The organism is Mycoplasma sp. 5370 (genome assembly GCF_054343435.1).
The window spans coordinates 1-54,539 of record NZ_JBTGVF010000006.1 but is presented as its reverse complement, the minus strand read 5'-3'; the positions used below and the strand labels follow the sequence as shown (position 1 = coordinate 54,539).

The window sequence follows — 54,539 nt, the reverse complement described above, 5'->3', positions numbered from 1 at the left end:
ATTGAGAAATTTTTACACAAAATTTATTACACTTCCTTTTATAGATTTGCTTATGCAATAATAAGAAATTCTATTTTGTTATTTGTTTATAATATATTATTAGTAATTTATTTATCTTTGTTATCATATTTTACAATAATTAGAGATCCATTCTTTTGACAAAGTAAATGAACTTTATTTTTTGCTTTTATTTGACCAGTTTTCATAATTGTACCTTTATATATTTGAAATACAGTTTTTCTTTTTAAAATTTTTAAATTAACAAAAAAAGCAAAAAACTTAGAAGAAGCAGAAATTAAAAAAATAGAAAAATATTTCAAATTTTTATTTACAGTTGCTTTTTGAGGTAAAAAATCACAAGAAAAACTTGAAAAAAAATCAATTAAACAAAAAGAAAAACTAGAAAAAATTTCTGGAATAAATCCTTTATTTGGATTATTAATTCCAATTTATTGAATTATTTTTTACTCAAAATAATCATTTTTAAAAATAGTAAAAGGAACTTAATATGGAAAAACTTTTATATAAATTAGGTACAGTTATAAAAAGAAATATTTTTTTATTTCTTATATATTATTTATTATTTTGAATTTATTTTGCTTTACTTACATATTTTACAATTATTAGAGTAGCTTTTTTTTGAAAAAATTGATGATTTTTTGTTTTAGTTAGTTTTGCACCTGCTCTTTTGATAATGCCTTTATATATTTGAAATTTGTATAACTTATTGAAAATTTTTAAAATCACTAAAAACAAAGAAAATTTAGAAGAATGAGAAATAACAAAAATTAATAAATATTTTAAAGTTTTATTTTTAATAGGATTTTGAGGAAAAAAATCAGAAAATAAATTAGAAACAAAATCAATTAAACAAAAAGAAAAATTGAAAAAAATAGCTTGTACACATCCTTTATTAGGTTTATATCTTCAACTAAATTTAGTTTTATTTACTAAAGAGGTGAAAAATGATAAATTTAAAAAACAAAATTAGACTTTCTTTTTATTTAAAGACTTACTCTAATATTGTATTTTTTCTTTGAATAAGTCAAATAATAATAGTATCAACTACTTTTTCTTTAGATTACAAAGAAATTGCATTACTTTGATTTGGATGATCAACTTTATTAGTTAATGGTATTTTATATCTTTATATTCTGTTTGTATATATGAAATTAATAAAAATAAGAATTAAATTAGAAGAGAATCCAGATATAGAGATAAAATTTAAATCCTTTTTTATTTTCTTTATAAAAGAAAAAACAATAATGAAATTTATTTCTGATTCTAAATATCAACAAAAATTAAATTTTGCTTTAAAAATGTATAACAAGAGATTATTATTAAGTGTTTTTTTGCCTATTCCTTATTACTGAATTTTAAAGTTAAAAATTAAAAAAGAAGAAAAAAATAAATAGATAACTTTATTAAAGTAAAAATAAATTTATTTTAAATTATTAACAATATAAATTGTATACTTAAAAAGATTTTAACCCTATATATAATAAAACAACCGAAACACATCTAAAAAGATTTTAAAAGATATGTTTCGGTTTTTATTAACGAAAAATAAGAATTTATAAACATTTTTATAATTAAAAATTTATAATTTTCTCATTTTATCTATTTTTTGTTCATAAAAATTCAAATTCTATGTATTATATTTGATATAATTAAATATATATAAGTATTTAAAAAGGAAAAAGTATGAAGAAAAAAAGAAAATCTTTAAATTTGTTATGAACAATTCCAACTGTTACATTTTTCTCTTCTCTTGCTGTATCTTGTAAATATGGAGAAGAATCAACAGAAAAAACTAAAATAGATAATCCTAAAACTCCAACAGAAAAAGAAAAAAGAAAAGAAACAACTGATGTTCCAACTGTTCCAGTTGTTGAAAAAGAAACAGAAAAACCCGTAGAAAAAGGTAAAGTAGAAAATCCAAAACCAAAAGATAAAAAAGAAGAAAAAGACAAAATTACAACCAATCCAGATGATCAAAAAACTAAAACAGATTCTGAAATTCAAAATTCAGAAAACCCAGGTAAAGACAAAACTCCTGTAGATAATCAAAATGAAGAAGAAGTTATTGACAAAACTCCAGTTTGAGATGAAGAAACTCCTGATTTAACAGGAAATAGAGTAAATAAATATAGTATTGAAGAATACTTAAATTCTCCTGAAAGAGCAAAATTATCTAAAATAAAAACTTTAAGAGGTTGATCAAATGAAAAGTTTTTAAAAGATATTAAAAAATCAGGTGCTCTTGATAATTTAACTTACAAAGATGAAAGTGATTCAGTTCAATTTATTGCTCCATTTGATAATAGTAAACCTAAATCAAATACAATTTATCAATTAACTGTTTATTCATTTGCTGATGGAAATAATGATGGTATTGGTGATTTTATAGGTTTAAAAGATAACATCGATTATTTTGTTAATTTAGGAATTGATACATTATATCTTTCTCCAATTCATCCTGCAAGCTCATATCATGGATATGATGTGATCGATTATACAAAAGTAGCTCCTGAACTTGGAGGTTTAAAAGCTTTTGAAGAATTTTTAAAAGTAGCTCATTCTAAAGGAATTAGGGTAGTAATTGATATGGTTCTTAACCATACATCTTATGAACACCCATGATTCCAAAGAGCATTAGCTGGAGATGAAAAATATCAACAATACTATTATTTCTACAATCCTGAAAATAATCCTTTAGCAAATGAAGGGCAAGATAATATAAGACAATATTTTAAAAATGTTTATGATAAAGAGCATACAGAAAATAATCCTAAAGCTTCAAATAAAAAATGAGTATCTCAATTTTGATCAGGAATGCCAGATTTAAATCTTACAAATGAAAACGTCTTAAAAGAAATAGATTATATTCACAAATTTTGAGCAGCAAAAGGAGTAGATGGATTTAGATATGATGCTTTTGAGCATTATTTTAATTCAAACAATCCTAAAAAACCAAGAGCACATAATAGTGATATGGTAAGACAATTATTTGAAAGATGAAGAGGCGTAGTACAAGACGAATATAAGAAAGCAAATGATTCAGGAGTTTCCAGATCTAGCGATAAAACCTTTTTATTTGGTGAATGATGAAAAGATCCAGCAGAACCAGAAATCAAAGGATATTGAGGTGGTTGAGAAGGAACTAAACCAGGATTAAGTTCCGTTATAGATGGAAGCAAATGAAAAAATCAACTCAATGTCTCATTAAATCCAAATGATGAAAAAAATGTAATCAGAAGTTTAACAGACTCACAAAATCAAAAACATGAATGATTACCATTTTTAGATAATCATGATGTGGAAAGATGAATTACAACTTTCAAAGAACAAAATCATAGAACAGTTACAATTTCACCACATAGATTAGATGATGATGAAAGATCTGCTTATGAATATGCTCTTACTTCGTTACTTTCTCGTGGTGGACATCCAATCTTATATGATGGAAACGAACTTTTAATGCAAGGTGGTAAAAAAGGTGATCAAACCGATACACACATTAGAGAAGCATTTAACTGAAAAGATCTTAAAAAACGTGTATTTTTCCAAGATGAAAGGGATAAAGATAATTTTATCACAACTTTATCTTCTCCAGGAGAAGGAAAAGTAGAAGATATAGTAGCTAATCAAAATTCTGCTTATAATCTAGTTACTAAAATGAATAAAGCAAGACAAAGATTTGCATCAATGAGAGAAATGGATGAAAAATATGTAGGTGATCCAAATGAAATTCTTTGAATTTGACACGATAATGCACTTAGATATGATGAAATGACTGTAAGAAAAAATGAAGATGGCACATACTTATTAGCAATTTATTCTTGAGGTAATAGACCACAAGCAAATACTTCTTTAAAAAATGAATTTGAAATAGCAGAAACATTAATCTCTAAAAATATAACAACAAGAGTACAAGATGGAACAACCTTTATTGAAGGTACAGGAAACGGTAAAATTGGATTATTCTTAGTTAGAAGAAAACCTTAATATAATAAAAGAATTCCAGGAAACTGGAATTTTTATTTAAAAAAAGTAAAAAATCAAATTATAAAGAAATTTTTGAATAAATATGAATTTTTTACCTTGAAAAAATAAAAAAATATGAATGAGTTATATAATTAAAATAAGGAGGTGTTTATGAAATTATTTAAAATAAAAAGAAAAATTTTATATTCTATAGTTGTCACAACTATTCCTGCTTTTTCTATTATTTCTTGTTCTAACCAAAATTCAGTTGGAGAACAAAAAGAAGATAAAATTAATGATTTTTATTATTGAAATTTAAAACAAATAGAAGATTTAAAAGATAAGGATAATATTGATTTTATAGACTTAAGCAGAGAGCAATCTAATAATCTTTTTCAAAATCAAACATCAAAAGTTATATTTTTTAATGAAAAAGAAGAAAAAGAGTTGGATTTAAACAGATTTTGATCTTATCGAACAAAATACGAAGAAACTCAATTTGATTCTAAAGTGCTTAACATTACAGAAAATAAAGCAAATTATAGGTTTTTAAGTTCAGAAGAAAGTATTGATTCACAAATTAAAAATTATGACTTTGCTTTAGAAATCAAACTTCTTAATAAAAAGAATTTAGAAAAAACTTCTTTTTGGCGGTCTAAAAAAGAAGAAAAAGAAAATTTTCTTTTAGTAAATTTATATAGAAAAGTACAATCTAAAATAGATTATAGTTTAAACTACAGATTGAATAATGAAAAAGATAAAGTTGACACAGCAAAAGAAAAACCAATTGTTGATTTTTATAAATATTACAATTTAGTTGCTTCTAATGTTAAATTTAATTCTTTTGATTTTGATAAAACTCAAAAGAAAACGAAAATTTCAATTAATTTTGATAAAGGACAAAATTTAAAATATAGAAACTTTAATTTATTAGATCAAAATGATTATTTTAGTATAAAAACCATTTTAATTGATATGCCTAATAAAAATTGAAGTAAAACAAGTCAGCAAAAAATTAAATCTTTTGAACCGTATCATTTAGTTAAAGATTATATTTTAGAAAAAACAATTTTTAATCGTTTAATTCAATATTCTTTTATTGTGCCAACTAATTTAACTGAAAAAGAATTTAACTCATTAAAAGACATAAACTTGATTTTTAATGATAATGCAGGAGTATATTAAAATGAAAAATAAAAAGATTTTATTAAGTACTATTTTAATTTCAACATTACCGTTAACTGTTTTTTCTTGTTCAAAGGAAGTTCCAAAAGAACAAAAAGCAGAAACAGAAGAAAAACAAAAAAATGAATTTTATAATTTAAATTTAGAAAATATAGCTGATTTAAAAAATAATTGAAAAATTGATTTTATTCAATTAAACAATGAACAAAATAGAGAAATTTTTGCAAATAATGAATCTAAAATAATCTTTTTTGAAAAACCTTATCAAGAAGTAACAGAATTATCTAAAACTCAAAATTCAGAAGAAAAAATAAATGTTACATCTAACAAAAGAGATTATACATTTATTAATAAAAATCAAAACATAGGTAGTGAAATTAAAACTACTGATTTGGGCTTAGAAATTAAACTTCTTAATAAAGATTATTTAAAAAACAAAATTAATTTGAAATTTAAAGAAAATCAAAATTTATTATTAGTAAATTTTTATAGTACTGCAATATCAAGACTTATTGATGGGCATCCTAAAGATCTACACGATCCTTTTAACAAAAACATTACAACAGATATTGTAAAACCAATAGTTGATTTTTCAGAATATCAAAAGTTGGTTTCTTCAAAAATTAAATTTAACTCATTAAATTTTGATAAAAATCAAAATAAAATAAATTTAACTATTGATATAGATGAAAATCAAACAGAAAATGAAAAAATGATTAATTTATTAAATCAAAATTATTTTTTCAATATAAAAACAATATCAGCAATAAAAAAAGAAAAAAAAGATTTTTATATCAATGCAGAAGAACCAGTATATGAACCCTATGGAGTTTCTAAAAAGTATATTTTAAATAATTGAATTTTAGTTCGTTTACTTCAATATTCATTTATTATTCCTGTAAATATTTCAGAAAAAGAATATAATTCCATCAATGATATTAATTTAACACTTAATGATAATGCACAAGTTTTTAAACATTTAGTACAAGAATCAAAGATTTTAGAAAATTAATAAAGATATTAAAAATTTAGAATTTAAAGAACATTTACAACTTTTTTACCTTCATATTGATATTCATAAATATATAAAATCCCGTTGATAAAAGTTAATTTTAAAGCATTTTTAATAGGAGAGAGTGAAGCTCTAAAAAGTTTCACTCTTTTATTTTGTTCGTTAATATAAAAAGCACCAGGATTATCGTTTAAAGCCTTTATTTTTCTATATGCTTGAATATAATCATCACTTAAAAAAATTTGAGCAAATTCTTTTTCTATTTTAGGCGAAAAAACTACAAGATTGTCATCTTGTTTTTCAGATTTAAGTTCATTTTTAGATAATTTATTTAATCACTGGACAATATTATTTTTTGCAAGTAAAGAAAGTTTATGAAATAAATCTTTTGATGTGTCTTCTTCTTTTATATCTAATTTTGCTTTTTCAAGCATATCTCCTGCATCCATTTCTTTTACCATATACATTAAAGTTACTCCTGTTTCTTTATCACCGTTTAATAAAGCGTGTTGAATAGGAGCAGCACCTCTATATTTAGGAAGTAAGGAACCATGTATATTAATAGCGGCTATTTTAGGTATGCTTAAAACTGAAGTAGGAATTCATTGTCCAAAAGCAGCAGTGACTAAAATATCAAAGTCTATTTTCTTTAATTCTTCCGTAATTTCTGAAATTTTTGTAGGTTGAAATAGCTTTATGTTATATTGGTTAGCTAAAATTTTTACAGGTGTAGGTAAAATTTTATAACCTCTATTTGCGGGTTTGTCTGGTTGACTAATAATTGCAACCACTTCAAAATTATTAATAATTTCTTCAAAAATAGGAACTGCAAATTCTGGAGTTCCTGCTAATACAATTTTCATCTTTCTCCTTTAGTTTTCTTTACTTTAAATTATAAAATAAAGAAACAAAAATTTTAATTTAAAATGAATTAATTTATCTAAAAGTAATATAATTAAATTATAGGATAAAAAAAATGAGCGGAATAATTGTTATTATAATTTTAATATTAGGATTAGCTGGATTAGTTTGATTAATTAAACTAGCTAAATTTCTATTTTCTTTAGCAGTAGGTGCTGTGATTATAGGATTAATTTTACTTTTAATTTTTGGACATCATTTCCTGTTTTAGTTAAAGAAAAACTAACAAACAAGTCTTTTTTACCAAAAGATTTGTTTTTTTTTTTTTTTTTTTGTAAAATTGAATTATGCAGAAGAAAGAAAAATTAGAAGATTTATCAATTTTTTCTAATTTAATGGGTAAATTAAAAGAAAAATACAGAAATTTAATTAGTAAACTAATAGATAAATTTTGTATCTATTTATTAACATTGCCAAAAGCAAAATTTTTACAAAATATTTCAATATACAAAAATACAATACTTGCTATATCAGTTTTTAATAAAAAAATCTTAATAAAAAATTTTAAGGTAGATTTTGTCTTCTAAAAAAATAATAAATGTTCTTGAAACATTTGCAGGTATTGGTGCACAACATAAAGCTATAACAAAAATAAACAAAGAAAAAAAGATTTTTGAGATTGTTTCAACAGTGGAGTGAGATGCAAGAGCAAATATTGCTTATGGTTTAATTCATAATTCTTTAGATAAAAAATTAAAAAAAATTTTGAAAAACAATAATTTAACTTCAGAAGAAGAAATAAACAAATTTTTATTAAATTTTACAATTTCTTTGGATTCTAAAAAACCAGCAAAGATAATTTCTAAAGACTATGAATTTAAGCAACTGTTAGCTGCTTCGATTATTTTATCAAACAATAATGTTGATATAACTAAATTAGATCCAAAAATTATTCAAGAAAAAGATATAGAACTTATAACTTATTCTTTCCCTTGTCAAGGTTTATCAATAGCAAATATGGGAAGATCAAAAGGAATTAATGATGATAAATCAACTTCTAGTTTAATTTGAGAAATATACAGAATTTTAAAAGGAGCAAGTAAAAAACCAAAATACTTATTAATGGAAAATGTAACAAATCTATTAAGTAAAAAATTCAAACCTGAATATGAAAAATGGCTTTCTGTTTTAGAAGATTTTGGTTATAAAACTTTTACAACCACTATTAACAGCATAAATGCTGGTTCTATTCAAAAAAGAGAAAGAGTTTTTGCTTTAAGTGTTAAAAAAGAAATAAAAACACCATTTAATGATGATAAAAGTTTTAAAGAATTTGTAGATAATATTGCATTTAAAAATAAATTAAGCCTAAATCAAAGAAAAAAAGTTTTTGAAAAAATCTTTAATTTTGACTTAAATTACAGCGAAAACCTAGATGTTTTAATGAATAATACAAAATCTAGAATAAAAATGGTCAAAACACAAAAGATTATTAATAAAAGTGAAAATTATATTATTAATACCTTGACAACCGTTCAAGACAGAATACCTTGTGTTGGAATTATTGAACATAAAAACAATTTAGAGCATAAATTAGATTATCGTTATATAACACCAAGAGAAGCTTATAAATTAATGGGTTTTAGTGATCAAGATTTTAATAAATTAAAACCATACTATGAAAAAAATATTCTCACAAAAGAAAGTCTTTATAGGCAAGCAGGAAATTCTATTGTAGTAGAAGCAATAGAGAATTTATTTAAGGTAATAAAAATCATTGAAAAAGGACAAGATAATGAATAAAAACATAAAATGATGAAAAGACAGAATGAAAGAAAATAATTTTATTACTTGAACAATTGGAACTAATATTTATTCTTATTTAAGTTTCACAGTACTTCAGTGACTTAATGAAGTTGATGAAAATGAAGAAATCATTTTAACAATTGATAAAAAAGAAGTTTTAGCTGAATTTAAAAATAACACACAATTCCCCTTTTATAAAGACAAAAAGTCTAAATCAGACTCTACAATTAGACAAATTTTAGATGTTTTATCTTCTCTTGGGATTATAGAACCGATAGGAGATAATTACAAAATTAATAAAGAATTAATAGATGTAAGAAAGACTGAATCAAACAATTTCTATGCTCTTAAAAAATTTGTAAAATCTAATTTTGCTAATTATATAAAAAAATTTGTTATAGATAAATTAAGAGACATTAAGGAAGAAAAGGAAATTTCGAATTCTTCTATTGAAACAAAATTTTGATGAAATGTTTTAGTAGTTTCAGATGAAACATTATTTAACGATAGACTTAAAGGCATATTTAACACTTTAGTAAAAGTTGGTAATGAAAAACGATTTTATGAAGACTTTGTATTAGAATTTTTATATAAAGAAATCGATAATGATGATATGGAAAAAATAATTTCTGACATAAAAAACATAACGGGGATAGAAGATTATTTATCTATTTTATATGAAGTTATAGATAATTATGAAAAAAATATTGTAAGATATGAAGACAACTCTTTAGATGAAGCAATTAAAAAAATTTCTAATTATTCAACCAAAAGTGAATTTGAAGTCATTAAAACAAGTGTTAAAGATATTTTTACTTCGCAAGAATTAAAATATATTTTACCTTTATATCAAAGAACTTATTCTTGAGATTCTAATATTATAATTGGACTTTTTGAATCTATTTATAATGATTTTATTAATACTAAGCAAAGAAAAAATGATTTCAGTTTTCTAAATAATATAATTATTGTTCAAAATGCAACAACAAACTCTATTGTAGATGGTCAACAAAGAATGGTGTCTTTAATAATAATTATTATTTTATTATATAAATTTTCTAAAAATAAATTTTTTGAAAATGCTCAAGAAAAATTAATACACTTAATTCCTAAAATAAAAGAAATGATTACTGAGTTTGCAAAAGATGATAGTAATTATTTAAGTCTGCAAAATATTTTTAATTCTATAAAAAAAGATGCTCAATTACAAAAGGATAGATTTTACGAAAACTCTTTTGAAATAATAAACCTTATTGTTAAGAAATTTGATAAAAAAGACGAGGATTTTCTTTTAGATTTCATTGATTATATTTTAAATAAAACATTCTTAATTACTACATATATAAAAGTTATGGATGATGATTTTGTAACTAAAATTTTTCAAAATTTAAATCAATATAGCAAAAAATTAGGAGTGCTTGATTTACTTAGAAATAAAGTTTTTGATATATATCGTGATGAAAAAGAGAATAAGATAAAATTATATAATTTAACTGTTAATATTTATTTTAGACGAAAACAGAAAAACGTTTGAAATGAAGATCTCAAAAAAATTTCAAATTTTTTAGATGCAGTTTTTATAAAATATAGATTATTTGAAGAATTGGAAAGAACAAACAAAAAATTTTATGACGAAATAGCAAATTGTTATAATAAATTTGAAAATTTATTTGAATATTATAATAGTAATTTTGAATTTGAAGATAAATTGGAATTACTATGAAAAGATATAATTGAATTTGAATATTGTTCTACTGGACATTTTAATAAATTCTCTACTTTATTAAGTGATAGTGAAATTAAAGAAAATAATAAATATTTAAATAATTTTAATGCCATTTTAACAGAGTATGAGCAAAAAATTTATGACTACAAACAAGTTAATTTTCAAATTAATAATATTTCTAATTCTGGTTCTAAAACTATTTTTACTCAATTAATTTGATCATTAGCATATAACTTGCAATTATTTGAAAATGAAGAAAATACAGAAAAAATGGTTATTTTTAGTAAATATTTAGCTGAAATAGAAAAATTTTCAGCTTTATGAGAAATAAGATTTGCTGGACAATCGCTTTCTAGTTCCATAAAATTAATTTGTAAAAATGATTTATTAAATTCAGATTTTAATTTAATAAATGAATCAAAACTTTATGAACTTTTAGAAAGAATAATAGTTGATTTAACAAAATTATCACTTGTTGAAAAAATCAATGAATTATGAAAATATTTATATGAAAAACAAAATAGTAAAAGCGATAACAAACTATACAAAAACATTATTGCAAAAGTTATTTACAGCTTACAAAATTCAAAAACTCCAAAGAGTTTTACAGGTTTTAAATCACAAGAAGAAAAATATCAAAGTATCGATTTTATTCCTTATACATATGAACATAATTTTCCACAAAAATTAGATCAAAGTACATTGAAAAACTTACTTGAATTAGGAATAAACAGAGAACAAATAGAGAGAATAACTAATTTAATTGGTAATGGGTTTTTATTGTTAGGAAAAGATAACTCTAAATTTAGTAATAAAACAACGAAAAACTATAAAGAAAGCAACATTGAAAACAAAACTATTGAAGGTTTTCAAAATACAGATTTTTATCTACTTGATTTTGAACAAATGAAAACATCAAATTCTATAAAATGAACTAATAATAAAATTCAAATTTCAAAATTAGATAATTTAGACATTGATAAAATTTCAAGTAAAGATGAATTTTTAGAATTATTAAATCAAAGAGAAAAAAGAACAAAAGAAATCATTGAAGCTTACATTTCTATATTGTTTTATGAATAGAAATAGCGAATATTTGATTTAATCCTTTTAATATTTAATAAATACTAATAAAGTAACAAAAAAATATTAACTAAAAAACAAAAAAATTTTTGTAACAGTTGCTTTTAATAGAGAAATTCATAAATTCTTCTTAATTAAAAATAGTTTTTTAAACTTTTTAATAGTTTTATAATATAAATTGTTTATAATTTATAATAAATTAAAAGAAAAGGAGAAATATGAAAATAGCATTAACAGTAATTTTAGTAATAATTTCATTAGTTATAATGATAGTTTCTCTTTTAATGTCTCCTAACTCTAATGGTTTTTCAGGAGCACTTGTTGGTTCTTCAGATTTAGATTTATTTAAAGTTTCAAAAGAAAGAGGACTTAAAAAAGTACTAAAATGAACAATGTTTTCAATGGGTTTTGTTTTACTTTTAGTTTCTTTAGTCATTAGGTTGTTTTAAAAATGAAAACATTTAATTTAAAAGCAATACAATCATTAGTAACAAATAAATCTTTAACTTTTTTAGAATTAGTAAAAAAAATGCAAATAGATAGAAAATTAAATAAGGAATTTTCTATTTTTTTAAATAAATCAGTGCAAAATAATCATTTGTTTTGTAAGGATCAAAAATACTCTTATAAACATGAATTTAAAAAAATTGTAGGAGAATTTTCTTTAAATTCAAAAGGTTTTGGCTTTATAAAAATTTCAGAAACCGAAGATTTCTTTGTTCCAAAAGTTTATACTTGCAACTCTTTGGACAAGGATTTGGTTGAAGCAACATGTTTTGAAGAAAAAGATGGGGAAATATGATGTGCAATTAACAAAGTGGTTGAAAGATCAAAAAGTTTTCACTATGGTTACATTAAAAAAAATGGTTCCTTTTTTGATTTTATTTCTTTAGATCCACGTTTAAAAGCAAGATTTAGATGAAAAAATAAATACGCTTTTAGTGAAAATGATTTAGTAAAAGTAAAAATAGTAGATATACAAGGTAATAATTTAGTTATTGACTTGATTAAAAACTATGGTGATTTAAATAAACCTTTTCAAGATATTGAGTTAAGTATAGAAAAAAGCGAAATACCACATATTTTTCCTGAAGATGTTTTATTAGCTGCTAAACTTTTACCACAAACAATTGATAATGAAGATATAAGTGACAGAATTGATTTAAGAAAAGAAATAATAGTGACAATTGATGGTGATGATACTAAAGATTTTGATGATGCTATTAGTGTAAAAAAACTTGAAAATGGAAACTATATTTTAGGAGTTCATATAGCTGATGTAAGTTATTATGTTAAAGAAAATGAAACAATAGATTTAGAAGCAAGAAAAAGAGGAACATCTATTTATTTAGCAGACAGAGTTATTCCAATGTTGCCTTTTGAACTTTCTAACGGTATTTGTTCTTTAAATCCTAATGTTGATAGATTCACTATTACAATGGAATGTGAAATTGATTCCAAAGGAAATAATGTATGAATGAAATTTTATCCATCCATAATTAACTCTTACAAAAGACTAACATACAAAGAAGTTAATGATTTTTATAATAAAAACAAAGAATTTGATAAAAACATTTCTGAGTTATTAACTAATGCTAAAAATTTAACAGAAATTATTCGAAAATATAAGGTAAAACAAGGATTTATAGATTTTGAATTCGAAGAATCAAAAGTAGTTTTAGATAAAAATGGAAAAACTGTTGATATAGTAGTTAGAGAAAGAAATGAAAGTGAAAACATGATAGAAGATTTCATGGTAAGAGCTAACGAAAATGTTGCAGAATTTATGACTAAAAAGAATTTTCCTTTTATTTATAGAATCCATCCAGCACCAGATGTTGAAAAAATAAATGCTTTTAACCATGTTTTAAAACTATTAAATATAAATGTAACTATTCCTTTAACAGAAGAACCGAAGGAATTTGCCAAAGCAATGGAAAAAATTAAAAAAATTAATTTTGATAACTTTATAAAAATTAATTTATTAAGAACTATGCAAAAAGCAATTTATTCAGAAAAAAATGTTGGTCATTTCGGACTTGCTTCAGAATATTATACACACTTCACAAGTCCTATTCGTAGATACCCAGATTTGATAGTTCATAGATTACTTAGAGAACTAGTATTTTTAAAAAATACAGAAAAAATCGAAGCATACAAAAATGAATTACAAGAAATTTCTTTAAAAAATTCTTTAAGTGAACAAAGCGCTATTTCTTTAGAAAGAGAAGTTCTTGGAATAAAAATGGCAGAATTTTATGAAGACAAAATCAATAATAAAGAATTTAAAGCACAAATAGTTTCAGTTAAAAAATTTGGTTTTTTTGTTGAATTAGAAACTGGAGCAAGTGCATTAGTTCACGTTTCCGCTTTACCTGGGGAAGGATTTGAAGTTGATGAAAATGAGTTATTTTTATCTAATCAAAAAATAACATATAAAGTTGGTGATTTTGTAAATATAAAAATAGAATCTGTTTCTAAATTTGAAGGAAAAATAAACGCAATTTTAGCATAGTTTTATACTATGCTTTTATTTTGAAATTTTTGTAAAAAATCCTTTTATACCTATAAATCCTTTATAAAAGTATTTTTTTTAAAAAAAATATAACAGAGATTTAAAAAAATGTAAAATTTATGTTATGAAAAGTAAGGAATTTTGAAAAGTTTTTTTATTTATTATTAAATGTACTTTTATTGGTTTTGGTGGCGGAAATGCACTAATGCCAATAATAAAAAAATATGCAGTTGATCAATATGGATGAATAACTGAAAAAGAATTTAATGATGGAATTGTTGCTGTTAATTTAATTCCTGGGCCAGCGGTTATAGAAATGTTATCTTATATTTCCATAGTAAAACTAGGTAAAATAAAAGGAATGATAGTTACACTTTTAGCAATAATGCCACACGTTATTATGGCAATGCTTCTTTATTTTTTAACAACATTTTTACCTAATAAATATTTATATGTAATTAATGCAGCAGTTATTCCTGTATTAATTGGAACAATAATAGCATTTGCTTATAGATATTTAAAAACAAGTTTTAAAACATTAAGCTTACCAATTTGAATTCCACTTTTTATACTAACATTATCATTTTGTTTGTTTGCTCCAAGTCCTTTTAATATACCAGCAATTCCTTTAGTATTAGTTATTTTTATAGTATTTATAGTTGAATTTATTAGAGTTAAAAAGGGGAAAAAATAATGATTTTAGCTATTTTAGCTTGTTTTTTAGGAGTACTAATAATAGGTTTAATTGTTTTTGGTGGTGGTCAAGTTTTCATACCTATTTTTGAAAATTTTTGAAATTTTTTATCAAATACATTCAATCTAGAAATTACAAAAGATCAAATTGATACAGTTATAACCATTTCTAATTCTACTCCCGGTGTAGTTTCTACCAAATTTGCAGCATTTACTGGTATTTTAGTTTCAAACGGACAATGATGAGGATGAATAATAAGTTTTTTTACATATTTAATTTTTTGTCTTCCTTCTATATTTTTAATGATTTTATCTGTAAAATTAATAAAAAATACAGAAAAAAATAAATATTTATCTAAAGTTATAAAATATTTAAATCCAGTTTTAGCAGGAATTTTATTTGCTCTTGCTATTCAATTATTTATAAGCATTACATTTCCAAATATTTATTTTAATGATATTAATTTAAGATATTTTGGTGTAAAATCAACAGAAAAAAGTTCGTTTTTTAGTGGATGAAGGTTTATAGCATTAATAATTTATTCTATATTTTTTATAATTATTTCTATAGTGTGAAATATAAAGAAAAAACCCGTATTTTTATTAATTTTAATTTCTATAATAACTGCATTTATTGTTTTTGAACCTTGATTGTAAAGGAGAAAAGTGTTAACAAAAGTAAAAAAAGTTACAACTAAACCTGGAGTTTATTTGTGAAAAAATGAAAAAAATGAAATCATATATATAGGTAAAGCTAAGAATTTGAGAAACAGAATGATGCAATACTTTAAAGGTAGCATCAATTCTCGTTATACTTATAAAATGGTAGAAGAAATCAGGGATTTTGAAATCATTGAAACTAATAGCGAAAAAGATTCTTTAATTTTAGAAACCAGATTAATTAATGAAAAAAAACCAAAATATAATATTCTTTTAAAAAATAATAAAAAATATCCTTATTTAGTAGTTAAAAAAGATAAAAAAATCTCTATTTTAAGAGAAAATAACTTTAAAGAAGGAAAGAATTTATATCACTTTGGACCACTTCCACCTAGTTACGGTTTTAGAGAAATTCAAAATCTAATTGAAAAAATGTTTTTATATAAAGATGGACTTAAAATAAAAGAAGATCAATGAAATGAAGAATCTCTAAACTCTACTTTTTTTCAAATAAAAAAGTTATTATCAAACAAAATGTCCTTTTTTATAAAGGAATTAAAAGAGAAATATGAAATTTATAAGTTTGATGATGTAAAGTTAGAATTAGCTTTAGAAATTAAAAAATTTATAGATAAATTAGAGAAAAATCTTAATGAGAAACAGACTATAGAATTAAATATCGAATACGATGTTGATATTTTTGATATTCAAGAAACTGAAAAATTCTTTTTTACTACAATTTTTATTTATCGTGCAGGATCTTTGTTAAGCATTATAGATGATAAATTTGACAAAAATACAGATAAAAACCTTTTTATAGCAAATTTTATTAATGAGTATTATAAAGAAAATATAATTCCTAAAAAAATAGTTTTAGGTGCTAATTTTTCAAATATAGATTTTAATTTAATTAATTTGGATAAAAAAATCCAAATAGCAAAAAAAGGACAATTTAAATTAGCTTGTGAAAATGCAGAATCTCACAATAAAAATAGAATATCTAAAATCGATGAAATTAAAAATCAAAATCAAGATTTTATTATTTTAGAATTAAAAGAGAAATTACAATTACAAAAATTAGAAAATTTTATTATTATTGATAATTCTTTTGAATTAGATAAAGTTCCAGTCACTTCTATTCTTTATTATAATAAGACTGAAAACATTGAAGATCTAAACTTTTTCTATGTTCATAAAAATAGTAAATCAAACTCTGATGTCGATTTTATGAAACAAGGTTTTCAAAAATATTTAGAAAAATTTTCTCATTTAGAACTAGATTTAATTTTAGTTGATGGTTTCCAAAATCAAATTTCAGCAATAGATAAAATTCTATTTAAAAACTCTTTATCTATACAAGTTTTTGGTCTTAAAAAAGATGAACATCATAGAACAAAATACTTAGTAGATTATAAAGATAATCAAATAAATGTAAGTGAATACTTATTTCTTTTTCTTTCTAAAATACAGGAAAAAGTAGACAAAACTGCAAAAAATTACAGAAACGCAATAAAGTTAAAAAAATTCAATTAAAGCTATTTATAGATAAAAATGTATAAGATTTTTATACATTTTCTTTATTTTTTTAATTTTATTTTTTTCTTATGGTATTATTTTTGCAACTCAAGGAGGTAATATGAAAAAGAAAACAAAAATCATATTAGGAGCTTCTACAGGGTTGACATTATCTGTAGCAGTTATAACAATCCCGAGCGTTTTATATGTTCAACAAAACTTAAATAAATCTGATAATAGTAATAACTCACAAAAAACTAAGATTACTAATAATGATCAAAAAGATTTATTAAAAGACAATATTAATTATTTAGCTATTGGAGATTCCATTAGTGCCGGTTTCAATAGTGAATACGGTTTTGAAATTGCAGGAGATTTAAAAAATAATCAAATTGAAGGATTAAGTTTTCCTGCTTTTTTAGCAAATTATATAAACAAATTAAAACCAAATGCAATACACCAGTTTAATAACTATGCTTTATCAGGTACAAGAATAGTAGATTGATTATATTTACTAGATGCACCTAATGCAAACTATAATCTTAAAGCAGAAAAAGGTTATTTTCAATTTCTTTTATCTTGAGATGATGACTCTCTAAATCCATTTAGACATAGAATAAAAGAGGCTTTTGGTGATTTTCAAAAAGAAAATTTAGAAAATTTAAAAAATAAAATAAAGGAATCTAATCTTATAACAATAAGTTTAGGGGCTAATGATTTATTTGGTTCTTTAAATTTTAATAACTTAGAAAAGTTATTTAATAAAGAAACTCAAAAAGAAGCAATTTTTAATTTAAAACAAGATTTAGAAAGAATTTCTAAAGAAAATTATGTAAATTTAAATAAATTAGTCTCTAAAATAAAGGAAATAAACAGTAAAACAGAAATTGTACTTGTTGGTTATCCAATGCCTTTATTGAGACTATTAAATATAATTGATCATTTTTTTAGTTCAATAGCACAGGAAAAAGTTAATTTAAGTAACCAAATTTTAGATTCCATTAATGCAGTCTCTAAAAAAGTAGCAATTGAAACTAAAATTAATTATATTGAAACTTTTGATGAAGATGATTGAAAATCTAATAATGATAAATGAGCAAAATCTATTTTTGATATTCATCCAACAGAATTAGGATATAAAAAAATGGCTCAAGATATTATTTTAAAATTATCTCTAAATGACATAGATAAAAACTATAGTTTAGTTAAGAATTGAGATGAAAACTATATAGATAAAGATAAAAATGCTTTTCATAAAATTTTTGATTTTTCAAAAAATAACGAAGAGATAGTTAAAATAATTTCAAATTCCAAACTATTTAATGATGAGATTTTAGAAAAATCAAATTATCAAACAGAATTAAATAAAGAAAAAAGCAAACTCTTTTCAATGAAAAGAATAGTCTTAAATTGAATTAATGCAAATCACCATTTAACTAATCAAATAATAAATTCGTTTATTTCTAAAATAAAGGAAAAATACGGAATAAATGATGAAATTGTAGAACTTTTTAATGAAAAAACAGAAGAAAATAAAACATTTATATTTAAATTAATGGAAGAGTTTTTAAGAACCGATTTTATAGATGTTGTAATTTTAAAACTACAAAAATATTTTGATGAAAATGATTTAGATTTAAATGGCATAGAAGGTACACAAATAATAACTTCTAAATTGTTATTAGAAGAATTAAAAACAATATTTAAAGATCAAAAATTTATTTTAAGAATTTTAAAACAATTTTTAAAATCTGATTTTGCTATAAAAAATAAGAATAAATTAACTGCATTAACTAATTTTGCAACAACCTTTATTTTAGAAAATCTGGACAAGTTAAACTTAGTAAATTTAAAAGAAAATAAAGCAACAATTTTAACTTTAACAAAGGAAAAATCCTTTATTAAAGTAATTTCAGATATATTAAATGATTTTATTATAAATGAAAATCATTATGATTCAATTAATGATTTTAATTCTTTATTTGTAGTTTATTTAGAAAACCATAAAGAAGAATTCAAAACCAATTTAATAAATTTTATTAAATCCTTAAAAAACAATGAAACCATTTTAAATGTTATATCTAATACTATAGAACAAAAACTAAATTTAGAAAATCCTCAAGAAAACAAGGAAAATATTTTACCTTTTATAACTGATTTAATAGGTTCTGTCGATAAAATTGATTTAGTTTTACAAAATATTGATAAATTAATAGATTCTTTTGTTAAAGGAGAGTTGAGTTTTAATAACTTTTCTTTTGAAAAAGTAATTAGTATTTTGGATTTCAATTCACTAACTGGTGATTTAACTAAATTAGCAGATTTTTTTAAATTAATAGAAACTGGCGATATTTCAATAGAAAATTTTGTTAACTTTTTCAATGTAATAATAGAAAATTCTCCATTTAGCAACACCGAAAACTTAACAAAAGAAAAGAATCTATTCTTTTATTATTTAAATAATATAAATAATGATCCTGACACAAAAAAAAGAACAAGTTTAAGTATAAGTGATATTACTAAATTAAGCGGTGATTCTTTAGTTTCAAAAATTACTTTAATTTCAACAAAAGCATTTGAAAAATATAAAGAGTTTAAAAAGACTCATCCAAATGTTAATGAATTGGACAATCCATATAGAAAATTTCTATATAGATTTTCAGGATTAATTTTATGATATGCATATGAAACTTATGCAAGAGAAAGTTCTTTTCACTATATTATTTACTATTCTTCTTCACCATTCAATATAGAAAAAAGTATATATAATTCCTTAGCAGGAAAGTCAAAAGAGCAACAGACATTAATAACTTCAATATTTGGAAATAGATATTCATCATTTTTTGGTGATTCAGCCAAATCAATTCATAACAACGATTTAATGAAAATGATTTATTATAATACTGAAGCTAACAAGCACAATATTAAATGAAGAGAAAATCTATTTAAATTTATTAAACAAGGAAAACCAGATTTAAACAAATAGTTTGCTTATACAAGTAAAAAAAATAAAAAAATTATTGACTATTTTTAAAATTGTGGTAATATATATACAAGCGACCATAGCAAAGGGGATCACCTGATACCATTCCGAACTCAGTAGTTAAGACCTTTTACGCCGAAGATACCAGAGATGGGAAAATAGGGAGTTGCTGCTTTTTTTTTGCTTTTTTATAGATATAAAGGAGGTTTTATGTCATTTACTCATGAAATAAAAATGGAATTAATTGAAAACAAGATGAAAGAAAAGCAATTTAAAAGCTTCTTAAAAGGTTTAATCTTTACAAATTGTCAATTTAATAATAATGATTTAGAAGTTGTTATAAAAATTAATAGAGCAGATATTTCTATGAAAATAAAGGAAAAATTAGATAAATTTAAGATTAAATTTTATCGTTCAATTAAAAATAAAAACTGAATAATCATTTTAAAAAAAGATATTGATTTAGAATTAGTTATTAATGAACCAGCTTTCTTTTTTGCAGGAGCATTTTTAGGTGGTGGCACTATTTCAGGCATAGATTCTACTTCTTATCATCTTGAAATAAGTTATTTTGAAGAGAAAATAGGTAATTTAATGATTGAAAAATTAAATAACTATGAATTTAATTTTATTTCTAAAAAAAGAAAAAATAAATTTTTTATTTATGAAAAGAAAGTAAATAATATTTTGGACTTTTTAAGTGCAATTAGAGCAAACACTAGTTTTTTAAAATTTTTCAATTTGAAAAATGAAAGAGATATTGAAAATAACGCAAATAGACTTGCTAATTTAGACTTTCATAATCAACAAAGACTTGTAAATGCTTCTCAAAGAGATATAAAAAATTATTTATTTTTAAAAGAAAATAATTTGGTAGATCAACTCACTGATGATCAAGTGATTTTTTTTGAAATAAGAGTAAAATTCCCGTATTTACATTTAAATGAAATAGTGGAAATTTTAAAAGAAGAGCATAATATAATAAAAACTAAAGGTGGCTTAAATCATTGATCGATAAAATTAGCTCAAATCGTGTCTAAATATAAAGCAAAATAATATTTTTATAAAAAAGTCAAAAATAATATATAATAAATTTGTTATATAAACTTAGGAAGGGTATGAAAATGAGCAAATCAAGTTCAATTATTATGTTCTGAAATAACTCAATTGAAATTTATGCAATTGCTTTTTTTCATACCTTTTTTAAGTAAGAGAATAAAATTATTTTAAAAATAATGAATAAAACAAACTCTTACTTTTAAAAAAGTAGGAGTTTTTCTCTTTTATATAATAAAAAATAATAAGGAGATTTTATGCAAGAAAAATCAGTAAGAAAAATTGGCTTATTTGTTTCATTGATGTTGCTTATTGGTTCTGTTGTGGGAATAGGAATATTCTTCAAAAACGCATCAGTAGCTAAAGCAACCGGAAATAATGGATTAGCTTGATTATTGAGTTGAATTATTGGTGGAGTTATTTCACTTGGTGCAGCTCTTAGTTTTTCTGAAATAGGAAGTTTCAGAAAAACTAAATTAACAGGTTTATCTAGTTGAGCTTATAAAATTTATGGTGTAAAAGCAGGGTATGGAGTATCATTTTTATATTCACTTTTTTATTATGGATTATTAACAAGTGTTTTAGGTATTTTTGGATCAGAAATATTTTTCTTTTTCTTATCAGGAATAACAAGTTTGGAGTTTGGTAAAATTCCATTTTGAGTAATTGTTGTAGTAGGTTTATTATTCTCTGTTCTATTTTTAGCTTTAAATCATTTATCTATTAGAACAAGTGGAATAATACAAACAGTAGTAACATTTACAAAATTTATCCCTTTAATAGTTGCTGTTATTGTGGGAATTGCATTTTTTGACACCCATAATTCAGAAGGTGGAGTAAATGCGTTTTTAGATTTTGAAGGGAAAGCACCTTTTGGATTAAAAGGAATGATTGTCGCAATTCCTGCAGTTCTCTTTTCTTATGATGCTTTTTTAGTTGCCGGTTCTGTAAGAAACAAAATGAAAAATGCATCTAAAAATTTACCTTTTGTAATTTTATTTGGAATGACTCTTATAGTTATTTTATATACTTTAATTGCTGTGTCATCCATTTTACATAATAGCGGTATTGTTTGAACAGTTTTAGCAGATACATTACCAAAAACTGTATCTAAATATATTATTCCATCTGTAGTGTTCTTTATTTTAATATCAACTTTTGGAGTAATAAACGGAATAACATTAGCATTTATTAGTGAAACATATAGTGCAATTGACTTAAATTTATTTTTTGGTTCATATGCACTAAAAAGAAAAATAGGTGCTAAAAAAACAGAATTAATATACAATGCAATCATTTTAACTTTTTGAGCTATCTTGATTTTAGTACCTTCAGTGGTTTTAAAAATGGATAGTTGAATAGATGGAGCAACAAATTATCCTACAGTTTTCTTTTTTGGTATATATGGATTTGTAATTGGTTCATATTTAATAAAAAGAAATAAAATTACAGAAACTAAGAAATTAAATAGTTATTTATTTTATACATTTTCTGTAATTTCTGTTGCAGGTATTGCTTTTGTAGAAGTTGTTTATTTATATACAATTTTTTCAGATTTATTTAACCCTGATTTTAATTCATCTTGAGGTTTATTTAGAGATAATGGAAAATTGATATATAAATGAGTTCCTGTTTTAGTTTATTTCTTATTTTTAGGATTCTGTATTGGTTCTTTATATTTAAATATTTTCTTAGAGAAAAAAGTTTTCAAAAGAAATATTTTAGAAGAAATGAAGTTAAAATTACAAGAATATGAAGCAGAAAATTAATCGGTTATAAACCGATTTTTTTCTTATATTTAGTCATTTTTATAATATTTTTATAATATTTACAATAAAAGTGTAAAATTTTTATATTATGCCAGAATTACCAGAAGTTAGAGTCGTAAGACAAGAATTAAATAAACATGTTCAAAATAAAAAAATTGAGAATATTCACATTTTTAGAGATTCATTTATAAAGGAAATTTCCGTAGAAAAGTTTAAAGAAACTTTAATTGGACAAACAATTTTAGAAGTAACTAATGAAGGAAAATTTCTTGTATTTCATTTAACTAATGATAATATTATTTTAAGTCATTTGAGAATGGAAGGAAAATATAATTATTTTGAACCAGCAAAAACAAGATTAAAACATGATTATGTTCTTTTTGAGTTTAGTGATAATAGTAATTTGCATTACAATGATACAAGAACATTTGGAACTTTTCACTTAAGAACAAAGCAAAATTATTTAACAACAAATCCACTTGCTAAATTAGGAAAAATACCTGCACAAACAAATTTAGAAGAATTTTATAAAAAATTAAAATCTAGAAAAAAAGCAATTAAAACTTCTTTATTAGATCAAACTCTTGTTTTAGGATTAGGAAATATTTATGTAGATGAAGTGCTGTTTGCAACCAAAATTCATCCAGAAACCCCTAGTAATTTAATTTCCAAAAAACAAGCTAAAGACATTCTAGAAGTAGCTACAGATATTTTAGATCGTTCCACCGAATTAGGTGGAAGTAGTATTAATTCTTATACATCATTAAATAAGAAAAAAGGTTCTTTCCAAAACTTTTTACAAGTTCACACTAAAAAAGGATTACCTTGCCCTATCTGTCAAAATGAAATTTTAAAAATAAAAGTAAATGGTAGAGGAACCTATTACTGTAAGGAATGTCAAAAATAAATGAATAATTGAAGTTATGAAAAAACAATTGATTTGCACGGATTAACTACATCAGAAGCAGAAATAGTATTATCAAATGCCATTTTTGAATTTAATAATTCAAATCAATATGACAGTTTAAATATAATTGTAGGAAGGGGTACAGGAACATTAAAAGTTTTTGTTAGAAGTTTTCTTGAAAGAGAAAATCTCTTTTTTACAGAAGGTGAAATAAACTTTTCAGTTTTCAAAAAAGAATTTTAAAAGCAAGCTATAAAGCTTGCTTTTTTGGTCAAATTAATGATTGGAGCGAGTGAAGGGAATCGAACCCTCATAGTCAGCTTGGAAGGCTGAAGTTCTGCCATTAAACTACACTCGCGAGATACTCTATTATTATAAACTATTTTTTGTAAAAATCAAGAATTTTTATAGAATTTTTTGTTATTTTTTAAAAAAATTAAAAAAAACGCAAAAAATAAATAAAAAAATAGATTTTTATTCATTAAATATTATGTGATTTTTTACTTTATAAAGAAAAATACCTTTTTTTAATAAAAAGGAAGATGTCCTATTTTGAGAAAAGAGAAATTGTAAAATTAAATTAATTTTATTTTCAGTTAAATTTATATTTAAAAATTTTTGGTGAATTAGGTTATATATTAAATTTTTTTGCTTTTTTTCTGTTTGTTGTTTTAATCAATCAATATCAAAATTTGTTTTTTCTCATTTTTGCAACATTTTTTTATTTTTTCTATCTTTAAATAATAAAAAAATGTTTTTAATTTTGTAAGAAAAAATTGTTAGATTTTTATAAAAAGATTTATTTTTAAACTCAATTCTAATTTTATTTCTTTCATAAATTGGTAAGTTATTTGTATAGTCAATCGCAAAATTTATGTTTTTATTTTTTAATATTTTTTCAATTTTGTTTTTTGAATACTTAAAAAGTAATGGTCTATAAATTTGCATATCAAAGAGTTGACTTTTCTTTTTTATACCTCAATAATTAACTATTTTATTTTTATTTTTTTGAAGCATTATTGTCTCAAAAAAATCATCTTTATTATGGGCAATATAAAGGAAATTACAGTTATTTTCTTTATAAATTTTTTTAAAAAAATCATATCTTATTTGTCTGGCAAAATTTTGGAAATTTTCTATCTTTTCATAATTATCATAACTAACAGTTAGAACAAAAAAAGGAATTTTGTATTTTTTACAAAAATTCTCTACTATTGTTTGATCTTCATCGCTAGTTTCTCTTTTTTTATAGTTAACGTGTGCCACAACAATATCTTTATTTTTAAACTTATTTAACATAAAGATAGAATCTGGCCCGCCACTAACTGCTAAGAGAAGTCTTTGCTTTTTTATTTTTAGCATTAAACCTTTCAATAACCATTCTTATATCGTTAGAAATAAATTCAATTGAAGCAAGAGCAGCATCTTCAACAACTTTATCAATTATTTCTTTTTCACTTTGACTAAAAGGGGTTAAAACGTAATTTCTAGTGTTTTTATTTTCTGGTCGACCAATACCTATTTTTAATCTTTTAATTTGATCAGTTCCAAGTTGTTCAATAATGTTTTTCATACCATTATGCCCAGCGTGAGAACCGTGATTTTTAATTGCTGCTTGACCTATTTTAAAGTCCATGTCATCATAAATAACAAGAATATCATCAGCAGGAATTTTAAAGAAAGACATTATTTCTCTTACAAAATCACCTGACTTATTCATATAAGTAAATGGTTTTACTAAAACATAATCTTCTTTTTTTGCAAAAACACCATTGAATTTACTTTTTTCAAATTTTAATTCTAATTCATTAGCTATTTTATCTAAAACTCAAAATCCCACGTTGTGCTTTGTATTTTCATATTCAACACCAGGATTTCCTAAACCTATAATTAATTTCATATTTTAAATTATATTCCATTATAAGAATAATTTTTACAAATAACAGTAAAATTCTTTAGTCATTTTGTTCTAAAAAATAATTGATATTTGTTTTTCTTTCTCTCTCTTCTGTTGATACAGCTATTTCAATAGCATCTTTTTCTCCAATAATTATTAATTCATCCTTTGCTCTTGTAATTCCTGTATAAAAGATTTTTTTATTTAAAAATATATTATATTCTTTAAAAATTAAATATATAAGAGCAGATGTTTCAGAACCTTGAAATTTATGTACAGAAACACAATAAGATAAAACTATAGAATTTCTGAATTTTTGCTCTGTAAATTTAATTAGTTTATCATTAAATTTAATTATTATAAATTCCACTTTTTCTTTATAAAACAGAATATTTTCTATATAACCGATTTCCCCGTTTACTAAATTTTGACTGGAATCATTTTCTGTTTGCATAACTTTGTCGTTAACAAAGTACTTAATGCCGTCTATTTCAAAAAAAGTATTATTTTTTTCATCAAAAATTTTGCTTTGAATTATTTTATTAATATTATTAATTCCTGCATTTCCTGCATATTTTGGAGCAATTACAATAAAATCATTTATTGAAAATTTTGATAAAAATAAGTCAATTTGCTTATTGAAAATTTCTAGAAAAGACTTTGCATTACTTTCATAAAATTTTACATAATTATTTTTAAATACAGGTATTTGGCCATTATTTACTGACGCTGCAATTTCTAATATTTCTTGTTTGTCTTTTTGACGATAATTATTTATTAATTTATTAGTAATAAATTTATCACTGTTAATAAAGTCATTTAATAAATTTCCATAACCTATTGAAGGTAATTGATCTTTGTCTCCAATTAAAACTATCTTTTTGATTTTATTTAAATCTAAAGATTTTAATAGTTTATAGAACAAATCAGTATTTACCATAGAAAACTCATCGATAATTAAAGCATTAATTTCTTTTGTTAATTCTAAATTATATTCAATATTTTCATTTTCTCATGAGACTTCTAAAAATGAATGTATTGTTCTAGAAGGGATGGATGCTTTTTGAAAAATGTGAAAAGATGCTCTTCCAGTTGGAGTAAGAACTGCAACGTTTTTTTCTCCAAAAACATCGCTAAATCCTTTATAAATGAATTTTAAAATTTCTGTTTTACCAGTCCCTGGACCACCTGTTATAATAGTTAAATTATTTTCAAAAGCAGAAATTACAGATTTTTTTTGTATATCATCTAAATACTTACCAATAATAGATTTTTTATATTTAAATTTATATTCTTTCTTTTTAATTTCATTAATAGTTTTTGCAATAAATTGCTCTTGTTCATACATTATAAAGTGAGTAATATTTTTTTTATCTTTGACAAAAAATAAAAATTTTTGATCCATTAAAATCTTTACATATTCTTTAAATTCTTCAATACTCATAAAAATTTTTTTATTTGCATTTTTATAAACATGTTTTATTTCTTCTGGTTCTAAAAAAGTATTTTCATTGTCTTTTAAATAAGATAAAAACTCGTTTAAAATTATATATTTTTTTCTAATTTTACTTTCTGGTTTTATACCTAAAGCCAAAGCCATTTTATCTACATCAGAAAAAACATATTCATCAACTGCATCTAAAATACAAAAAGGTTGATCCTTTAAGTATTTTCAAAATTCTAACAATCTGTACTTTTTATCTAATTTAGAATATAAATTTTCTAATCCATTTGAAAAAAAGAAAATTTCTATTTCTTGTTTTAAAGAATTTGCAGAAATTTTGTCAAAAATAATTTTTGCTTTTCTTTCAGGAATTAATTTAGGAATAGAATAAATGAGATTAGGATTATTTTTTAAAATAAATATGGATTTATCACCCCAAGTGTTATAAATGCTTTGAGCCATTTTTTGACCTATTCCTGGAAAAAGTGAAGAAGAAAAGTATTTTACTATTTCTTTTTCGTTTGTTTCGATAATTAATTCACATTTTTTTAATTCTCAACTATTTTGATATTTTGGATGCTTTTTTTCTAAAGCGGTAATTAAATAAGATTTTTTTAATTCCAAATTAATTTTTGAAGTTAGACTAATTATTTGTTTTTCTTTAGTTTTTACTAAAAAAATAAAGAAATTTTTAGTATTGTTTTCAAAAATCTTTCTTTCTACTTTGACTTCAAATTCTTTCATATGGAAATTATAAACTACTATTAAAAAATATCAATTCAATTTTAACTAATAAGATATATTTTTAGTTTTTGTATTATAATTTTATTTATGTTAAATATTAAATTTATATTAAATAATAAAGAAGAAGTTATTAATAAACTTAAAACAAGAAATTTTGATATTTCTTTAGTAGAAGAAATTTTTAAACTTGGAGAAAAAAGAAGTGAAGTTATGTCAAAACTTCAATTTTTAGAGAGTCAAAGAAATGAAAAATCAGCCAAAATTGGTCAAATGGTAAGAAATAAAGAAAATACTGACCAAATCAAAAAGGAAGTAAGTGAACTTAAAATTCAAATCGATTCATTAAGTGAACAAAGCAATGAAATTAACTCTAAAATTGAAAATATATTATCAAATATTCCTAATTTACCTTTAGATTCAGTTCCTGTAGGTTTAGATGAAAATGATAATGTAGTAGTTGAAGTTAAAGATAAAATCGGTAGAGGACTTGTAAAAGCATTAAAACCACATTATGAAATTGGTTTAGATTTAGACATTTTAGATTTTTCAAGAGCAGTTAAAATGTCTGGTTCTAGATTTGCTATTTTTAAAAATGAAGGAGCAAGATTAGTAAGAGCATTAGTTTCATTTATGTTAGATGAACACACAAAAAATGGTTATACAGAAATGGTTACTCCTACAATGGTTTTAAGTAAAATGCTTTATGGAACAGGACAACTTCCCAAATTTGCTGAAGATTTATATAAAATCGAAAATAATGATATGTGAATGATTCCTACAGCAGAAGTAACTTTAACCAATTATCATAATGATGAAATTTTAGATTTAAATGTTGCAAAAAAATATGTTGGATATACAAAATGTTACAGATCTGAATCAGGAAGTGGCGGAAGAGACACTAAAGGTTTAATTAGATCTCACGAATTTCACAAAGTAGAATTAGTTAAAATAGTTAATGATAAAGAAAAAATGAACGAATTTTACCAAACTGTAAAAGATGCTGCTAACATTTTAGAAAAATTAGAAATTCCATATCGAACAGTAGCATTAAGCACAGGAGATTTAGGTTTTTCTTCTAAACAAACATTTGATTTAGAATTATGACTTCCTTCAGAACAAAGATTTAGAGAAGTTTCATCAATTTCATTCTTTGGTGATTTTCAAGCAAGAAGAGCATTAATTAGATATAAAAATGAAGATAATAAAACAGAGTATGCAAATACTATAAATGGTTCTGGTATAGCTATTGATAGAGTTTTTGCTGCTATTTTAGAGCAATATCAAAATGAAGATGGAACAATTGATATTCCAAAAGTTTTAGTTCCTTATATGAATGGTTTAACTAAAATTTCAAAGTAAAATCCACAAAACATTGTGATAACTAATTTTTTAAAAGAAAAATCTCCCATTTTAAATCGGAGATTTTATTTTTCTTTTTCCAGGGACATTGGTTGTCTTTTTTTTCCAACTGCTTTATTTTTTTTGATTTGATTTTTTAGTTTGTGATTCTGATTTCATAATTAAATTATAATGTTTTTATTAGCTAATATTTTTTTTATTTGAAGAAATAACTTTTAAAATTCCTTTTCTTTTAAATTCTAATGTGTCATTATAGTTGTATTTCTTTTTATATGAATTTAACCACATAAACAAAAAGTCACATTTTATATTGGGAATGGGGTAACATTTTATTTTTGTTTTAATAAAAAAAATAAAAAATAATATGGTAGAATTTATTTATTGAAAGAACGGTCGCTAATTGGCGGATCCCTTATTTATGTCCGTTTTTTAGGCTTGGTATGGGGAACAAAGAAAACTCACTTTTAAAGTGAGTTTTTAAATTAAATAATAGACTTATAAATTTCATGTACTTTTTTAAATTTATTTTTAACCATATCTTCATTAATTCTCTTTTTTTCTTCAATAATCAATAAATCAAAAATATATGGTAATGCTGGAAAAAAATTTTCATCTATCCTATATAGAAATTTTATTTCCTTACTAATAATCAACTTAAAATTCTTTTTTTCTTTTAATTTTCCTTGAATAATTTCATTTATTTCTAATATAAAAAAATATTGAATGTTTTTAGAGTGGGCTAAAAAATTTCTTAATTTAGAAATGAAACTTAATATACTTAAAAATTCATCCACTTCTTCTGTTATATTAATAAGTTCTCTAACTAATTCCTTCTTTTTTTGTTCATCTAAAAATTTATTTTTTTTATTTAATATTTTTTCTAAGAGAAATTTTAAATTTCCTATAGTAAATTCTTCTATATTGATTCAAATATAATTAGATTTATTTAAAACTTTTTCCTTAAATTTATTAAAACTCTTAATATCTTCTTTAGAATTGTTAATAAAAGTTTTTTCTAAAAAAACAATTCATTCTTTTCCTGAAAATCCTGTATTCAACATCCATTTACCAATATTGTTTGCAAGAATAGTTTTTATTCTTCTTTCTATTTCTAACACAATGTTTAAGAAGAATTCAGAAAATTTTTTATTATTTTCATTATACTTTTTTAATTTATCATATGTAAATCATTTTTCATAAATATGTTCATTATTTATTTTATCCTTTTCATAAAAGAATTGAAAAAAGTTGAAAAATTTATTTTTTTCCTTTCACTTTCCTAATATATATTTTCAATCTAATAACTCATCTTTTTTGATTTTAGCAAAAACCATTTTAAAAGGAGTAAAGTAATTGATGTAATTATTATTTTTTAAATTTTTTAGTGCATCATGTCTTTCCTTAGGAAAAATTTTCATTTTTTTGTATTTATTAATCTGTCTAACTGCTCTTCAAAAGTAAGGTATTTTTTCATCTATCTCTTTTTAAGTATATTTTCTATTTCATTTACCTTGTTTAATCTTTCTCAAGGTAAATCTAAATCATTTCTTCCAAAGTGTCCAAATGAAGCAGTTTGTTGATAAATAGGTTGTTTAAGATTTAAATCATTAATAATTCCTGCTGGTGTTAAATTAAATGTTTTATCAATGATTTCTAAGATAAATTCATCACTATAATTAGATGTGTTGAAAGTATTAACATTAATGGAAATTGGTTTGCTTATACCGATGGCATAAGATAATTGAATTTCAATTTTTTTTGCTACTTTTGCGGCAACTAAATTTTTAGCCACTCATCTTGCTGCGTAGGCAGCACTTCTGTCTACTTTTGTATAATCTTTTCCACTAAAGGCTCCACCTCCATGTTTTGCAGCACCACCGTAGGTATCAACTATTATTTTTCTCCCTGTTAATCCAGCATCGCCAATAGGACCACCTATTGTAAATTTACCTGTAGGATTTATTAAGATTTTATAGTCATTATTTAAATTATACTTATTAGAAATAAATAGCATAATCTCTTCTTTTATAAAGGATTTAAAGGCATTTTCGTCATAATTAGCATCATGTTGAATTGACATAAGTATAGTATCAATTCTAATATTTTTTTCATCTGTATAATCAATAGTTACTTGACTTTTCATATCAGACTTTGCTCATTTAAATTTATGACTTACTCTTAACTCTTCTGCTCTTTTTACTAATGCATGAGCAAGTGTAATTGCTAAAGGCATAAATTCAGGTGTTTCATCGGTTGCATAACCAAACATAATACCTTGATCACCTGCTCCTATTTCTCCATCTTTTTTGTCAACTCCTTGGTTGATATCTGGACTTTGACTATTAACGTTAGAAACAATAGTAAAATCACTTTCACTATATCCTAACTTTTTAACTGTATTTCAAGCTACTTTAACAACGTCTACATAAGTCTTAGTTGTTATTTCGCCACCTATAATAATCAATCTATTAGAAGCCATAACTTCACATGCAACTCTTGCATCTGGATCTTTCTTTAAAATAGCATCTAAAACTCCATCACTAATTTGATCACATATTTTATCTGGATGTCCTTTTCCTACACTTTCACTTGTAAATAATTTTTTATACATATTTTTTTCTCCTTGTTGTTTATTTTTTTAAAAAAGAAAATTCTCTAATTTTCAAAAGAGAATTTTTGGAACATTAAAGATTTCTATACATGACAGATATTTAATATCCCAAGGGTTTCCACCTTGCATTGCAGGTTGGCTCACTTCAAAGTTCCCTTAAACTCAGTGACTCTTAATGTATTTTTTTACACTAAAATGATACAACATTTTTCCAAAAATAAAAAAAAATAATTTTTTTTGGCAAAAAGTTAAAAAAATGGTAAAATTTTAATGAAAAATAAACTTTTTGGCAAAATGAACCAATTTTTACCCCCCAAAAATTTAAGAAAAATAGGATTTTGCAAAAATTGAGTTATATTTTTCAAATATGCCTGTTTTTCCTATATATTTGGAAAAAATAGTTAATAAAAAGTAAACAAAATAGTAAAAATAATATTTCGTATAAAGTTTATTCTTTTTAACAAGAATCTTTCTTATTTTTTGTTTTGAGTTTCCTCAAAATTAAAGAAATAAAAATTTCAATTAATAATTTTCTCTCTGATTTTAAAGAGAGATTTTTTTATTTTTATTAAATTAAAATATTTGAGTTGTAGTTATAAAAATTGAAGTTAATGTAAAATTGTTTTTAAATGATTTAGTCTAGTTTTTATTCTTTATACTTCTTCTTTTCTACATAGTTGTAAAACGGTGCTTGTAAGTCTTGTAATAAATTTCAATATATTATTTTTATTTGTATATAAATAATTTAATATTCTTTGGTATTAGGAATTTTTACTAAATAGCTTAATTTAATTTTTTTTGATTTGTTATTCAAACTTTAATTTTGTAGTTACCTATATTATTTATTAAGTTTTTTATTAATATAAAATAAGAATTTTGAAAATCATATAGGATTCAACTATTTTGAATTAAAAGAAAAAAAATTGAGTTGATTTCAAAATTAAGTACTTCTAATTTTAATTACTAATATTATCTACTTATTTTGTTTTAATAAATTAAAAATTTTATTAATATATTTTGATTTATAATTAATCTTTTTGAAAATATTTATTTCTTAAATTTATTTTTTATTTATATTAAATAATTAAAAAATTTTGTATATTTACAAGAAAAATACAACTCTTTTTTTCTTTAAATTTAGTCTAAAAACAAAGAAAAATGGACTTTTTTACCAAAATCTTTGTTTTTTTTTTTTTTTGTATAATGCTTTATGAAAGGAGGTTTTATGAATAATAAAAAATCAATTATTTCTAAATTATTTTATTTATTGAAAGGTTATACATATTTTGAAGAAAGTTGAGAAAATGTTTTAACATCAGGAAAATTAGATGAAGTTGATATGAGTGAAGAGTGAACTTGAAAATGACATTTAGAAGGTTATAAAAATAAGAAAACAAATAAAATTAATGAATTTTCTCTTTCCTATGAATATGATTATAAACAATATCAAACTATTTCAAATTTAGTTCATCCTATTACTGTAAAATCAGAATCTAAATCTGAACCAAAATATTTTTATAATTCCGATGTCAATACTTTAGAAGAAATTTATAAATTAGCAGGAAATGAATCTGTATTAGAGTGTTTTAAAAATCCAACATTAAAAGACAAATCTTTAGATGAATGATTAAATTTTGATGCTAAATTTAAAAATTATACATTCAATCCATTTTCTTTAGAAAATATAATCTATGTTGCTTTTAATGAAAAAGAAGTAATATTTAAAAAATATCTAATTAGAAAAATTGTTGAAAAAATTGCAATTGAATTCTTCAATAATGCAAAAGAAAATGTTAAAAGAAGCAAATCTTTAGAACAAGCTGAAATTTTGGATTTTAAAATTTATAAAACCAAGATAATAGAAAAATTAAAAGATTATTCTTTGGTTGAAATTTCAGAAAAAACAATTGAAACTTGTTGAAATGAAATTATTAAATTAAAAATAAAAGAATATGAAAAAGAAGCATATACAAATTCAGAAAAAGTATTAATATTTTCAAATTCATCAGCTTTTGAATTGGCACTTAAAAATCACAATCCTTACTATCAAGCAGGAGAATTTATACTTTTACAAGATGCTGATGAAGAGAATAGTAATCCAAATCCAAAATATGGAAGCATAAAAATTAGCGGGCAAGAAAAGAAAGTCCTTGCAGCACAAGGACAAGGTTTTCTTGAAGCAGGTACTATGGTTAATATTCAAAGAGAAAAGCATGGAATCTTTTATGTGACTAAAGTTAAAAAAATAAAAAATTAAGAAAGGATATTTAAAAAATGATATATATAATTATATCTGTTATTGTTGCAGTTATCGTAATAGGTGCTGGTGTTTGATTCTTTTTAAAGAAAAAGAAAGAAAAAGAAGCACAAAGAAAAAAAGCGGCTTTTGAAAGAAAAAAATCAGAATTAAAAACTAAAATAGAAACTCTAAAATCTCCTGATAAAGAAAATAATTTAGCAAAACTTAATTCTATGCAAGTTGAAAATAATACAATTAAGGATTTAGAGACTTTCAGTACAGAAATCGATAATTTAATAGCTAAAATGCTTTTAGAAGAAAAAGAAAGACAAGAAAGAGAAAGACAAAAAAGAAGAATCGATCTTGCTGAAAATGAGTTTACTGTTATTGAAAACAAAAATACAAAAATCATTACCCAATTTTTAAAAACTCCTGGAACATATTACTGAGAAGAAGATGAACAAATTAAAACTTCTTTATTTGAAAACGAAGGAGCAAGCAAAGCAACTTTTGGTTTAGACGAAACTCCAATGAGATTTGATATTAACAAATTGTTTACCAAAGATAACAAAAGATTAAATATTGAATTAGTATTAATGTGAAAGGTTTTAGAACCAGAATTATTTTATAGACAAAAAGAAGCTCATAAGAAAAAATTAGAAATTGGTGTTAAAAACTCTATTTCAGATTTTATAAGAAGCAAAAATTGAGAAGAATTATCAGGTATAAACAATCAACTAAAATCTAATTTATTAAAAGAAATTGAATCAATTGTATCTAATACAGGTTTAGAAATAGTTAATTTAAATAATGATATTAATTTAGACGAAGATGATGTTAAAGCATTAAAAGAAATTAACACAGCAGAAGAAAAAAGTAAAATTAAAAAACTTGAAACAGAAGATGAATATTACAGATTAAAAAGATTAGCAGAAGCAGAAAGAGACTATATTGAAATTATAAAATCTGCAAATATTTCAGAAGAAGTATTAGTTTGAAAAGCCATTGATAAATTATCCGATTTAATCAAATCAAAAAACACTAATACTCTAGTTGTTTCTCCAAATTTAAAAGAAACAGCATTGGAAATAGTTAAAGGAGAAACTAGTGGAAATAAAAAATAAATGAAGGTTATTTCATTATGCAAGCTTGTTAATAATGGTTCTGCAATTTATTTTATTAACTATATTTTTTACTTTGTCTACAAGGAAAGTACCAATTCCAAAAGCATTAGAAATTTTTGTAATCGTATGAGTTAGTATATTTTTCACAATATCTACATTTTCAACAGTTTTATCAGTTGGAATTATGGTTAAGAAAGAAAAACCCTTAATTATTATTGTTTTAATTTTAATTAGTATATTATATAATTCATTAATGATCATTGCATGAAGATTACAACTAAATTCCACCATTTCTACATTAATTTCAATTATTTTGTTTTGTTCTGGTTTATTTTTATGAATTATTCCATTTTTAACCTTAGTTTACTTAATTTTTAAAGAAAGAAAATTAAATGTTTAAAAAAAATAAACAGAAAAAAGCTAGAAGTTGAGAAGAAGATTTTTGAGATTTTAAAAAAAGTATAAATTTTTTTAGAAATATAGTTATTATATGTTTGTTTTTATTATTTTTTAAATTTTTGGATATTTGAACAAGTTGGTTCTTTATTATGAAAAACCAAGCAACAATTAGTTTATGAATGGCTATGTTCATATTTTCAATATGATATTTTTTTACTAGTTATAAAACTTTAAAAAAACCTTTTTATATTTTTAGAATTATAACTCATATAGTGATTTTTAGTTTTTCTTTAAGTATGATTATTTTATATATGAATTATTTTGATAGGATTTCTAATGTTAATCCAATATTAATTTATTTACAAAGAATGTTAAATCTCTGAGGTGAATGATTATTTTGAATTTTAATGATTTTAATTCTTTTTCCTATATCTCTAATTAGTTATTTAAAACTTAAAAAGATTAAAAAAGATCATCCTGAATGAAAAAATTTAGGTAAAAGAAAAATTTCAGAAAAAACAGCAAATGGGATTGAAATAATAACTTTGGATGGGGTAAAATATTATAAACCAGAAGAGTTTGAGGAAGTATGAAAAGAATATAAAATTTTACCTAGTGACATCCAAGATTTAACAAAGGAAAGATTAATAAAAGTGCAAGAATTACTAACCAACAAAGAAACTATAATTGACGGAAATAAATTTAAAATTTTTGATATGAAAAATTCAGTCCTTCCAACTGAAGCTTTCGATTTCATAAGAAAAAGAATTCATTATAAATTAATGGACGTAAAGAAAAATATTGAAGATTATAAAGAAAAAAATCCAAGCATTAATCAAGAAAGAATGAGAGAAATTTTAATAGAATTACTTAAATGTATAGATCTTAGCGAATAATAAAATAAATTTTAATTATAAAATTAACAGGAATATATTTAAACAGAGCATAAATTTAAGACACCAATTTTATGCTCTGTTTAATTTGTATTTGTAGTTGTAATTTTAAAAGCATTATTTACTTGGACTTTTGATTATATAATTACATTTGGTACTAATACAATATTACTATTATTTAAGAGTTTTTCAATTATAGTAGAATCAATAGCATATAATCCCCGTAAAGATACAGTTTATGAAAATAGTGAACAGTGATGAATTAATTGAAAAAATTTAGTATTTAATGTTGGATATCTTACAGTGTTTATTTTCTTCCAATTACTATTTGTATTATTTAAAGATTCAGCAATTCAATTTCTATTTAGACAAAACTTTGCTTCTTCTATTAATAATTTATTTGTATTTGTAATTGGAATAGTATTTTTTGGAATTTCAATTGAAGTATATAATAAATGGGGTAACGACTTAGCTGCCAGATGAGATATAGAATTTTATGCTGAATTACCTCAACCATTTGAAAAAATTAAAGAAGCTATTGGTGGTGCTGTTAAACTTGCTGCCAAAGTAGGTGGTGTTGGAGCATTTCTTGGTAAAAACGCAAAAGGTAAATTTTTAGGAACTGGGTTAGGAGAGAAATATTTAAATAAAAAAGCAAGTGTTGTTTCAAAATATTCAGAGAAAATAAGAGATAGTGCTTTTGGGCAGTCAAAAATAGGTAAAAAACTATTATCTAATAAAAAATTAAATAACTGGGAAACCGCTATTAAAAATAAACAAGTTCGTCAAGGTAAAGGTGAATACACAACAGCTAAAACATATTCATCAAATAGAAAAACTGAAAATCAAAAAATATTTCAACAGGCAACACAAAAATTCTCTAGTGATAACATTAAAGCAAAAGTTAGAGAAAAATATAATGATTTTCATAATACTAACAAAGGTATCTACGATAGATTTAAAGAACAGTTTAATAAAGGTGTAGTTACTAAAAATACAGATGAAAAATTATTAACAAATAACCAATTACAATTAAATAATTTAAAACCAGATAATAAACCATTAATTGATAAACTAAATTCCCTACCTGCTAAATTCACTGAAACAACAAAAGAGGGTAATAATACAATCCAACCTAATACGATTCAAAAAGAAACAATCATTAAAGAAACTAAAAGCGATATTAAAGAAATTAAATCTGATGTTAAAGAAGTGAAAGTTGAAAAAATTAAAGAAACCGTTACAAATAACAAAGAAAGTATTAAAGAAACTGTTAATAAAGAACATATTAATATTCAAAAAGAAAATATTATTGATAAAGACACTCAAAAAGATAACAATATCAACACCATTAATACTAATAATACAAACGACATTAATAAACTTCAAGCAGACAATTCAACATCTAATAATAATGTATCAGATACTAATAAGGTAGAAAAAAATAGCGATGATAATATAAACAAAACAGAATCTAATAAAGTTGAAGAAACACCACAAGACATAGTAAAAGGAAACAAACCAGAAGAAAAAGTTAAATGAAAAGACAATAATAAAATTAAACTAGAATCAAAAATTGAAGATAACAATAAAACTAATGAAAGTAAAATAAAAACCAGAGATAATAGTGATAAAACTAACGACGATAAATTTGGAAGATTAATTATTAACTTCGAAAACATACCTAAAACAAGACAAGAAAATAAACCAGAAGAAAATAAACCAGAAGAAAATAATAAACCAGATTGAATAATTGATTTAGACAATACAACAAAAGAAAATAATATAGAGAATAATAAACCAGAAGAAAATTCTATAAATACTATAAATAATATTGAAAAAATTAATATTTCAGAAGACGTTACTGTTAAAAATAAAGATGTGCAAGATAAATTAAATAACAGCGACAATATAAATAATAAAAATGGTAAAACTAAAAAAACAAGTAAAAAATCTAATACTATAAAAAACGATAAAAATAACATTAAAAAACCGGTAGAAAAATTTAAGGAAACTAAACCAACAACTAAAAAACAAAAACCAAACTATGACTTAGGAATAAATTATTTAAATAACTCATTAAGCAAAGAAAAAATAGAAAAATCACTAGAAATAAATAAACCTAACAAAAATAATTATGATTTAAAACAATGAGTAAGAGATAATTTTAAAGAAAAGTCTAAAAAATAAAAAAAAATCGTAAAAAATAAATATAAAACATAAATAACAAAAGGAGAAACAATGACTTTCTGATTATATAAAAACGGAAATGAAGATGATTTTGAAAAATTTAAATCTGGTATTTATCACAAAATAGTTGAATGATTACAAGAAAAAAAGGTATTACCAAAAAACTGAGAAGACTTTAATGAAAAACATATGGATAACTTAATGGTATTATTTAGTGATTATGATTCACCCAAGGGAGTTTCTGAAAGAATAATTAAACCAGTTGAAGATGAACCTCATACAATAGGAATATTAATTGATAGAGATAAATTTGGAGAAATGTTTTATTGTAAGACAGAGGTAACTAACGTATGAAGTAACATTTCAGCCGAATTAGAAAACTTAATGAAAAATATAACTGATGAAACGTTAAAAGAAAAATTAAAACCATTTGACGATAAAGTTTCAGAGCAATTATCCTATTGATTAGATTATTTTGAAAATAGAAGGCAACTTGGAAAATAGTTGTTTTTTTATTACTTTAAATTATGTTAAAATCTAATATCATAAAATCTAAATACTGAGTATTATAAACAATGCACAAAACCAAAATGCCCCGCATTCAAAAAAAAAAACACTGTTATTTTCAACGGTAATTTCTGGATGGTATATTTATACTCCCAAAGTATTTTCGTTGATTATACCGAATGTATGGGCGTTACAGAGTAGGTTTTCATATAAGACGTAGTCTTTAATTTTTAAGGTAATATGTAAGTATTTTAGTTATAATACAGATTTGTTAATTAAAATTATACATAGCACCATTAATTAATAATAATTACACTGGCACCCAATATTAAAAAAAATACATTGCGTTTGATATGTAGTATTATTAAAAACTTATTATTTTCATTTGAAATTACACCATTTTATTATATGTTCAGTGCTTTTGTATGAATTAAAACATTTAAGCACCAGATGTTATAGTATTTATGGTGTATTTTTTATACTAATCTTATATTTTTCAGTTAATAGTTTAATTCATAACGCAATTTAAATAATAAAAATATTAATAAAGTAGTTCGTAAAGTATAAATTCTGTAAATTATTAATCAAAATGTCCTTTTTTTAGCGATATGAAAATAATAATTATTTCAATTAAAATAATGATATCAAAAAATTAAATTTCACATTAATTTTTTGATGAATTCAGCCTCTAAAAGGCTGAGTTTTTTTAACCCCCCCCGCCCCTTAATTGCAATTAAGGGGGGCACTCTTTTTCGCCAAAAAGAGCAAAAGGCACAAACAAGATTGCACCGACTTCGTCGCCTTATCTTGTATCCTTGGAATCATTATCGTATCACTGTTCCATTTTATTTAAAATTTTTTCATTTAAACTTATAAATTTTTGTAATAATTCAAATTCTTTGTAATCAAATTTTTCTTTATTGGTTGAAATTTTTTTGTCAATCATTTTATAAAAACTTTGTCCGCGGGTTTTAGTGTCTTTTATTATTTTTTCAATTTCTTTCTTTTCTAAAAGTTCAAAATCGTATTCTTTTTTGTTCTCTCTGCTAAATTCTTCATCCATCTCTTTTGTTGTTCATATTTCATTTCCAACTCTAATCTTTATATTTAAATCACTATCTAAAACAGCAACAAATTCTGTATTAGGAATTCCAAATGTTTTTTCAAAAGTATTTTTGTCTAATGTGTAATATTTCTTGTCGATTCTAAAACAATTTGCTGTGAATTTTCTTTTTATAGGAAGATAAATTTTTAATTGGTCTGGTTGTGCTTTTGTAAAAACATTATTTTTTGTCACTTTTTTCTTGAATTTCTCGTTATAAGAGTTTATAATATCATTGCGATTCGAATTTAAATCTTCTATGGATTTAAATTTTTTTTTGAAAAAATATAAAGGATAAAATTGTTGAGAACTTTTAAAAGATCTTTCTACGTTAGGTTTATGAGTGGCAATACTGCTTGAAAACACCTGTATACCCCTATTTTTCAACTCTTGAACCATATTTGTTTCAGGATTTATATAATTAAAAAATGTTGTTCTTTTATCAGTGATAATTAGTTTTGGAAAACCATATTTTTCAAAAAGCATTTCTAATAATTTCATATAACCTTTATTTGTTTCTTGTGTATCGGCATAAAAAGCAAGAAGTTTTCCTGAACTGGCATCTATTGCGTGATAAATAAAAATCTTTTGGTTAAGTGATTTAATAAAATATTCATAACAAGCGTCAATTTCAACAATTTCACCGAATTCTAAAGCATTTTTACTTATGATTTTTCTGTTATTATTTTGATCTCTTAATTCATTTTCTTTAGCAATTGCAAAAATATGATCAGAAATTTTTACTTTTATTTTTCCATTTTCAATCCCACTAATTCTTTTTTTAATGTCCGCCTTAGTTTTCCTTTTAGTATAAGGAGTCATTAAACATTGTTGGTTTGTTCTTCTTATCACAGTGGAATAAGAAGGTTTTTCTTTCATATTTTGTATTTCATCTTCATAGAAATATTTAAGTGGTATTCCAAGAGTTATCGCTCTTTCATTTATTATGTTTCTTAATTCATCATTATATTTAGTAATAAATTGATCAAAAAAATCATCTTTATATTTTTTAGAATAATCATTTCTTGCATTTTTATGTTTTACATAAATTGATTTACCAGTATTTTGTTTAATTAATTTTCTATGTCTAGTGACAGTTTTGACTGAGATATTTAATAAATTAGATAATTCTTTATTGGTTTTTTCTATGTTATTTCTAATAAAAGTTAGTTCTTTTGCTCTCTTTTTTTGTCACTTTGTTATTTCGATTTCTGTATTTTTCATCCCTATTCTCCTTTAGTAAATATTTTAATTATTATTATATATTACTAAGGAGGACATTTTGATTAATAAATACCCCGGGACATTTTGATTAATAATTTGCAAAATCGACCAAAAATCCCGCTTTTTCTAGTTTTGCTACAAAATAAATTCTGTGCTAATATTAAAAAATGATTAGTTTATTCAATAATAGAAAATAATAAAAATTATTTTATTTAAAGTAAAAATGATGATAAATATTAATTTTATTAAAAAACTCCATCGTAGACAGCAATGGAGTTTTCGTTTAATCTAATTTATTTAAATTAAACTTGGTTGTGAAAAATTGTTTTTACATTATTATTATAATACGCTTTTCTTAATACATAAATATTATTAAGAAAAATTAATTTTCAATTATATTGCTAATTAAAAATAAAAAGGCTTTTTTTGATGATTCTTTTATTCTAAAATTAATATCTAGTTTATTATCTACATCTTGCGAAATTTTGTCGGAAATTGCTTTTACACTAAAAAAATTAATTTTATTTTGAGAACAAACTTGAGCGATAGCAAAACTTTCCATATCGAAAATTTCACATTTTGTTTTTTTGTAGAATTCTAGAGCTTTTTCTTTGGAATCAAGAAATGAATTTGAAGAACAGATATTGCTGTATTTTACTTTTTCTATTATTTTTATTTTATTTAAAAAATACTGTTTTTCCCCTGGTGTTTGTCCAAAATTGTATCAAGGAGTTTGCGTATCAATATTAAAAAATTTTTTTGGAATGACTATCTCAAAAATATTATGTTTTTTAGATATTGATCCAACTGCACCAAAATTATAAATATTTTCAATATTATTAAAAACAGAAAGCAATAAAGTAGTACTACTTGCAGCATTAATTAATCCAATACCAGAATATAAAACTACTAGAAAATTATTATTTTTTTCAAAAACTAAAAATTTTTTATTTAGTTTTTTAATAGTCTTTTTTAAGTTTCATCCTTCTTGAATAAGCAAATGCTCTTCTTCTGGATCGGCAATTATTAATGCGTTTTTAATCTTTGTTAAGTCAGTAATCATAAATATCTAATTGTTCTTTTGAAACTGTGGTTTTGTTTAAATTAAAATGTTTAATGTGCTCTACTACTTTTTTAAAAGCTAAATCAAAATTGCTAAAAGCTAAACTTCTAATAGTTTGGATTCCATCTCATTTTCTACCTTGACATAATTTATCTGCCATAAAAACAATCTTATCCAAAGTTGACATTTCATAATCAATAGAAGTGTGTACAGAAATAGCTCTAACTATTTCTGAATTTTGCACTTTATAATATTTATCTAATCATAAAGAAGTTGTAGTTTGGTGTAATTTATAGTCAGGAATTTGCTTTTCATCAATATCATTTTTTACTAAAAAATCTCTATGCATTTCTATTGTTCATCTTTTTGTTAAATCATGAACTAGTCCAGAAAATCAAGCTATTTTTGCATTATAATTTAAACTTTTTGCATACTCTGCAGCAAGCGATGCTGTTGCTCTACAATGTTTATTTAATTTGGCATCTGTAGTGTTATTTAAAATTTCTAAAATATAAAGAAAATTCTTTCCGATATATTCAATTGTTTGGTTAAATAAATTACTAAAATCCCCTAATTTAACTTCTGTTGAAGAAGCAGGAAAAATTTCGTTATTTAATAAAATACAATTAAATTTTTTTAAATTTTCCTTATTTAGTTTATTTTCCCTTTTAAAAATAACAATTTTCACTAATGAACTGATTTTTTCTATCTCTTTTCATTTGTGCAATTTATCCAAATTATCTGAACCTAAGATCAAAAATAATTCATCATTTGGAAATTTATTTTTAAAATAATTAACAGTGTCAATAGTGTAACTTACTCCTTTACGATTTATCTCAAATAAAGAAATTTCCGTATTTTCTGGTTTAACATCATTGATCATTTTTACACGATCATTTCAATCTTCATATTTACTTTTTGTTTTAAATGGACTTTTAAAAGCTGGAACAAAAAAGAATTTATCTAGAGATAAAATTTCTAGTGATTGTTCTGCTACCTTTATATGTCCTTTATGAATAGGATCAAACGATCCTCCAAATATACCAATTTTCATTTTTTAATTATAATAAAAAAAAGAAAAATTGAAGCGAAAAACTTCAATTTAACCAGTTTAAACTTGCTTTTAAAGGTTTTTAAAGTTAACATTGCAAACTTCTAAGACATCGTTTTACAAGTTGTTCTTTAAAAAACTAGGGAGTGATAATTCTGAATTATCTTCTTCCTCTTCATTAAAAGTTGTTGAATTTTCCAAAATACTATTATTTTGAAATAATGAACTATTAAAACTTTCATTATTGTTATATGTAGAATCACTATAAGTGTTTGTGTTTTGAGAATCTAAAGTTGACATAGAAGTAGTATTATTAATCAAATCTAAATTTTTATAATAGTTAGAACTTCTTTCTAAACCAGAAGCAACTAAGGAAATTTTCAGTGATTTATCACTATTATTTTTAGAAATTAATCCTTGAATAATATTAACATTTTCTCCTGTTGCATTTTTAATTAAATCAATAATTAAACTAATTTCTTGGAAAGTTACAGCTGAACCGCTAATATTAACGATAACATCTGTACATCCTGTAATTTCGTGTTCTAAAATGTTGGAAAAAATAACTTTTTGAGCTGCTTTTTCTGCTCTGTCTTTACCTGATGCGCTTGCATCATTCATTATTATTTCACCTTTGTTTTTAGTTACAAATAATAAATCGGCAAAATCGACATTTTGAACACCAACTTCATTAATTATTTCATTAATAATGTTTAATGTTTTTTCTAATATTGTATTAGAAAATTTAAGTGAATGTTCATTAGAAACTGAACCATAATTAGCAAGTAATTTTTGATTAGAGACAATAATTAGTCCATCAACTATTTTTTTGAGATCTTCAATTCCTTGAAGAGCATTATTTTTAATTCTTTCACCTTCATGTTCAAAAGGGGTTGTAACTACAGCAATAACTAAAGAAGCGGTTTTTTTAGCAATTTCTGCAACAACTTTAGATGCTCCAGTTCCTGTTCCTTTTCCCATTCCAGCAGCTATAATAACAATATCTGCATCTTTGATTCTATCTTCAATTTCTTGTTGACTTTCTAAGGCACATTCAAAACCGATTTTAGGGTTACTTCCTGCACCAAATCCTTTTCTTTTTTCGTAATCACCAAGGTAAATTACTTTATTTTCATCAAAATAACTCAAGGATTGTGCATCTGTATTTAATGCTATATATTCAACATTGGGTAAGTTGTATTCCATTAATGTTTTTATGGAATTATTTCCACAACCACCAATACCTAAAACTTTTATTTTTATGTTGTTTTTAAAAGTATTATGCATGTTTTATCCTTTTTGTTAATAATTTGTTTAAAAAATTTAAGAATTTATTACCTTTGAAAATTAATTCATCTGTTGAATAAGGTTGAGTATTAATTAAAAAGTGCTCACTTTTACTTAAATCAATATTATTATATGATTTTTCGATATATTTTATTCCTTCTAAAATTTCTTTTGCATCTTTGGAAATTAAAGGATGGAATTTAGAGTTAAAAATAATAATTTTTTTATTGATTTTTTGTTCAATTAAAGATAAAAATATAGTATTTTGTTCTTCTTTTTTATTTAGAAAAATTGCAAATTCACTGTAATTTTCTATGTTTTTGATTTCACTTACAACAAGTTCAGCAATTTTGTTATAATGTTTTTCTAACACAGTTTTAAATTCTAAAACAGTTAATTTATTTTTAATTAAACTAGTAGAGGGTTTGATTATGGATAAGCTATCTCCATATATATTAACTAGTTCATCTACTTGGTTTTTTTCTAAATTTAATTCTTTTGCAACTATTTTATTAATATCTGCAAAAGAAGAAGGAATATCTTTAATTTGTTTAATATGCCCTTGTTCTATAACTGAAATTTTAGTATTAGAACTATTTAAATTAATTATTATTTTTTTAGAATCTTGATTATTTAAATCTAGATTAATAAGTCTATCTAATGATATTAATTCAGTGAAAAATGATTCAATTTCTAAATTTAATTGTGAAAATAAATTATTTATTTCTTGATATAAATTGTTTTCTAAAAAAGTAAATGAATACTTAATTTCAATAGAATCAGCATTTTTTAATAAAGGTTTTTCATTGCCTTCATAAAATAATATACTGTTTTTATATATTTTGTATTCTTGTGGAATGATAGAAATAAAGGTATGATTAGAAATTAAATTGTTTTGTTTTGCTTTAGTTAAATTTCTATTTATTTCTTCACTTGTGATTGTTTTTTTATGGTTTAAAATTTCGGTTTTAACTCAATAAAGATTAGTTTTAAAAAGAAAATTGTCGCTCAAAGAAATAAAAATTTTTTTAACATTTGTTTTGATTTTTTTATTCAGAGACTGCATCGCATCTCTATAAAAATCAAAAACTTCTTTTTGTAATAAGTTTTTTTCATTAAAGATTAAAACTTTTTCATTTTTTATTTCTTCAAAAGCTAAGATTGCACATTCTTGTAATGATGTGTCAATTTTAGCAACAACCTTTATATTTCTTTTCATTTTTTACTCCACTAATCTTGTTAAAATACGTAATTTTGCACTTCTACTTCTTTTGTTTTGTTTTATTTCCTCATCAGAAGGTAAAATTGATTTTGCCATTCATTTTTTTTCTTGCATTATCGGAATCCGATAATCAACTTCATTTTCTGATATTAATTGTTTAAAAAATTTCTTTACTATTCGATCTTCGATTGAATGAAAGGAAATTATGAGTAATTTTCCATTAACTTTAAGAAAATCAATAGCATTTTCTAATAAAGTATTTAGAGATTCTAATTCGTTATTAACAGCAATTCTAATAGCTTGAAATACGGCTTTTGCAGGATTTTTCATTCTTACAACCTTAGCAGGTAATGATTTCCTGATTACTTCTACCAACTCTAAAGTTGTATTAATGGGTCTGCATTGAACTATAGCTTTCGCAACTCTTTGTGGGAGCATTACATCAGCGTTTTGTTTAAATATTTCTACTAATTCACTTTCTGAAAAATTATTGACAATATAATGAGCATCCAAAGTTTGACTTTGGTCCATTCTCATATCTAGACGATAATCCTTATTATAAGAAAAACCTCTGGAAGTTTCATCTAATTGTGGTGATGAAACTCCTAAATCTACTAATATGCCATCTACTTTATTTATATTAAGTTTTTCTAATTCGCTTTTGATATTTTTAAAATCACTATGAATTAAAGTGAAATTCTTAGATATTGAGCTGAGTTTTTGTTCACTTTTCTTAATTGCTTCAATATCCTTATCAAATGCATATAGATGACCATTTTTAAGTTTTTCTAAAATCTTAGATGAGTGTCCCGCTCTTCCGAGCGTTAAATCTAGATATATACCATTTTCATTAATTTCTAATTTTTCAATTACTTCTTTTAATAAAACTGGAAAATGTTCCATTATAATTCAACTCCACTTTCAAATAAAGTTTTTTGGAGCTCATCCATCTCTTCATCATCAAGGAATTTAGATTGCTGTTTTTCGTATTTTTCTTTTGGTCAGAGTTCTAATTTTTCTCCAACCCCAATTAAATACGCTTCTTTTTCGATAGAGCAAGTTTTTAATAATGTTTTTGGTAAGACAATTCTTCCAACTTTGTCGATAGTAACATCAGTTGTATTTCCAAAGAAAAATCTTGCAAATTCTCTAACTGCTTTATTTAAAGAGTTATTTTTTTTCAATTTTTCTTTGATTAAGTCAAATTCTTCTTTAGAACGAATTTCAATGACTTTATCTAAACCGATTGAAACATAAACATAATCACCTAATTTTTCTCTGAAATTAGAAGGGATTATGATTCTGTTCTTTTCGTCAATAGTTTTTAAATGACTTCCAAACATTACCACTCCTTACCACTATCTACCACATTATAATACTTTTTTTGAACTTTTTTATAAAAAAAGATAATTTTTTTTCATATTTTATTTTTGCCAAAAAAGATTTGAAATGATTTGAAAAAACTTTTTTTAGCAAAAAACACACTTTACAGTGTTTTTTTGTTATTTTTTTTTCTTTTTCATATAATTTGCTAAAAAATATATGCTTTTTTGCAAAAAAGAATAAAATTATAAGGACTTGAGAAATCTTGTCAAAATGGAGTTATATTGAAAGAAAAAATAAAAGAATTTTTGAACTTGATATTTTTATATATTTTTATATATTTAATAGTTTTTATAGTTTTTGTTATTTTTTCTATTTGAAATTATTCTCTGCTATTAGGATGAATTTTTTCATTTATTTCTGTGAATATAACTTTTTTTAGTAAAATTTTTACTTTAGAGTTACTAAAAAAGGTTAATATTAATACAAATAGCAAAAAAAAGAATTTTTTTTACACAATTGGAATAGTCTTTAGTTTGTTTTCATTAATATTTCATGTATTATTAATTATTGCTATTGTCTTTATTAATAAAGCATTTACAAATACAAATGACATACAAGTTATTTTATTTCCTATAAATTTAATAACTTATATTATTGGAAATTCACTTGTTTTACCAGTTGTTGTAATTAATTTAATTATTAAAAAAAATAAAGGATAAAAAGAATGGATAAATGATTAGAAAATTGAAATCAACCACAACTTTTTACTCTTTTTATATTAGTTTTTTTAGTTGTTGTAACATCATTGATTTTATACTTTCAAATTAAAAAAACAAAAAAAGATAAAGCACCTACAACGGTTGTTTATATAACTGAACAATACTTCGGTATTGTCGAATCAATTGTAGATGAAAGTGGTGTTAAAGGTAAATTGTCAACAAATATTAAACCTTATATATTTACTTTATTTACCTTTTTACTTTTTGGAAATCTACTTTCTTTATTTGGATTAGAACCAATAGGAAGTACATATTCCGTAACATTCACATTGGCTTTTGTATCCTGAAGTGGAATTTATGTCATAGGTATTACTATGCAAAAATGGAGATTTTTCAAAAAATTTCTTAATCCACTTGAAATAATTTCAATTCCTGCACCATTAATTTCTTTATCATTCAGGATGTTTGGTAATATAATTGGTGGTTCAACTATTTTGATTTTATTTTACGCAGGTACACAATTTGTATGATCATTATTGCCGATAGCTGGATTTAGCGTTTTTAACTTGCCAGCAGCAATATTCTTTGCGCCACTAATATTCTATTTTGATATTTTTGGTGTAGTAATTCAAGCATATGTCTTCACTTTACTAACTACAACTTATTGAAGTACAAATGCTGAAGTTGAATAATAATAAAATAAGGAGATTTTAAAATGACAAATGAAATTATCGAAATTGCTTCAAAATTAGATCCTAAGGTTTCAGCAAATTCTACAGGGATAGGTCTTGTTGCAATTGGAGCAGGTTTAGCTATGGTTGGAGCTCTTGGTGTTGGAGCTGGTCAAGGATTTGCAGCAGGTAAAGCTGCTGAAGCTGTAGGGAGAAACCCAGAAGCAGAGAAAAAAATCAACAAATTAATGATTATTGGTGCTGCTATTGCTGAAACTTCTTCAATTTATGCACTTGTTATTGCAATACTTTTAATTTTTGTTTATTAGATTAAAATGGATCAATTAATTTTAAAACAATTCAGTTCAGATGGAAAAGTTGATGCAAGTGAAGATATTTCCAATCTATTTAAAAATATTTTTCCAAACCCTTGAGTAATTCTTGCAACTGTTATTGCCTTCTTAATTGTATTCTTTTCTTTATTTTTCTTTGTTCATAAACCTATTAAAAAGGTAATTGAAGAAAGAAGACAATTCATTCAAGATAACATCGATGAAAGTGTCAAAAATAAAGAAAAATCCATAGTTTTAGAAGAAAAAAGAAATACAGAGCTTTGAGAAGCAAGAATTGCAGCAGCTGGTATCATTAACCAAGCTAAAATTGAGTCTGAAAAAATAGCAAATCAATATATTACTAATGCTAAAAGAGAAGCAAAAAGAATTATTGAAGATGGACACAAAAATATTTCACAGCAACAAAAGAAATTTGAAGAGGAATCTAGAGAAGAAATTATTACAGTTGCAACTAAATTAGCATCAAAAATTTTAGAAAAACACGTAAGTCACTACGAAGAAAAAGAACTTATTGATAAATTGCTTAATGAGGTTTATGAATAATTATGAATACAATAAGTAGTGAAAGAATTAATGGTTATGCACAAGCTATTTTTCAAATTGCACTTGAACAAAAAAAAGTTGATGTTTTTTACAAACAAACAGAAAAACTAAGCGAAATCTTTAAAAAAGAAGAAGATTTACTTCCATATTTAAAAAGTTTTGAGATTGAATTTGAACTAAAAGAAGAATTAATTGATGCTTCTTTTGCAAAAACTTATCAAGCAGAACTTGTAAATATGATTAAACTTTTAGTTCAAAATCACTTTATAAGTTCAATTAATTATATTTTTAATAAATTTGAAAAATATGCTCTTGACTATTTAAAACAGAAAAAAGGTGTTGTTTATTCAAGTCATAAGTTGAATAAAGAATATATGGACAAAATTATTGATTTTATTGAAACAAAAATCAATAAAAAAGTAATTTTAAAAAATGAAATTGATAAAAAACTAATTGCTGGTATCAAAATTATTATAGATGATTTAATTTTTGAAAATTCAATCAATTCTCAATTAAATCAAATAAAAGATCATATACTTAAAGGAAAGAGAGAAAAATAATATGCCATTAAAAACAAGTGATATTTCAGCATTAATAAAAGCACAAATTAAGTCATATGGCAAAAAAATCATTTCTGACGAAGTTGGAAAAGTAATTTCAGTTGGTGACGGAATCGCTCTTGTATCCGGACTAGAAAAGGTTGGTCTTGGGGAACTAGTTGAATTTCCTAATAACATTTATGGTATGGCTTTAAACATAGAAAGCGACTTTGTCGGAGTTGTTATCATGGGTAAAGAAAACCAAGTTGTTGAAGGCGATTTAGTTAAAAGAACTAAAAAAATCATTTCTGTTCCTGTAGGGGAACAAATGGTTGGAAGAGTTATAAATGCTCTTGGGGAACCTATTGACGGAAAAGGTGCAATTGATTTTAGCAAAAGAAGAGAAATCTTTGTTGAAGCGCCTGGAGTTATGAAAAGAAAAGAAGTTAATGAACCTTTAAAAACAGGTATATTAGCTATTGACTCAATGGTTCCAATTGGAAAAGGTCAACGTGAATTAATTATTGGTGACCGTCAAACAGGAAAAACTGCTGTTGCTATTGATGCAATTTTAAACCAAAAAGGACAAAATGTCCACTGTGTTTATGTAGCAATTGGACAAAAAAATTCCACAGTTGCACAAATTGTTAATAAACTTCAAAACAGTGGTGCAATGGAATATACAACAGTTGTTGTTGCTGGAGCTTCTGAACTTGCTCCTTTACAATATATTGCTCCTTACTCAGGAGTAACTATTGCCGAAGAGTGAATGTATAAAGGGAAAAATGTGCTAATTGTTTATGATGATTTATCAAAACACGCAGTTGCTTACCGTACACTTTCACTTCTTTTAAGAAGACCACCTGGTAGAGAAGCATATCCAGGAGATATCTTCTACCAACACTCATATTTACTTGAAAGAGCTGCTAAACTTAATCAAGAAAATGGTGGTGGTTCAATTACAGCACTACCTATTATAGAAACACAAGCAGGGGATATTTCAGCATATATTCCTACAAACGTTATTTCTATAACAGATGGTCAAATCTTTATGAAAGAGGCTTTATTTAACTCAGGACAAAAACCTGCTGTTGATGTTGGTTTCTCTGTTTCTAGGGTTGGTTCAAGTGCTCAAACTAAAGCTATGAAATTTGTTTCTTCTTCATTGAAATTACAATTAGCTCAATATAATGAATTAAAATCATTTGCTCAATTTGGTTCAGATTTAGATGAAACAACAAGAAGAATTTTAGATCACGGTTCTAAAGTTTATGAATTGTTAAAACAATGACAATATATTCATTTTGACCAAAACGATCAAGCCATTATTTTACTTTCTGTTAAAGATAAACTAATTAATCCTATTCCAAAAGAATACATTTTACAATATAGAGATGAATTAGTTAATTTTATAAACAGTGATACTAAAGCCTTAGAATTAAAGGCTGAATTGATTAAAGAAAGAGCATTTAACGACGAATTATTAGTTGAATTTAAAAAATTAATAAAAAGTTTTATTTTAGAATTCATCAACAAAATTCCTAACTATGATGCTTCTTTATATCCTGCAATGCCGGAGTTATAGAAAATGGCTTCTAATCAAAAAATAAAAACTAGAATTAATTTAATTTCAAATACAAGAAAAATAACTAAAGCAATGGAATTACTCTCCAGTGCTAAATTAAGAAGAATGAAAAATAATTTTCTTTCTATTCAAGAATATTCAAATTCTATTAAAAGCATTTTAAGTTCATTAGCACAAAAAACTAAAAATATAGGCGAAATTTTTAATTTAAATAAAGAAGCACCAAAATTATTTATTATCATTACCTCCGATTTAGGATTATGTGGTGGATATAACAGCAATATCTACAAATTAACTAAAAAGGAAATTGGCAAAAATGATAGACTAATAATTTTCGGAAATAAAGGAATTTCGCTTTTTAAAGACTTTGAAACTCAAATTATTCAAAAACATTCTAACTATGGTGATGACTTAAACTATTCACTAGTAAATAATGTTATCAACAAAATAAAAGAACTTTTAGAAACCAAATCAGTTTCAGAAGTAAATTTAGTTTATACCAAATTTATTAATAGCGTGCTTTACGAACCACTAATTAAAAAATTGTTACCACTAAATAATGATCAAAAAAGTGATTTTAATATTAGTGACAATGAAAATAATGTCTTAGTAGAATTTGAACCTAATCCAGAAATTATTTTAAAAAATCTTATCCCTTTATATATGGGATCTACAATTTACAATGCTTTAGCTGAATCTAAAATTTCCGAAATGTCTTCAAGAAGAACAGCTATGGAAAATGCATCAAATAATGCAGATGAAATTATTAACAATTTACAAATTGTCTTTAATAGAGCAAGACAGTCTTCTATTACTCAAGAAATTACTGAGATAATAGGTGGAACAACAACAAAATAATAAAGAAAGGAAGGAAACTATGGAAAAAAATATAGGTAAAATTGTTCAAATTTTAGGTCCAGTTATTGACGTAAAATTTGAATCAGGTAAACTTCCAGCTTTACTTAATGCTTTAGAAGTTAATCTTAATGCCAACAAAAAAATTATCCTTGAAGTTGAACAACACATCGGTGATGATGTAGTTAGAACTATCGCTATGGAAATGACTTATGGACTTTCTAAAGGACTTGAAGTTGTAGATACAGGAAAATCAATTCAAGTACCTGTAGGAAAAGAAATTCTTTCTAGAATGTTCAATGTGCTTGGTGAACCTATTGATGAATTAGGTTCAGTGGATGCAAAACTAAAAATGCCCATCCACGCTACTCCACCAACTTATGAAGATCAAAAATCAACTTCTGAAGTTTTAGTTACAGGAATTAAGGTTATCGATTTATTAATCCCTTATGTTAAAGGTGGAAAAATCGGTTTATTTGGTGGAGCTGGAGTTGGAAAAACAGTTCTTGTGCAAGAACTTATTAACAACATAGCTACTCAACATGGTGGTCTCTCTGTTTTTGCAGGAGTTGGAGAACGTTCAAGAGAAGGTAATGATCTCTATCACGAAATGAAAGCTGCAGGAGTTTTAGACAAAACAGCACTTGTTTTTGGTCAAATGAACGAACCTCCCGGAGCTAGAATGAGAGTTGCTTTAACAGGACTAACAATGGCTGAATATTTTAGAGATAAACTAAATCAAGATGTTCTTTTATTTATTGATAATATCTTTAGATTTACTCAAGCAGGTTCTGAAGTATCAACTTTACTTGGAAGAATCCCTTCAGCGGTTGGTTACCAACCAACTCTTGCTACAGAAATGGGACAATTGCAAGAAAGAATTACTTCTACAAGAAATGGTTCTATAACTTCAGTACAAGCAGTTTATGTACCTGCAGATGACTTAACTGACCCTGCACCTGCAACAACATTTGCTCACCTAGATGCTAAAACAGTTCTAGATAGAAACATTGCTGCTCTTGGTATTTATCCAGCAGTAGATCCCCTTGCTTCAGGTTCAAGAATGCTTGATCCTTTAGTAATTGGAGAAGAACATTATAGTGTTGCAAGAAAAGTACTTGAAATTTTACAAAAATTTAAAGAATTACAAGATATTATTGCTATTCTTGGTATGGATGAACTTTCAGAAGAAGATAAAAGAACTGTTTCAAGAGCAAGAAGAATTAGAAACTTCTTATCTCAACCTTTCTTTGTTGCTGAAAAATTTTCAGGTATTTCTGGTAAATTCTTACCATTAGAAGATACAATAAGAAGTTTTAAAGAAATTATAGAAGGTAAACACGATTCATTACCAGAAGAAGCATTTTTATATGTTGGTTCAATTGAAGAAGCAATTGAAAAAGCTAAAAAACTTTAATTTTTAATCATGAAAATAACTAAACTAAAAATAATTACTCCTAATGGTGTATTTTTAGAAAAAAATATCGAAATTATTACTTTAAAAACCACCGAAGGATATAAAGGATTGCAATATGGAATTCAACCTTTTGTTGCATCAATAGTTCCATCCAAAGCTTTTATCAAAAGCGAAAACAAAGAAGAAATAATTTATATTAAATCTGGAATTGTATATGCTCAAAAAGAATTAATAACTATTATTAGTGATTCAGTATCATATGATTCAAATATCATTGATATTAATGATGAATCTAATAAAACTCATGATACTAAAGCTAAAAGTTCAATAGAAGATGTACAAAAAGAAATTCAAATTAAAAAAGAAATAGAAAAAGCACAAAAATAGTCCTTAATTGGACTATTTTTTTAATCTTAA

At 23.6% G+C, this 54,539-nt stretch carries 49 protein-coding genes, 1 tRNA gene and 1 rRNA gene; 37 read left to right on the top strand and 14 right to left on the bottom strand.

The genetic code is table 4. The features are described 5' to 3' along the window. From ACXX88_RS01705 to ACXX88_RS01680, 6 genes are all read left to right on the top strand, one after another. The coding region (locus tag ACXX88_RS01705) for a hypothetical protein (RefSeq protein WP_458559400.1) at window positions 1-477 on the top strand (477 nt) is incomplete at its 5' end. Between the two features lie 250 nt (window positions 478-727). Further along, a complete protein-coding gene (locus tag ACXX88_RS01700) occupies window positions 728-991 on the top strand; it encodes a hypothetical protein (RefSeq protein ID WP_458559399.1) in 264 nt (87 codons plus the stop codon). Next, entirely contained in the window at window positions 966-1,415 is a 450-nt protein-coding gene (locus tag ACXX88_RS01695) for a hypothetical protein (RefSeq protein WP_458559398.1), read from the top strand. Before ACXX88_RS01700 ends, ACXX88_RS01695 begins: the two co-directional genes overlap by 26 nt. 289 nt (window positions 1,416-1,704) lie before the next feature. Continuing rightward, a complete protein-coding gene (locus ACXX88_RS01690; RefSeq protein ID WP_458559397.1) occupies window positions 1,705-4,008 on the top strand; it encodes an alpha-amylase family glycosyl hydrolase in 2,304 nt (767 codons plus the stop codon). Window positions 4,009-4,158: 150 nt separating this feature from the next. Next, on the top strand, window positions 4,159-5,172 hold the full coding sequence (locus ACXX88_RS01685) for a hypothetical protein (protein WP_458559396.1): 1,014 nt from the start codon (window positions 4,159-4,161) through the stop codon (window positions 5,170-5,172). 1 nt (window position 5,173) lies between these two features. Further along, a complete protein-coding gene (locus tag ACXX88_RS01680) occupies window positions 5,174-6,184 on the top strand; it encodes a hypothetical protein (RefSeq protein WP_458559395.1) in 1,011 nt (336 codons plus the stop codon). Window positions 6,185-6,207: 23 nt separating this feature from the next. Here ACXX88_RS01680 and fmt read toward each other — a convergent pair whose 3' ends face one another. After that, window positions 6,208-7,047, bottom strand: a complete 840-nt coding sequence (gene fmt, locus ACXX88_RS01675; protein ID WP_458559394.1) for a methionyl-tRNA formyltransferase — start codon at window positions 7,045-7,047, stop codon at window positions 6,208-6,210. A gap of 113 nt (window positions 7,048-7,160) precedes the next feature. Here fmt and ACXX88_RS01670 point away from each other — a divergent pair, with 113 nt between their 5' ends. From ACXX88_RS01670 to ACXX88_RS01600, 15 genes are all read left to right on the top strand, one after another. Next, window positions 7,161-7,316, top strand: coding sequence for a hypothetical protein (locus ACXX88_RS01670; protein ID WP_436358679.1), 156 nt, complete (start codon window positions 7,161-7,163; stop codon window positions 7,314-7,316). Window positions 7,317-7,392: 76 nt separating this feature from the next. Next, window positions 7,393-7,632 (top strand): hypothetical protein, encoded by a 240-nt coding sequence (locus ACXX88_RS01665; protein WP_436358678.1) that lies wholly within the window; start codon window positions 7,393-7,395, stop codon window positions 7,630-7,632. Beyond that, window positions 7,622-8,848, top strand: a complete 1,227-nt coding sequence (gene dcm, locus ACXX88_RS01660) for a DNA (cytosine-5-)-methyltransferase (protein ID WP_436358677.1) — start codon at window positions 7,622-7,624, stop codon at window positions 8,846-8,848. The genes ACXX88_RS01665 and dcm overlap by 11 nt, the downstream gene beginning before the upstream one ends. Further along, the gene (locus ACXX88_RS01655) at window positions 8,841-11,660 is read left to right on the top strand and encodes a DUF262 domain-containing protein (protein ID WP_436358676.1); all 2,820 of its coding nucleotides are present in this window, start codon (window positions 8,841-8,843) and stop codon (window positions 11,658-11,660) included. Before dcm ends, ACXX88_RS01655 begins: the two co-directional genes overlap by 8 nt. 218 nt (window positions 11,661-11,878) lie before the next feature. Then, window positions 11,879-12,109 (top strand): preprotein translocase subunit SecG, encoded by a 231-nt coding sequence (secG, locus tag ACXX88_RS01650; protein WP_436358675.1) that lies wholly within the window; start codon window positions 11,879-11,881, stop codon window positions 12,107-12,109. 2 nt (window positions 12,110-12,111) lie between these two features. Beyond that, complete coding sequence (rnr, locus tag ACXX88_RS01645) at window positions 12,112-14,175, top strand: ribonuclease R (RefSeq protein WP_458559393.1); 2,064 nt, start codon at window positions 12,112-12,114, stop codon at window positions 14,173-14,175. Between the two features lie 124 nt (window positions 14,176-14,299). Further along, on the top strand, window positions 14,300-14,869 hold the full coding sequence (locus tag ACXX88_RS01640; protein WP_436358673.1) for a chromate transporter: 570 nt from the start codon (window positions 14,300-14,302) through the stop codon (window positions 14,867-14,869). Beyond that, window positions 14,869-15,525 carry a chromate transporter gene (locus tag ACXX88_RS01635; protein ID WP_458559392.1) on the top strand — a complete coding sequence of 219 codons (657 nt, stop codon included), beginning with the start codon at window positions 14,869-14,871 and terminating at the stop codon, window positions 15,523-15,525. Before ACXX88_RS01640 ends, ACXX88_RS01635 begins: the two co-directional genes overlap by 1 nt. 9 nt (window positions 15,526-15,534) lie before the next feature. Beyond that, entirely contained in the window at window positions 15,535-17,061 is a 1,527-nt protein-coding gene (locus ACXX88_RS01630) for a GIY-YIG nuclease family protein (protein WP_458559391.1), read from the top strand. Window positions 17,062-17,164: 103 nt separating this feature from the next. Next, window positions 17,165-20,029, top strand: a complete 2,865-nt coding sequence (locus ACXX88_RS01625) for an SGNH/GDSL hydrolase family protein (protein ID WP_458557638.1) — start codon at window positions 17,165-17,167, stop codon at window positions 20,027-20,029. 66 nt (window positions 20,030-20,095) lie between these two features. Then, window positions 20,096-20,201: ribosomal RNA gene (gene rrf, locus ACXX88_RS01620) — 5S ribosomal RNA — on the top strand. A gap of 35 nt (window positions 20,202-20,236) precedes the next feature. Continuing rightward, complete coding sequence (whiA, locus tag ACXX88_RS01615; protein WP_458559390.1) at window positions 20,237-21,082, top strand: DNA-binding protein WhiA; 846 nt, start codon at window positions 20,237-20,239, stop codon at window positions 21,080-21,082. 257 nt (window positions 21,083-21,339) lie between these two features. Next, window positions 21,340-22,851, top strand: coding sequence for an APC family permease (locus ACXX88_RS01610; RefSeq protein WP_458559389.1), 1,512 nt, complete (start codon window positions 21,340-21,342; stop codon window positions 22,849-22,851). A gap of 88 nt (window positions 22,852-22,939) precedes the next feature. Then, on the top strand, window positions 22,940-23,758 hold the full coding sequence (mutM, locus tag ACXX88_RS01605) for a DNA-formamidopyrimidine glycosylase (protein WP_458559388.1): 819 nt from the start codon (window positions 22,940-22,942) through the stop codon (window positions 23,756-23,758). Next, window positions 23,759-24,001, top strand: coding sequence for a Smr/MutS family protein (locus ACXX88_RS01600; RefSeq protein ID WP_436358666.1), 243 nt, complete (start codon window positions 23,759-23,761; stop codon window positions 23,999-24,001). A 41-nt stretch (window positions 24,002-24,042) separates the two neighbouring features. On the opposite strand, the gene ACXX88_RS01595 is transcribed toward ACXX88_RS01600, so the two are convergent. From ACXX88_RS01595 to ACXX88_RS01580, 4 genes are all read right to left on the bottom strand, one after another. Then, window positions 24,043-24,116 (bottom strand) — tRNA-Gly (locus tag ACXX88_RS01595). A 116-nt stretch (window positions 24,117-24,232) separates the two neighbouring features. Next, window positions 24,233-25,120, bottom strand: coding sequence for a tRNA lysidine(34) synthetase TilS (tilS, locus tag ACXX88_RS01590; protein WP_436358665.1), 888 nt, complete (start codon window positions 25,118-25,120; stop codon window positions 24,233-24,235). Next, window positions 25,080-25,658 (bottom strand): aminoacyl-tRNA hydrolase, encoded by a 579-nt coding sequence (gene pth / locus ACXX88_RS01585; protein ID WP_436358664.1) that lies wholly within the window; start codon window positions 25,656-25,658, stop codon window positions 25,080-25,082. Before pth ends, tilS begins: the two co-directional genes overlap by 41 nt. Before the next feature lie 55 nt (window positions 25,659-25,713). Continuing rightward, on the bottom strand, window positions 25,714-27,843 hold the full coding sequence (locus ACXX88_RS01580; RefSeq protein WP_458559387.1) for an AAA family ATPase: 2,130 nt from the start codon (window positions 27,841-27,843) through the stop codon (window positions 25,714-25,716). A gap of 87 nt (window positions 27,844-27,930) precedes the next feature. Between ACXX88_RS01580 and serS the strand changes: the two genes are divergently transcribed. After that, complete coding sequence (gene serS, locus ACXX88_RS01575; RefSeq protein WP_458559386.1) at window positions 27,931-29,202, top strand: serine--tRNA ligase; 1,272 nt, start codon at window positions 27,931-27,933, stop codon at window positions 29,200-29,202. 482 nt (window positions 29,203-29,684) lie between these two features. Here the strand turns inward: serS and ACXX88_RS01570 are convergent, their stop codons facing one another. Both ACXX88_RS01570 and metK read right to left on the bottom strand, forming a co-directional pair. Continuing rightward, window positions 29,685-30,620: a TM1812 family CRISPR-associated protein gene (locus ACXX88_RS01570; RefSeq protein ID WP_458559385.1), complete on the bottom strand. Its 936-nt coding sequence runs from the start codon at window positions 30,618-30,620 to the stop codon at window positions 29,685-29,687. Window positions 30,621-30,676: 56 nt separating this feature from the next. Then, complete coding sequence (gene metK / locus ACXX88_RS01565; protein WP_458559384.1) at window positions 30,677-31,813, bottom strand: methionine adenosyltransferase; 1,137 nt, start codon at window positions 31,811-31,813, stop codon at window positions 30,677-30,679. Window positions 31,814-33,038: 1,225 nt separating this feature from the next. Here metK and ACXX88_RS01560 point away from each other — a divergent pair. The 6 genes from ACXX88_RS01560 (at window position 33,039) to ACXX88_RS01535 (ending at window position 39,162) form a co-directional block, all read left to right on the top strand. Next, window positions 33,039-34,070: a hypothetical protein gene (locus tag ACXX88_RS01560; RefSeq protein WP_458559383.1), complete on the top strand. Its 1,032-nt coding sequence runs from the start codon at window positions 33,039-33,041 to the stop codon at window positions 34,068-34,070. Window positions 34,071-34,087: 17 nt separating this feature from the next. Continuing rightward, window positions 34,088-35,176, top strand: coding sequence for an SPFH domain-containing protein (locus ACXX88_RS01555; RefSeq protein WP_458559382.1), 1,089 nt, complete (start codon window positions 34,088-34,090; stop codon window positions 35,174-35,176). Continuing rightward, window positions 35,160-35,576: a hypothetical protein gene (locus ACXX88_RS01550; RefSeq protein WP_458559381.1), complete on the top strand. Its 417-nt coding sequence runs from the start codon at window positions 35,160-35,162 to the stop codon at window positions 35,574-35,576. The genes ACXX88_RS01555 and ACXX88_RS01550 overlap by 17 nt, the downstream gene beginning before the upstream one ends. 310 nt (window positions 35,577-35,886) lie before the next feature. Then, the gene (locus ACXX88_RS01545; protein ID WP_458559380.1) at window positions 35,887-36,471 is read left to right on the top strand and encodes a hypothetical protein; all 585 of its coding nucleotides are present in this window, start codon (window positions 35,887-35,889) and stop codon (window positions 36,469-36,471) included. Between the two features lie 300 nt (window positions 36,472-36,771). Then, complete coding sequence (locus ACXX88_RS01540) at window positions 36,772-38,658, top strand: hypothetical protein (RefSeq protein ID WP_458559379.1); 1,887 nt, start codon at window positions 36,772-36,774, stop codon at window positions 38,656-38,658. A gap of 51 nt (window positions 38,659-38,709) precedes the next feature. Continuing rightward, window positions 38,710-39,162 carry a hypothetical protein gene (locus ACXX88_RS01535; RefSeq protein ID WP_458559378.1) on the top strand — a complete coding sequence of 151 codons (453 nt, stop codon included), beginning with the start codon at window positions 38,710-38,712 and terminating at the stop codon, window positions 39,160-39,162. Window positions 39,163-39,967: 805 nt separating this feature from the next. On the opposite strand, the gene ACXX88_RS01530 is transcribed toward ACXX88_RS01535, so the two are convergent. The 7 genes from ACXX88_RS01530 to mraZ all read right to left on the bottom strand — a co-directional run bounded on the left by ACXX88_RS01530 (window position 39,968) and on the right by mraZ (window position 47,457). Beyond that, window positions 39,968-41,491, bottom strand: coding sequence for a hypothetical protein (locus ACXX88_RS01530; RefSeq protein ID WP_458559377.1), 1,524 nt, complete (start codon window positions 41,489-41,491; stop codon window positions 39,968-39,970). Between the two features lie 382 nt (window positions 41,492-41,873). After that, window positions 41,874-42,554 (bottom strand): phosphorylase family protein, encoded by a 681-nt coding sequence (locus ACXX88_RS01525; protein ID WP_458559376.1) that lies wholly within the window; start codon window positions 42,552-42,554, stop codon window positions 41,874-41,876. Further along, window positions 42,529-43,608 carry a nicotinate-nucleotide adenylyltransferase gene (locus ACXX88_RS01520; protein ID WP_458559375.1) on the bottom strand — a complete coding sequence of 360 codons (1,080 nt, stop codon included), beginning with the start codon at window positions 43,606-43,608 and terminating at the stop codon, window positions 42,529-42,531. Before ACXX88_RS01520 ends, ACXX88_RS01525 begins: the two co-directional genes overlap by 26 nt. Before the next feature lie 114 nt (window positions 43,609-43,722). After that, window positions 43,723-44,892: a cell division protein FtsZ gene (locus ACXX88_RS01515; protein ID WP_458559374.1), complete on the bottom strand. Its 1,170-nt coding sequence runs from the start codon at window positions 44,890-44,892 to the stop codon at window positions 43,723-43,725. Then, window positions 44,885-46,111: a hypothetical protein gene (locus ACXX88_RS01510; protein ID WP_458559373.1), complete on the bottom strand. Its 1,227-nt coding sequence runs from the start codon at window positions 46,109-46,111 to the stop codon at window positions 44,885-44,887. The genes ACXX88_RS01515 and ACXX88_RS01510 overlap by 8 nt, the downstream gene beginning before the upstream one ends. Before the next feature lie 3 nt (window positions 46,112-46,114). Then, on the bottom strand, window positions 46,115-47,017 hold the full coding sequence (rsmH, locus tag ACXX88_RS01505; RefSeq protein WP_458559372.1) for a 16S rRNA (cytosine(1402)-N(4))-methyltransferase RsmH: 903 nt from the start codon (window positions 47,015-47,017) through the stop codon (window positions 46,115-46,117). Further along, entirely contained in the window at window positions 47,017-47,457 is a 441-nt protein-coding gene (gene mraZ, locus ACXX88_RS01500) for a division/cell wall cluster transcriptional repressor MraZ (protein WP_436358366.1), read from the bottom strand. Before mraZ ends, rsmH begins: the two co-directional genes overlap by 1 nt. Window positions 47,458-47,973: 516 nt before the next feature. Between mraZ and ACXX88_RS01495 the strand changes: the two genes are divergently transcribed. Genes ACXX88_RS01495 through ACXX88_RS01455 form a run of 9 tightly spaced genes read left to right on the top strand, consistent with a single transcriptional unit; the run spans window position 47,974 to window position 54,509 of the window. Next, window positions 47,974-48,159: a hypothetical protein gene (locus tag ACXX88_RS01495; protein WP_458559371.1), complete on the top strand. Its 186-nt coding sequence runs from the start codon at window positions 47,974-47,976 to the stop codon at window positions 48,157-48,159. A gap of 5 nt (window positions 48,160-48,164) precedes the next feature. Further along, window positions 48,165-48,851 carry a F0F1 ATP synthase subunit A gene (locus tag ACXX88_RS01490; protein ID WP_458557369.1) on the top strand — a complete coding sequence of 229 codons (687 nt, stop codon included), beginning with the start codon at window positions 48,165-48,167 and terminating at the stop codon, window positions 48,849-48,851. A gap of 23 nt (window positions 48,852-48,874) precedes the next feature. Beyond that, window positions 48,875-49,159 carry an ATP synthase F0 subunit C gene (gene atpE / locus ACXX88_RS01485; protein ID WP_458557368.1) on the top strand — a complete coding sequence of 95 codons (285 nt, stop codon included), beginning with the start codon at window positions 48,875-48,877 and terminating at the stop codon, window positions 49,157-49,159. A 6-nt stretch (window positions 49,160-49,165) separates the two neighbouring features. Beyond that, window positions 49,166-49,726 carry a F0F1 ATP synthase subunit B gene (atpF, locus tag ACXX88_RS01480; protein WP_458557367.1) on the top strand — a complete coding sequence of 187 codons (561 nt, stop codon included), beginning with the start codon at window positions 49,166-49,168 and terminating at the stop codon, window positions 49,724-49,726. Window positions 49,727-49,728: 2 nt separating this feature from the next. Continuing rightward, window positions 49,729-50,286, top strand: a complete 558-nt coding sequence (locus ACXX88_RS01475; protein ID WP_458557366.1) for a F0F1 ATP synthase subunit delta — start codon at window positions 49,729-49,731, stop codon at window positions 50,284-50,286. Between the two features lies 1 nt (window position 50,287). Further along, entirely contained in the window at window positions 50,288-51,850 is a 1,563-nt protein-coding gene (gene atpA / locus ACXX88_RS01470; protein ID WP_458559370.1) for a F0F1 ATP synthase subunit alpha, read from the top strand. 3 nt (window positions 51,851-51,853) lie between these two features. Next, a complete protein-coding gene (atpG, locus tag ACXX88_RS01465; protein ID WP_458559369.1) occupies window positions 51,854-52,708 on the top strand; it encodes an ATP synthase F1 subunit gamma in 855 nt (284 codons plus the stop codon). A 19-nt stretch (window positions 52,709-52,727) separates the two neighbouring features. Beyond that, entirely contained in the window at window positions 52,728-54,122 is a 1,395-nt protein-coding gene (atpD, locus tag ACXX88_RS01460) for a F0F1 ATP synthase subunit beta (protein WP_458559368.1), read from the top strand. Between the two features lie 9 nt (window positions 54,123-54,131). Further along, window positions 54,132-54,509, top strand: coding sequence for a hypothetical protein (locus ACXX88_RS01455; protein WP_458559367.1), 378 nt, complete (start codon window positions 54,132-54,134; stop codon window positions 54,507-54,509). Window positions 54,510-54,539 lie beyond the last annotated feature (30 nt).